This window comes from Micromonospora zhanjiangensis (assembly GCF_042650605.1).
Taxonomy (GTDB): domain Bacteria; phylum Actinomycetota; class Actinomycetes; order Mycobacteriales; family Micromonosporaceae; genus Micromonospora_J; species Micromonospora_J zhanjiangensis.
In genome coordinates this window covers 112,097-166,980 of record NZ_JBHSBN010000004.1, presented here as the reverse complement: position 1 = coordinate 166,980, position 54,884 = coordinate 112,097, and the positions used below count along the sequence as shown (strand labels likewise).

At 72.0% G+C, this 54,884-nt stretch carries 59 protein-coding genes and 1 pseudogene (2 of these 60 running past the window's edge); 36 read left to right on the top strand and 24 right to left on the bottom strand.

The features are described 5' to 3' along the window. Positions 1-482: the end of an aldehyde dehydrogenase family protein gene (locus ACFOX0_RS08500; RefSeq protein ID WP_377543566.1), read on the top strand. The gene continues 958 nt to the left of window position 1, outside the view; 482 of the gene's 1,440 nt are visible here — the last part of the coding sequence; the start codon falls outside the window, past its left edge; its stop codon occupies positions 480-482. A gap of 64 nt (positions 483-546) precedes the next feature. Here ACFOX0_RS08500 and ACFOX0_RS08495 read toward each other — a convergent pair whose 3' ends face one another. Beyond that, entirely contained in the window at positions 547-951 is a 405-nt protein-coding gene (locus ACFOX0_RS08495) for a ChaB family protein (RefSeq protein ID WP_377543312.1), read from the bottom strand. Positions 952-1,192: 241 nt separating this feature from the next. Here ACFOX0_RS08495 and ACFOX0_RS08490 point away from each other — a divergent pair, with 241 nt between their 5' ends. The 7 genes from ACFOX0_RS08490 (at position 1,193) to ACFOX0_RS08460 (ending at position 7,245) form a co-directional block, all read left to right on the top strand. Further along, positions 1,193-1,603, top strand: a complete 411-nt coding sequence (locus ACFOX0_RS08490) for a DUF2795 domain-containing protein (RefSeq protein ID WP_377543311.1) — start codon at positions 1,193-1,195, stop codon at positions 1,601-1,603. Between the two features lie 61 nt (positions 1,604-1,664). Next, positions 1,665-2,126 (top strand): SRPBCC family protein, encoded by a 462-nt coding sequence (locus ACFOX0_RS08485; protein WP_377543309.1) that lies wholly within the window; start codon positions 1,665-1,667, stop codon positions 2,124-2,126. A gap of 131 nt (positions 2,127-2,257) precedes the next feature. Then, complete coding sequence (locus ACFOX0_RS08480) at positions 2,258-2,536, top strand: hypothetical protein (RefSeq protein WP_377543308.1); 279 nt, start codon at positions 2,258-2,260, stop codon at positions 2,534-2,536. 142 nt (positions 2,537-2,678) lie between these two features. Continuing rightward, positions 2,679-2,888 carry a hypothetical protein gene (locus ACFOX0_RS08475; protein ID WP_377543307.1) on the top strand — a complete coding sequence of 70 codons (210 nt, stop codon included), beginning with the start codon at positions 2,679-2,681 and terminating at the stop codon, positions 2,886-2,888. 66 nt (positions 2,889-2,954) lie between these two features. Next, positions 2,955-5,102 carry an ATP-binding SpoIIE family protein phosphatase gene (locus tag ACFOX0_RS08470; protein ID WP_377543306.1) on the top strand — a complete coding sequence of 716 codons (2,148 nt, stop codon included), beginning with the start codon at positions 2,955-2,957 and terminating at the stop codon, positions 5,100-5,102. Positions 5,103-5,111: 9 nt separating this feature from the next. Continuing rightward, complete coding sequence (locus ACFOX0_RS08465; RefSeq protein ID WP_377543305.1) at positions 5,112-5,792, top strand: HAD family hydrolase; 681 nt, start codon at positions 5,112-5,114, stop codon at positions 5,790-5,792. 157 nt (positions 5,793-5,949) lie between these two features. After that, complete coding sequence (locus tag ACFOX0_RS08460; RefSeq protein ID WP_377543304.1) at positions 5,950-7,245, top strand: cation:proton antiporter; 1,296 nt, start codon at positions 5,950-5,952, stop codon at positions 7,243-7,245. 219 nt (positions 7,246-7,464) lie between these two features. Here the strand turns inward: ACFOX0_RS08460 and ACFOX0_RS08455 are convergent, their stop codons facing one another. Together ACFOX0_RS08455 and ACFOX0_RS08450 are read right to left on the bottom strand one after the other, a co-directional pair. Further along, the gene (locus tag ACFOX0_RS08455; protein ID WP_377543564.1) at positions 7,465-8,418 is read right to left on the bottom strand and encodes an NAD(P)/FAD-dependent oxidoreductase; all 954 of its coding nucleotides are present in this window, start codon (positions 8,416-8,418) and stop codon (positions 7,465-7,467) included. A gap of 162 nt (positions 8,419-8,580) precedes the next feature. Beyond that, positions 8,581-8,986 (bottom strand): annotated as a pseudogene (locus tag ACFOX0_RS08450) (metallophosphoesterase family protein). Here ACFOX0_RS08450 and ACFOX0_RS08445 point away from each other — a divergent pair. Both ACFOX0_RS08445 and ACFOX0_RS08440 read left to right on the top strand, forming a co-directional pair. Next, on the top strand, positions 8,915-9,118 hold the full coding sequence (locus tag ACFOX0_RS08445) for a hypothetical protein (protein ID WP_377543598.1): 204 nt from the start codon (positions 8,915-8,917) through the stop codon (positions 9,116-9,118). The pseudogene ACFOX0_RS08450 and the gene ACFOX0_RS08445 overlap by 72 nt on opposite strands. A 78-nt stretch (positions 9,119-9,196) precedes the next feature. After that, positions 9,197-9,796, top strand: coding sequence for a general stress protein (locus tag ACFOX0_RS08440; protein ID WP_377543303.1), 600 nt, complete (start codon positions 9,197-9,199; stop codon positions 9,794-9,796). 207 nt (positions 9,797-10,003) lie between these two features. On the opposite strand, the gene ACFOX0_RS08435 is transcribed toward ACFOX0_RS08440, so the two are convergent. The 5 genes from ACFOX0_RS08435 to ACFOX0_RS08415 form a co-directional block, all read right to left on the bottom strand. Beyond that, positions 10,004-10,165, bottom strand: a complete 162-nt coding sequence (locus tag ACFOX0_RS08435) for a hypothetical protein (RefSeq protein WP_377543302.1) — start codon at positions 10,163-10,165, stop codon at positions 10,004-10,006. A gap of 532 nt (positions 10,166-10,697) precedes the next feature. Then, positions 10,698-11,414: a zinc ribbon domain-containing protein gene (locus ACFOX0_RS08430; protein WP_377543301.1), complete on the bottom strand. Its 717-nt coding sequence runs from the start codon at positions 11,412-11,414 to the stop codon at positions 10,698-10,700. 198 nt (positions 11,415-11,612) lie between these two features. Further along, on the bottom strand, positions 11,613-12,860 hold the full coding sequence (locus ACFOX0_RS08425) for an IS4 family transposase (protein ID WP_377543300.1): 1,248 nt from the start codon (positions 12,858-12,860) through the stop codon (positions 11,613-11,615). A gap of 64 nt (positions 12,861-12,924) precedes the next feature. Beyond that, the gene (locus ACFOX0_RS08420; protein ID WP_377543299.1) at positions 12,925-13,845 is read right to left on the bottom strand and encodes a recombinase family protein; all 921 of its coding nucleotides are present in this window, start codon (positions 13,843-13,845) and stop codon (positions 12,925-12,927) included. Between the two features lie 61 nt (positions 13,846-13,906). Continuing rightward, entirely contained in the window at positions 13,907-14,500 is a 594-nt protein-coding gene (locus ACFOX0_RS08415) for a DUF1684 domain-containing protein (RefSeq protein ID WP_377543298.1), read from the bottom strand. 174 nt (positions 14,501-14,674) lie between these two features. On the opposite strand from ACFOX0_RS08415, the gene ACFOX0_RS08410 reads away from it, so the two are divergent. Then, positions 14,675-15,661, top strand: a complete 987-nt coding sequence (locus tag ACFOX0_RS08410; RefSeq protein WP_377543297.1) for a pirin family protein — start codon at positions 14,675-14,677, stop codon at positions 15,659-15,661. 336 nt (positions 15,662-15,997) lie between these two features. Then, positions 15,998-17,587 (top strand): phospholipase D family protein, encoded by a 1,590-nt coding sequence (locus ACFOX0_RS08405; protein ID WP_377543295.1) that lies wholly within the window; start codon positions 15,998-16,000, stop codon positions 17,585-17,587. A gap of 24 nt (positions 17,588-17,611) precedes the next feature. On the opposite strand, the gene ACFOX0_RS08400 is transcribed toward ACFOX0_RS08405, so the two are convergent. Continuing rightward, positions 17,612-18,745 (bottom strand): protein-L-isoaspartate O-methyltransferase family protein, encoded by a 1,134-nt coding sequence (locus tag ACFOX0_RS08400; RefSeq protein WP_377543294.1) that lies wholly within the window; start codon positions 18,743-18,745, stop codon positions 17,612-17,614. A 323-nt stretch (positions 18,746-19,068) separates the two neighbouring features. Here ACFOX0_RS08400 and ACFOX0_RS08395 point away from each other — a divergent pair, with 323 nt between their 5' ends. Further along, the gene (locus ACFOX0_RS08395; RefSeq protein WP_377543293.1) at positions 19,069-19,899 is read left to right on the top strand and encodes a SigB/SigF/SigG family RNA polymerase sigma factor; all 831 of its coding nucleotides are present in this window, start codon (positions 19,069-19,071) and stop codon (positions 19,897-19,899) included. A 108-nt stretch (positions 19,900-20,007) separates the two neighbouring features. Next, positions 20,008-22,638, top strand: coding sequence for an ATP-dependent RNA helicase (locus tag ACFOX0_RS08390; RefSeq protein ID WP_377543292.1), 2,631 nt, complete (start codon positions 20,008-20,010; stop codon positions 22,636-22,638). Here the strand turns inward: ACFOX0_RS08390 and ACFOX0_RS08385 are convergent, their stop codons facing one another. The 5 genes from ACFOX0_RS08385 to ACFOX0_RS08365 form a co-directional block, all read right to left on the bottom strand. Next, entirely contained in the window at positions 22,639-23,364 is a 726-nt protein-coding gene (locus ACFOX0_RS08385) for a PP2C family protein-serine/threonine phosphatase (protein WP_377543291.1), read from the bottom strand. Between the two features lie 170 nt (positions 23,365-23,534). Then, on the bottom strand, positions 23,535-23,792 hold the full coding sequence (locus ACFOX0_RS08380) for a UBP-type zinc finger domain-containing protein (RefSeq protein WP_377543290.1): 258 nt from the start codon (positions 23,790-23,792) through the stop codon (positions 23,535-23,537). Next, positions 23,789-25,363 carry a Na+/H+ antiporter gene (locus ACFOX0_RS08375; protein ID WP_377543288.1) on the bottom strand — a complete coding sequence of 525 codons (1,575 nt, stop codon included), beginning with the start codon at positions 25,361-25,363 and terminating at the stop codon, positions 23,789-23,791. Before ACFOX0_RS08375 ends, ACFOX0_RS08380 begins: the two co-directional genes overlap by 4 nt. A 148-nt stretch (positions 25,364-25,511) precedes the next feature. After that, positions 25,512-26,924 (bottom strand): NADP-dependent succinic semialdehyde dehydrogenase, encoded by a 1,413-nt coding sequence (locus tag ACFOX0_RS08370; protein WP_377543287.1) that lies wholly within the window; start codon positions 26,922-26,924, stop codon positions 25,512-25,514. 16 nt (positions 26,925-26,940) lie between these two features. Further along, on the bottom strand, positions 26,941-27,210 hold the full coding sequence (locus ACFOX0_RS08365; protein ID WP_377543285.1) for a DUF6343 family protein: 270 nt from the start codon (positions 27,208-27,210) through the stop codon (positions 26,941-26,943). A gap of 246 nt (positions 27,211-27,456) precedes the next feature. On the opposite strand from ACFOX0_RS08365, the gene ACFOX0_RS08360 reads away from it, so the two are divergent. Further along, positions 27,457-28,311, top strand: coding sequence for a GDSL-type esterase/lipase family protein (locus ACFOX0_RS08360; RefSeq protein WP_377543284.1), 855 nt, complete (start codon positions 27,457-27,459; stop codon positions 28,309-28,311). A gap of 28 nt (positions 28,312-28,339) precedes the next feature. On the opposite strand, the gene ACFOX0_RS08355 is transcribed toward ACFOX0_RS08360, so the two are convergent. Together ACFOX0_RS08355 and ACFOX0_RS08350 are read right to left on the bottom strand one after the other, a co-directional pair. Continuing rightward, on the bottom strand, positions 28,340-28,978 hold the full coding sequence (locus ACFOX0_RS08355; protein ID WP_377543561.1) for an EcsC family protein: 639 nt from the start codon (positions 28,976-28,978) through the stop codon (positions 28,340-28,342). Between the two features lie 383 nt (positions 28,979-29,361). Beyond that, positions 29,362-29,511 (bottom strand): hypothetical protein, encoded by a 150-nt coding sequence (locus ACFOX0_RS08350; protein WP_377543283.1) that lies wholly within the window; start codon positions 29,509-29,511, stop codon positions 29,362-29,364. A gap of 206 nt (positions 29,512-29,717) precedes the next feature. On the opposite strand from ACFOX0_RS08350, the gene ACFOX0_RS08345 reads away from it, so the two are divergent. The 4 genes from ACFOX0_RS08345 (at position 29,718) to ACFOX0_RS08330 (ending at position 32,446) form a co-directional block, all read left to right on the top strand. After that, positions 29,718-30,638: a proteasome assembly chaperone family protein gene (locus ACFOX0_RS08345; RefSeq protein ID WP_377543282.1), complete on the top strand. Its 921-nt coding sequence runs from the start codon at positions 29,718-29,720 to the stop codon at positions 30,636-30,638. 163 nt (positions 30,639-30,801) lie between these two features. Then, the gene (locus ACFOX0_RS08340) at positions 30,802-31,578 is read left to right on the top strand and encodes an exodeoxyribonuclease III (RefSeq protein ID WP_377543281.1); all 777 of its coding nucleotides are present in this window, start codon (positions 30,802-30,804) and stop codon (positions 31,576-31,578) included. A 149-nt stretch (positions 31,579-31,727) separates the two neighbouring features. Beyond that, positions 31,728-31,925, top strand: coding sequence for a hypothetical protein (locus ACFOX0_RS08335; protein ID WP_377543280.1), 198 nt, complete (start codon positions 31,728-31,730; stop codon positions 31,923-31,925). Positions 31,926-32,116: 191 nt separating this feature from the next. After that, positions 32,117-32,446: an antibiotic biosynthesis monooxygenase family protein gene (locus ACFOX0_RS08330; protein WP_377543278.1), complete on the top strand. Its 330-nt coding sequence runs from the start codon at positions 32,117-32,119 to the stop codon at positions 32,444-32,446. 16 nt (positions 32,447-32,462) lie between these two features. On the opposite strand, the gene ACFOX0_RS08325 is transcribed toward ACFOX0_RS08330, so the two are convergent. Next, entirely contained in the window at positions 32,463-32,711 is a 249-nt protein-coding gene (locus ACFOX0_RS08325; RefSeq protein ID WP_377543559.1) for a hypothetical protein, read from the bottom strand. Positions 32,712-33,032: 321 nt separating this feature from the next. Here ACFOX0_RS08325 and ACFOX0_RS08320 point away from each other — a divergent pair, with 321 nt between their 5' ends. Continuing rightward, positions 33,033-33,257, top strand: coding sequence for a GntR family transcriptional regulator (locus tag ACFOX0_RS08320; protein WP_377543277.1), 225 nt, complete (start codon positions 33,033-33,035; stop codon positions 33,255-33,257). Positions 33,258-33,289: 32 nt separating this feature from the next. Here ACFOX0_RS08320 and ACFOX0_RS08315 read toward each other — a convergent pair whose 3' ends face one another. Next, a complete protein-coding gene (locus ACFOX0_RS08315) occupies positions 33,290-34,114 on the bottom strand; it encodes a class F sortase (protein ID WP_377543275.1) in 825 nt (274 codons plus the stop codon). Between the two features lie 7 nt (positions 34,115-34,121). After that, positions 34,122-34,667, bottom strand: coding sequence for a hypothetical protein (locus ACFOX0_RS08310; protein ID WP_377543273.1), 546 nt, complete (start codon positions 34,665-34,667; stop codon positions 34,122-34,124). Between the two features lie 268 nt (positions 34,668-34,935). On the opposite strand from ACFOX0_RS08310, the gene trmB reads away from it, so the two are divergent. The 4 genes from trmB to ACFOX0_RS08290 all read left to right on the top strand — a co-directional run bounded on the left by trmB (position 34,936) and on the right by ACFOX0_RS08290 (position 39,748). Continuing rightward, positions 34,936-35,643 (top strand): tRNA (guanosine(46)-N7)-methyltransferase TrmB, encoded by a 708-nt coding sequence (trmB, locus tag ACFOX0_RS08305; RefSeq protein ID WP_377543557.1) that lies wholly within the window; start codon positions 34,936-34,938, stop codon positions 35,641-35,643. A 152-nt stretch (positions 35,644-35,795) separates the two neighbouring features. Then, a complete protein-coding gene (locus ACFOX0_RS08300; protein WP_377543272.1) occupies positions 35,796-38,300 on the top strand; it encodes a DEAD/DEAH box helicase in 2,505 nt (834 codons plus the stop codon). A 162-nt stretch (positions 38,301-38,462) separates the two neighbouring features. Next, on the top strand, positions 38,463-38,906 hold the full coding sequence (locus ACFOX0_RS08295; protein ID WP_377543555.1) for an acyl-CoA-like ligand-binding transcription factor: 444 nt from the start codon (positions 38,463-38,465) through the stop codon (positions 38,904-38,906). A 194-nt stretch (positions 38,907-39,100) separates the two neighbouring features. Continuing rightward, positions 39,101-39,748 (top strand): hypothetical protein, encoded by a 648-nt coding sequence (locus tag ACFOX0_RS08290; protein WP_377543270.1) that lies wholly within the window; start codon positions 39,101-39,103, stop codon positions 39,746-39,748. A gap of 189 nt (positions 39,749-39,937) precedes the next feature. Here ACFOX0_RS08290 and ACFOX0_RS08285 read toward each other — a convergent pair whose 3' ends face one another. Then, positions 39,938-40,186 (bottom strand): hypothetical protein, encoded by a 249-nt coding sequence (locus ACFOX0_RS08285; protein ID WP_377543553.1) that lies wholly within the window; start codon positions 40,184-40,186, stop codon positions 39,938-39,940. A gap of 480 nt (positions 40,187-40,666) precedes the next feature. Here ACFOX0_RS08285 and ACFOX0_RS08280 point away from each other — a divergent pair, with 480 nt between their 5' ends. Next, positions 40,667-41,530: a helix-turn-helix domain-containing protein gene (locus ACFOX0_RS08280; protein ID WP_377543269.1), complete on the top strand. Its 864-nt coding sequence runs from the start codon at positions 40,667-40,669 to the stop codon at positions 41,528-41,530. Continuing rightward, the gene (locus ACFOX0_RS08275) at positions 41,527-41,748 is read left to right on the top strand and encodes a DUF397 domain-containing protein (protein ID WP_377543267.1); all 222 of its coding nucleotides are present in this window, start codon (positions 41,527-41,529) and stop codon (positions 41,746-41,748) included. The genes ACFOX0_RS08280 and ACFOX0_RS08275 overlap by 4 nt, the downstream gene beginning before the upstream one ends. Before the next feature lie 25 nt (positions 41,749-41,773). On the opposite strand, the gene ACFOX0_RS08270 is transcribed toward ACFOX0_RS08275, so the two are convergent. Next, positions 41,774-42,154 carry a cytidine deaminase gene (locus tag ACFOX0_RS08270; RefSeq protein WP_377543266.1) on the bottom strand — a complete coding sequence of 127 codons (381 nt, stop codon included), beginning with the start codon at positions 42,152-42,154 and terminating at the stop codon, positions 41,774-41,776. A 107-nt stretch (positions 42,155-42,261) separates the two neighbouring features. Between ACFOX0_RS08270 and ACFOX0_RS08265 the strand changes: the two genes are divergently transcribed. The 4 genes from ACFOX0_RS08265 to ACFOX0_RS08250 all read left to right on the top strand — a co-directional run bounded on the left by ACFOX0_RS08265 (position 42,262) and on the right by ACFOX0_RS08250 (position 47,676). Continuing rightward, complete coding sequence (locus ACFOX0_RS08265; RefSeq protein ID WP_377543265.1) at positions 42,262-42,813, top strand: histidine phosphatase family protein; 552 nt, start codon at positions 42,262-42,264, stop codon at positions 42,811-42,813. 126 nt (positions 42,814-42,939) lie between these two features. Next, positions 42,940-47,061: an ATP-dependent RNA helicase HrpA gene (hrpA, locus tag ACFOX0_RS08260; protein WP_377543263.1), complete on the top strand. Its 4,122-nt coding sequence runs from the start codon at positions 42,940-42,942 to the stop codon at positions 47,059-47,061. Between the two features lie 37 nt (positions 47,062-47,098). Further along, entirely contained in the window at positions 47,099-47,302 is a 204-nt protein-coding gene (locus ACFOX0_RS08255) for a ribbon-helix-helix domain-containing protein (protein WP_377543262.1), read from the top strand. After that, positions 47,299-47,676 carry a type II toxin-antitoxin system death-on-curing family toxin gene (locus ACFOX0_RS08250; protein ID WP_377543260.1) on the top strand — a complete coding sequence of 126 codons (378 nt, stop codon included), beginning with the start codon at positions 47,299-47,301 and terminating at the stop codon, positions 47,674-47,676. Before ACFOX0_RS08255 ends, ACFOX0_RS08250 begins: the two co-directional genes overlap by 4 nt. A 42-nt stretch (positions 47,677-47,718) precedes the next feature. Here the strand turns inward: ACFOX0_RS08250 and ACFOX0_RS08245 are convergent, their stop codons facing one another. Further along, on the bottom strand, positions 47,719-48,654 hold the full coding sequence (locus ACFOX0_RS08245) for a LysR family transcriptional regulator (RefSeq protein ID WP_377543551.1): 936 nt from the start codon (positions 48,652-48,654) through the stop codon (positions 47,719-47,721). A 71-nt stretch (positions 48,655-48,725) separates the two neighbouring features. Between ACFOX0_RS08245 and ACFOX0_RS08240 the strand changes: the two genes are divergently transcribed. The 4 genes from ACFOX0_RS08240 to ACFOX0_RS08225 all read left to right on the top strand — a co-directional run bounded on the left by ACFOX0_RS08240 (position 48,726) and on the right by ACFOX0_RS08225 (position 53,488). Further along, positions 48,726-49,412, top strand: a complete 687-nt coding sequence (locus tag ACFOX0_RS08240) for a succinate dehydrogenase cytochrome b subunit (protein ID WP_377543259.1) — start codon at positions 48,726-48,728, stop codon at positions 49,410-49,412. Positions 49,413-49,414: 2 nt separating this feature from the next. Then, positions 49,415-51,349 carry a fumarate reductase/succinate dehydrogenase flavoprotein subunit gene (locus ACFOX0_RS08235; protein WP_377543258.1) on the top strand — a complete coding sequence of 645 codons (1,935 nt, stop codon included), beginning with the start codon at positions 49,415-49,417 and terminating at the stop codon, positions 51,347-51,349. Continuing rightward, complete coding sequence (locus ACFOX0_RS08230; protein ID WP_377543256.1) at positions 51,346-52,110, top strand: succinate dehydrogenase/fumarate reductase iron-sulfur subunit; 765 nt, start codon at positions 51,346-51,348, stop codon at positions 52,108-52,110. The genes ACFOX0_RS08235 and ACFOX0_RS08230 overlap by 4 nt, the downstream gene beginning before the upstream one ends. A 232-nt stretch (positions 52,111-52,342) precedes the next feature. Then, positions 52,343-53,488: an MBL fold metallo-hydrolase gene (locus tag ACFOX0_RS08225; protein ID WP_377543255.1), complete on the top strand. Its 1,146-nt coding sequence runs from the start codon at positions 52,343-52,345 to the stop codon at positions 53,486-53,488. A 52-nt stretch (positions 53,489-53,540) separates the two neighbouring features. On the opposite strand, the gene ACFOX0_RS08220 is transcribed toward ACFOX0_RS08225, so the two are convergent. Beyond that, on the bottom strand, positions 53,541-53,756 hold the full coding sequence (locus tag ACFOX0_RS08220; RefSeq protein ID WP_377543254.1) for a winged helix-turn-helix domain-containing protein: 216 nt from the start codon (positions 53,754-53,756) through the stop codon (positions 53,541-53,543). 51 nt (positions 53,757-53,807) lie between these two features. Continuing rightward, a complete protein-coding gene (locus tag ACFOX0_RS08215) occupies positions 53,808-54,026 on the bottom strand; it encodes a winged helix-turn-helix domain-containing protein (RefSeq protein WP_377543253.1) in 219 nt (72 codons plus the stop codon). Positions 54,027-54,416: 390 nt separating this feature from the next. On the opposite strand from ACFOX0_RS08215, the gene ACFOX0_RS08210 reads away from it, so the two are divergent. Both ACFOX0_RS08210 and ACFOX0_RS08205 read left to right on the top strand, forming a co-directional pair. Beyond that, positions 54,417-54,608, top strand: coding sequence for a hypothetical protein (locus tag ACFOX0_RS08210; protein WP_377543252.1), 192 nt, complete (start codon positions 54,417-54,419; stop codon positions 54,606-54,608). Between the two features lie 19 nt (positions 54,609-54,627). Beyond that, positions 54,628-54,884: the 5' end (the start) of a hypothetical protein gene (locus ACFOX0_RS08205; protein ID WP_377543251.1), read on the top strand. Its footprint extends 739 nt past the window's final position; only the first 257 of its 996 coding nucleotides appear in the window; its start codon is at positions 54,628-54,630; the stop codon falls past the right edge of the window.

Below are 54,884 nucleotides of genomic sequence, written 5' to 3'. Positions count from 1 at the left end.
TGGTCGACCGGCGCCAGCGCGACCACGTCGACGGTCAGGTCCGGGCCGCGACGGCCGACGGCGCGACGGCGCTCACCGGTGGCGTGGTGCCGCCCGGGCCGGGCGCGTTCTACCCGGCCACCGTGCTGACCAACTGCGTCGATGCGATGGCGGTGATGCGTGAGGAGACGTTCGGCCCGGTGGCGCCGGTGATGGTGGTCGAGTCCTTCGACGAGGCGCTGTCCCGGGCGGCCACCTCGCCGTACGGCCTGGCCGGCACCGTACTGACCGGCTCGATGGCCAACGCGCAGCGCGCCTGGCGGGAACTCCCGGTCGGTACGGTCAAGGTCAACGCGGTGTTCGGCGGCGCACCCGGCGGTGCCGCGCATCCGCGCCGCGGCAGCGGCCACGGCTTCGGGTACGGTCCGGAACTGCTCGACGAGATGACCGTCACCAAGGTGGTGCACATCAACGCGCCGGGCGGGCCGGACCGGTCCTGGTGACGGTGGTGACCGCCCGTCGGGCGGTCACCACGGCCGATCGACCCGGCGGGCCGGAGCGGGCGGCTCAGCGGCCGCCGCGGGCGGCGCGGGTCCGGTTGTTGTTGGCCTTCTGGATCGCCGTGACCAGTTCGGCCTTGGTCATCCGGGACCGGCCCGGCACGTCGAGCTTGCGGGCCACCGTCATCAGGTGCTCCTTGGGCGCGTTGGCGTCCACGCCCTGAGCCGTGGGTGCCCGCCGGGCGGGCCCACCACCGGCGGCCTGGGCGTCGCTCGGCCCCTTGCGGCCCTTGGGCTCCCAGTGGTCGCCCACCTTCTCGAAGGAGTTCTTCAGGGAGGCGTAGGCCGTCCGGTGCGACCGTTCCCCCTCCCCGTACGTCTCGACGGCCGCGTCGTGCGTCTTCGCCCAGGTGTCCTGGGCCTTCCGGGGCGAACGTCGGATCGTGCTGGGCATTACCTCGCGTCCGGGCATGATCGTCCTCCGCATCCTCGGTGGCGCCCCGGGCGTACCGGATGTCCGCCCCGTAGACGCTCTCCGCCGCGCGTTCCCCGCCCGCCACCGGCGTAAACGGCCGCACCCGCCGGCCGGTCCGCGGCGCCGGAGCCGGTGACCGCCGACCGAACCCGGCGGCGCCGGTCCGCCCGACCACTCCGGACCCCGGTGCCCGCCCCGGTGGTGTTTAGCGCGGGGACCCCCGGGTAGCGCAGGAGACATGGAACGGGGCAACAGCAAACACGGACCGCGGGTGGACGAGCAGATGAGCCGCGAGGTCGAAGGGACCGTGCACGGCACCGCCGGTTCCCGCGCCGAGGAGTGGCGGGACCCCGAGCCGGCCGGCGAGGACCAACCGAGCGCGACGACCGCGCCGACGGAGAGCACCCGCTCCGGCGTACCGCAGGGGATGACCCCGGCGGAGGTGGAGCAGCGCAGCCGGTTGGGCCGGTACATCAGCCTGTCGGCGCTGCCGGGCGACCGGGACGCGCTGCGCCGCAACGCGGAGCAGAACGAGGCGCCGGAGGCGGTCCTCGGCGAGTTGGACCGGCTGCCGGCGGACACCGAGTTCCAGACCGTGTCCGAGGTGTGGGCCGCGCTCGGCCACGCCAACGAGACCCAACGCTGGTGAGCGTCGCGTAGTCGCGCGTCGTCCTGGCCAGTTCGACCAGCAGGAAAGGGTGCGGAAGAGGATGAGTGGAGTAATCGAGTCCGTCGACGTGGCGGTGCCGGTCCGGACCGCGTACGACCAGTGGACCCAGTTCGAGGAGTTCCCGCAGTTCATGTCCGGGGTCGAGGAGGTTCGACAGATCTCCGACACGATGACCCACTGGCGGGTGGCGATCGCCGGGGTGACCCGGGAGTTCGACGCCCGGATCACCGAGCAGCTGCCGGACGAGCGGGTGGCCTGGAGTTCGACCGAGGGCACCCGCCAGGCCGGCGTGGTGACTTTCCACCGGCTGGACGAGAACTCCACCCGGGTCACCCTGCAGATGGAGATCGAACCGCATGGCGCGGTCGAGCAGGCCGGCGACAAGCTCGGCATCGTCGACAAGCGGGTCAAGGGCGACCTGGAACGGTTCAAGCAGTTCATCGAACGCCGGGGCACCGAGACCGGTGCCTGGCGGGGTGAGGTGAGCCGCCCGCAGCCCTGACCGGTATCCGACGAACGACACGGCGTGGCCGCCGGGGACCTGTGCTCCCCGGCGGCCGCGCCGTTCGTGGTCCGGGCCCGGGGCCACGCCCGTGTTGTTTGGCCCGGGGTCACCGGGGTACCGCCGAGGGCATGACGCAGAACGACGGCAGGAACTGGCGGGACGAGGACCGGCTTCCGCTCAGCGAGTTGGAGCGGGCGATGGGCGCACCGGCCCAGGACGGCCAGCTCGACGACATGACCGGGAACGACGCCGGCGAGGAGGCCGCGTTCGGGCACGGACCGGAGGCCACCGACGCGAGTCGGACCGCGTCGGACGAACCGGGCGCCGGGGACGGTCGGCACCGGGACGCCACCGACGCCGACCGGTCGTTCCGCCCCTCCACCACCGGGCGTACCGGTCCGCACTGAGTCCGCCGAGGTGACGGCCCTCGCCGGGGCCGAACCGGTCCCGAAACGCGGGGTGCGGCGACGTCCCGCCGCACCGGACAGACCACCCAGACTCGTCCGAACGGCTGACGGCGATCCGGATTTCCCGGGGCAGACTTGCCGAATGCACCAGGCACCCGGTTTCCTTTCCGTGCGCCAACGACGCTGGGCATGGCTCGGCTTCGTCCTGGCCGCGCTGCAGGCTCCCGCGTCCGCTCTGCTGGTGGCAGACGACTCGTGGTTGTTCAGCGTCTGCGTGGCGCTGATGGTCGCCACGGTGATCCTGGCCGACGACGCGATGCGGCGTCGTCCGGCCCGCGCCGACACCGACTGACACCCCGGCGGCCGACCGGCCGGGGTGATCATCACGCTCCTGGTCCGGGCCGGTTACGCTGCTGACATGCCAGGCACGGTCGGGCGGGCCCCCAGCCCCACGCCGCCGTCCGGCGGGCCTGCCCCGGCGGCACCGCCGGCGGTCCGGCACCCGTGGGCGCAGACCCCGCTCGGACCGCGGGAGACGTGGGATCCCGCGTTGTGCGCCGTGGTCGACACGGTGCTCGCCTCGCCGGTCCCGATGGCCCTCGGCTACGGACCGGACCTCGCCCTGGTCTACAACGACGCGTTCGCCACCCTGATCGGTGACCGGCACCCGGCCGCGTTCGGCCAGCCGACCGCCACCGTGTTCGCGGACCTCTGGCACCTGCCCGGCGTCGGCGACATGATCGAGCGGGTGCGTCGGACGGGTGAGCCGTTCCAGGAGAAGGAGAGCGCGCTGCCGCTGCAGCGCGGGCCGGACGGCCCGGTCGACCAAACGGTCTACGCCCGTGCCTACTCCGCCGTCCGGGACGCCACCGGCGGCATCGTCGGCGTGCTGACGGTGGCGGTCGAGACCTCCCAGGTGACCCGGCGGCTGGAGAGTCTCAGCGAGCTGACCGCGGCACTGTCCGGCACGCTCGCCCTCAACGACGTGGCCCGGGTGGCGCTGCGGTACGCCCTGCTGTCGTTCGACGCCGACCACGTGGCGTTCGGGGTGGACGACGGTCCCGGCTGGCGGGTCGTCCGGCGGGTCCGCGGCGAGCTGCTCGACGAGGCCGACGAACGGTTACCGCCGCTGTGGCGGCGGCAGCCGGCCCACTCCCCCGCGCCGCTGGCGGTCGCCGCCACCACCGGCGCCCCCACGTACGAGCACGACGGGCAACCGTTGGCGGCCATCGCGCTCGACCGGCACGACCAGCGGATCCGGGCGCTGGCCGCGCTGCCGCTGCGTACGCCGTCGCTGCGCGGCGCGCTCACCGTCGGTTACCGGGAGCCGCACCCCTGGCCGCCGGCCGAACGCGCCCTGCTGACCGCCGCCGCCGAGCTGGTCGCCCAGGCCGCCGAGCGGGCCCGCCGGTTCGAGAACCAGCACGGCACCTCACAACTGCTGCAACGCAGCATGCTGCCGGAACACCTGCCGGACCTGCCCCGGATGCGGCTGGCCGCGCGCTACGACGCCGGGGTGGACGGCAACGCCGCGGGCGGCGACTTCTACGACGCGTTCACCCTGCCGGGCGGGTCGCTCGCCGTGGTGCTCGGCGACGTGGCCGGCCACGACGTACAGGCCGCGGCGATCATGGGGCAGGTACGCGCGGCGCTGCGCGCGCTGGCGCTGACCGATCCGGACCCGGCCGCGGTGCTGCGCGGCGCGGACCGGCTGGTGACCAGCCTGGGCGCCGAGGCGCGCAGCGACGAACTCTTCGTGACGGTGGCCTACGGGGTGATCGAACCGGACAGCGGCCGGATGACGCTGGCCAGTGCCGGCCATCCCGCCCCGCTGCTGCGTCGCAGCCCGGCCACCGGGCCGACCACCGCCCGGTACGTCGACGTCGTCCCCGAGGCTCCGTTGGGCCTCGGCGGTCGGCGGACGGGCAGCACGGTCACCCTGCTGCCCGGTGACACCCTGCTGTTCTACAGCGACGGGGTGGTCGAGCGACGGCACCAGGGACTCTCCGCCGGCTTCGACGACCTGGCCCGTGCCGTCGCGGGGGCGGTCAGCGGCGATCCGCGTACCCTGTGCGCGCTGGCCACCGGGGCGGTGACCGGCGCCACCGACGACGATGTGGCCGTGCTGGCGGTCGAGTACGCGCTGGCACCGAGCCGGTCCGCCTCGATCGAGGTGCCCGCCGAGCCGACCGCGCCGGGGCGGGTGCGGCACTGGATGTCCGACCAGCTCGCCGCCTGGGGTGTGCCGGAGCAGGTGATCGGGTCGGCGGTGCTGTGCACCAGCGAACTCACCACCAACGCCCTGTTGCACGCCGGGACGGCGGCCCGGGTGGAGATCGACCTGAGTCCGGAACGACTGCTGGTGTCGGTGGCGGACAGCGGCACCCGGGGACGGGTGACCCGGGCCCGCACCGACGCGCTGAGCAGCCGGGGCCGGGGGCTGGGGTTGATCGAACAGTTGAGCGACGCGTGGGGCACCGACCCGACCGTGCGCGGCTCGACCGTCTGGTTCGAGTTGCTGATTCCCCGGGACGGACCGGGCGTCGCCGGCCGTGGTTACGGGTAGGAGGCCGGCATGGACGACGACAACCGACCCGCCGGGGTGCTCTTCGACATCGACGGCACCTTGATCGATTCGACCTATCTGCACACGGTCAGTTGGTGGGAGGCGTTCCGCCAGGCCGATCACGACGTGCCGATGGCCCGCATCCACCGCGCCATCGGGATGGGCTCCGACAAGCTGCTGGACGATCTGCTCGGCCCGGACCGCGACCGGGACGGCGACCAGAAGCTGCGCGACGGACACGACAGCCTGTACGCGGCGTACTGGGAACGGTTGCGCCCGCTGCCCGGCGCGGCCGACCTGCTGCGCGCCTGCGCCGCCCGGGGGTTGCGGGTGGTGCTGGCCACCTCCGCCGCCGAGCACGAGGTCGCCGCGCTGCGCGCGGCGCTGCGGGCCGACGACGTGATCTCCGAGATCGCCTCCTCGGCGGACGCGCGGGAGAGCAAGCCGGCCCCCGACATCGTGGCCGCCGCCGTCGAGCGGGCCGGCCTGGACGCCGAGCGGACGATCTTCGTCGGCGACTCGGTGTGGGACGTGCTCGCCGCCGGCAAGCTCGGTATCGGCTGCGTCGGCCTCACCTGCGGCGGCACCAGCCGCAGCGAACTGGCCGGCGCCGGCGCGGTCGCCGTCTTCGACGATCCCGCCGACCTGCTGGCCAACTTCGCCGAGTCCCCGCTGGCCAAGCTGGACTGATCCGCCCCGCGGGCCGGTCCGCGGGGCGGTCCGGCGCGGGCCGGCGGGACAAGCGTCACAGGGCCACCGTCCGGATCCAGGTGTGGAATCCGCGCGGCGCGGTTAAGGGTACGGCCACCGTCGATATGGGCGTTGTCGGAGAGGGACAGGTGGCCGCGTGGATCCGGTAGCCGTGGCGTTCGGTCTGGTCGGTGTCGGGGCGCTCCTGGCCGGGGTGCTGCCCCGGGTGCTGGAGCACCGCCCGTTGTCCATGCCGATCGCCTTCCTGGGCTTGGGCATGCTGGTCTTCCTGCTGCCCACCGGGTTGCCGGTGCCGGACCCGCTGCGGTATTCGACGATCGCCACCCATCTCACCGAGATCGGCGTGATCGTCGCGCTGATGGGTGCCGGCCTGAAGATCGACCGCCCGTTCGGTCGGCGCCGCTGGTCGTCGACCTGGCGGATGCTGGCCGTCGCGATGCCGCTGTGCATCGCGGCGGTGGCGGTGCTGGGCTGGTGGTGGGCCGGGCTGGTGCCCGCGGCGGCCCTGCTGCTCGGCGCCGCCCTGGCGCCCACCGACCCGGTGCTCGCCGCCGACGTCCAGGTCGGCGAGCCCACCGACGTGGAGGACTCGGAGGACGAGGTGCGCTTCGCCCTCACCTCCGAGGCCGGGCTCAACGACGGGCTGGCGTTCCCCTTCGTGTACGCGGCCATCGCGATCGCCGCCGCCGGGCTGGCCCCGTCCGGCTGGCTGGCGCACTGGCTGACCCTGGACGTGGCGTACCGGCTGGCGGCCGGCGTCGCCGGCGGGCTGCTGATCGGCTGGCTGCTCGGCAAGTTGTTCTTCCGGGCCCCGACCCAGGCGCTCCGGCTGTCCCGGCACGCCGAGGGCTTCCTCGCCATCGCCGCGACCTTCCTGGCCTACGGCCTGGTCGAGATGATCCACGGGTACGGCTTCCTGGCCGTCTTCGTCGCCGCCCGGGCGATCCGGTCGGCGGAACGGTCCCACGAGTTCCATCAGGTGCTGCACGACTTCGCCGAGCAGACCGAGCGGCTGCTGACCGTCCTGTTGCTGCTGCTGTTCGGTGGCGCGGTGGTCGGTGGTCTGCTGGCCCCGCTCACCTGGCCCGCCGCCGTGGTGGGACTGGCCCTGGTCTTCGTGATCCGGCCGTTGGCCGGCTGGCTGGCGCTGCGCGGCGCCCCGGGCCGCCCGGCCGAGCACTGGGTGATCGCCCTGTTCGGCATCCGCGGCATCGGTTCGTTCTTCTACCTCGCGTACGCCACCACGCACGCCGACTTCCCGCAGGCCGATCTGCTCTGGGCGACGGTCGGGCTGGTGGTGATCGTCTCGGTGGTGCTGCACGGCGTCGCGGCCACCCCGGTGATGCAGTTGCTGGACCGGTCGGGTCAGCGGGAGACGGAACCCGGCGCGGCGGAGGGCGACCGGGACGACCGGGCCGCGGTCGCCGGCTGACGGGCCGCAACCGGTCGTCGGGGCCCGGGATTCAGCGGCGGACGTGCAGCCGGACGGTGGTGGACCGACCGCCTCGTGGGTCAGCGACCCGTTGCCGTTCATGGGTCGACCAACCGCGCCACCGCAGCCCATCCCGCAGCACCTCGCGCCCCCGTACAGTACGCGCCCGGGGCCAGCCGTCGACCCGGCACGATCGCGAACCCGACCACGGGCGGCCACTCACCGTCCACCGGAGAGTCGCTCGGCCAGCGCCCGGCCCAGGGCCCGCCCCGACGACCAGGCGGTCTGCACCCGCGGCTTGCCGAACGCGTCACCGGCCAGCCCGATGCCGGCGGCGTCGAGGTGGTAACCGCCGGACGGACCGGTCGAAGCCGGCCGGGGCCGGGCATAGGTCCACCGGTGCACATGCGTGCCGATCGCCGGGTCGGACAGGGCGAGCAGATCCCGTACGGCCGCCTCGATCTCACCCGCGGCGGCCGTCGGCTGGGCCAGGTGCCGGCCGGCGAACTCCGCCGTCGTGTGCGCGACCAGCACCGGTTCGCCGTCGCCCCGGCGGGCGCCGTCGTCGCAGACCAGGGTGAGTACCGGGTGCTCGTTGACGAACGCGCCGGCGAAGTCGGCCCAGCCACGGCGCGGGAAGCGGAACACGCCGGTCAGGGCCGGCAGCCACACCTGCGCCTGCGCCGCCGCCGTCGCCTCGGTCAGCGCCGGGTCCAGCAGCCACGCCGCCTGCGGTCCGGGCATCGCCAGCGCCACCGCCGCCACCGGCTCACCGTCCACCAGCGGGCCCGGTTCGACCGCGAAGACCAACCGGCTGGTGACCACCGGCAGGCCGTCGGCCAGGTCCGTCACCAGGGACCGCAGCCCGCGCGGCGCCGCCCACCGCATCGGGCCGGTCACCTCGTCCCGGCCGGCCGGACCGTACGCCACGAAGGTGTCCGTCCATTCGCGGGCCAGTCCCGCCGCCCGCCAGCGGTCCACCTGCTCGGCGAAGTCCGGGTCGCTGACGGTGAGGTACGCCGCGCCGATGTCGGCCGGTCGGCCGTCGAACCGCTTGCTGGCCATCCGGCCGCCCGGAACGTACGCCCGTTCCCGGACCTGGACCGGGATCCCGGCGGCGGCGAGTTCCCGGGCGCAGGTCAACCCGGCGATGCCCGCCCCGACCACCACCACCCCGGCTGCTCGGCTCACCCACGGATGCTACCGACGCGGGCGCGCCCGGCGGAGCGGTCGCCACGCCGGGTCGTCCGCACGCATGACCGGCCCGCCCACCGGGTAGGGGTACACCTGTTCGAGCGGACCGGCCGGGGACGGTGAGCGCCGGCCGGACGTGGGTCAGCGGTCCGCGGGCGGACCGGTCCGGCCGACCCGGGGCGGCAGCCGGTGCAGCCGTACCCGGGTCAGCCGGCCGCCGGCGACGACCGCGGTCAGGTACGTGGCGTACGGCTGGCGTCGCCGGTCGGTCGGCGACCCGGGGTTGAGCAGTCGTTGCCCGGACGGTGACACGGTGTCCCAGGGGATCCATCCGCAGCCCGTCGAGGTCCGCGTGAGCGACCTCGGGCAACCGGTCGCGCAGTTCCGGGCCGTCGTTGTTGCCGTACACGCCGATCAGCCGGCGGGCCCTCGACTCCAGCGCGTCGAGCAGTTCCGGTCGCACCCAGTCGCCGGCGTGCACGACGACGTCCGCCCGGTCGACCGCCGCCCACAGCGGCGCCGGCAGGTCCCGGGCCCGGGCCGGCACGTGCGTGTCGGCGGTGATGACCAGTCGCATCCCGCCATTCTGGCCGCGCCGGTGGACATCACGGTCGCCGAACTGTCGATCGAGTCGTTCCTGCCGGAAAATGCCGAGATCGTCGCCTTCCTGCGCGGTTGACCGGTCGTATCGGTCCGCGGCCGTGGGTTACCGCTCGGCGGGGTCGGGAAACCGAGAGGCTGACGAAGGAGGCAGATCATGGTCACACGGACAAACCCGACTACCGGCTGGCGGCCCGGCATTCCGGGCATGACCGGTGGAAGCAATGTCCCTTCCGGGCCGAGCGGAGTGCCGGCCACCCACGGTGACGGCGGGCCGGGCATGAGCCGACCCATGATCAACATCGCCACGTACCCGGACTACGTGTCCGCCCAACGGGCCGTGGACCACCTGGCCGACAACCGGTTCCCGGTGGAGCACACCGCCATCGTCGGCACCAACCTGCGGCTGGTGGAGACCGTACTGGGCCGGATGACCACCGGCCGGGCGGCACTGGCCGGCGCCGGGACGGGCGCCTGGTTCGGTCTGTTCATCGGACTGCTGTTCGGCATCTTCACCGCCGGCAACTGGCTGGCCATCATCGTGATCGCGCTGGTCATCGGCGCCATCTGGGGTGCCATCTTCGGCGCCATCGCGCACGCCATGACCGGCGGACGGCGGGACTTCAGCTCGGCGAGCTCGCTGCAGGCCGGCGAGTACGTGGTGAGCGCCGACGCCGACTTCGCCGAGCAGGCCCGGCAGATGCTGGCCCGGCTGAACTGGCAGCCGATGGACCGGTCCACGCAGTCCGCGCACTGACCCGGCCCGGTCACCGCCCGGCCGACCGGCCGGGTGGCGGGTCCCGTCGGCCGTCCGAGCGTCCCACCCGCTCGGACGGCCGACACGCGTCCGCCCCGGCGAAGGGAGAAATCCCGTAGCCCTGTCTTTCGGTTCCGGTAGCCGTACAGGTAGGCGTGAAGCACTTCACGGCACGCCGGGCAGCGCCGGTAGTCTTTGGGGAACGGCTCAGCCTTCACGGTCTACCGTCCGGCGGCAGGCATTCTTGTAGCGCACGTATTCGCGTGCAGGCTTGGTTGCGTGCAGCATCATCATGATTCCGGCCAGCAGGCCGATAATCAGCCCGAGGGCAAGCCCGATCGTCGTTCCGAACGTCAGTAGCCCGAACATCGGTTACCTTCCTTTCGTCCTTGGTTGGGCATGGCGGTAGCCACGCCCGTTTACACAGTTGGCTTGGAGGCAGAGAGCGGGCCCTCATTGGGGCCCGCTCACTGGGTGCGCCTTAAACCGGCGCTTCCCCCTAGCTTCCCACCTTCAACCGGGTGCGCCTGTAGGTTGAATTGTGGTAACGGTTTGGCAATGGCGTGCCGCGAGGTTTTCCGCCTCCACCTCCCCTTAACTACCTGCAAACAACCTCTAGAAATAACGCTGAGGTAACGATTCCGTTTGTGCTGGTCACGGACTCAAGCAAACTGGTTGTTCGCCCTTTGTGGACGACCTAGAGAGGCAACACCGGAGCGTGCCTCCCGGTAAACGGTCCGGCTTCCCGTGGCTCACCTCGGGGCCGGCTGGACACACATCGTCCCACGGCTCAACACTCTCACCGGAGAAACGGCCGCCCGTAGGGCTCTCAGGGGCACGAAAAACTGCGGGGCACCCGGTAGGTGTCCGCGGGGGTTAATCCGGGGCCGCTAAAGGGCTGTCACGGCGCTATGAGGGACCTCTGCTTGTGAGTGACGCGGGACGGCTGGCCGGTGGCACGCTCGGCCAGGTCCCGCGGCAGGTACATGGCAACCTGCATCCCGTCTTCCACGGTGAGCGCAACGGCAGCGTCGTACCGCTCCGGCCGCTCGAACAGTCCGAGGCGCATCGGCCCGCCCTTGTGGGCCACAACCTCAACCCGAATGCCGGAAGCCTTAAGCAACTGGCGCCGCTCATCCTCATTGGCGGCGGCCCAACGTTCCGCGTACTTCTCCCCCGTCCATTCCTGACGGACAGACGGTTCCTGCTCAGGAATAGCGGAAAGCGTGGCCAACTTGTCCTCTACAGCTTCAATCCGTTTCGCGTACACACGCGCCACGGCTTCACCCTTGCCCGCACTACGGGCCAGCAAGTCCTCTAGGGCGGCTTCAAGCTCCACGATTTCGGCCCGGTGCGATACACCAGCGACCTTGACGGTTCGCATGATCTCAAGCGGCCCAATCTCCGCCAACAGCAACCGTTCAACAACGGCGTGCAGTTTGTCACCGCGGACAGCCGATTTTGCCTCACAATCAGAATTCCGCCTAGACCAGCGACCCCCACAACCGTAGTAGAGGTAGGACCATCGGTAGTCGTCCTTACCTTTGACGCGAGTGAACCGCCGATACATCGGGAATCCGCACAGGGCACAGAAGGCGACATCAAGAAGCAATGCCATTAAGTTAAGAGGTCTGGGCAGGCCAGCCTGGGTATGGCGGGCCCGTCGTGACGGGTGGTCCGGTCGGTGGGGCGTTTGACGCGGTAGGAGTTGTGGCGGGCGCGTTTGATGACGCGGGGGCAGCTGCGATCGCGTCGGGGCGGGTTCGGCTGGTGGCGGATCTCGGTGAGCGCGTCGTCGAGGGCGGTCGAAAGGTGCTCAGGGGGTAATGGCCGCCTGGTCGGTGACCTGGCGGCGCACGACGCGTAGGCCTTTGACGAACGACATGCGGTCGGGGTCGTAGCCGGCCGGGTCGGCGGCTTCCAGCAGCAGTGCGCGGATGGCGTAGTGGGCCAGCAGCAGTCCCCACATCTGCTGTTCGACCAGCTCGGGGACCTTCGATCGGAGGACTTCGCCGCGGCCGCGCAGGTCCGTCTTGATCTCGTCCAGAGCGGACTCTTCTTCCCAGCGCTGCTGGTAGGCACCCGCCAGTTCCATCGCGGGGACCTCGTGGTGGTCGGTGAGGGTGGTGACCACCACGATGAGTTCGCCGTCGGGGTTGCGGTCCGGGACGGTGTACTCGACCACCCTGACGAGGCGGGCGAGATCGGTAGGGATCTCCTGGCCGGTCCGGGCCTGCTCGACCAGCCGAGCCCGGCGTTGCGCGGACAACCCCGCCTTGAAGATCAGCGCCTGGTAGGAGCCGTCCGCGAGCCACCGCAGATGCCCGACCGACACGGAGGCCCCGATCCGCCAGGCCAGGTCCGCGCCGGTGGCGGCGAAGGAGTTGAACAGGTCGAAGGAGTACAGGCCTGCATCAGCCAGGACCAGCATGCCCGGCCCGACCCGCCCGGCCAGACCCTTGACCAGGGTACGTTCCCCGGTGCGGCACGAGCCGAGCACTGCCCCGACGATCGCATGGCTACCGCACTCGGCCAACGCCGCGACGTGCAGTTTCGGGTACGCCGACGCCTTCGGCCCCGACCCCATCCGGCCGAAGCGTTCCACGTTGGCCGGGGTGTCGGCCACGTCGACACTGGTCGCGTCGATCGCCATCAGCCGGCGCCGGGCCAGCCAGGCGCCCTTCGTGCCCGGTCCAGCCAAGGGCACGCACGCCCTGTCGAACAACATCTTCACCGGCTCGGCGCCCAGCCGCTGACGTGCCTGGGTGATCGCCGACGCCGTCGGGACCTGCCAGTCATCGTCCCAGGAACCAAGTCTGCGCAGGTTACCCACCAGCCGACGCATCACCTCGTCCAAGGACTCGGCGCAGAACAGCCCCATCGCGATCACGTAACGGATCATCACGTGCGCCGGCAGCCGCCGAACCCGCTTCTCACGCCGCCCGCTGCGGTTGAGTACCTCTTCCAGCAGATCCCGGTTGAACCGGGCCGACAACACCCCGAGCCCGATGTGATCGGTCAACCGGCCCTGCGGCCGCAGCGACTCCACCCCAGACAACGTCACGCCACGGCACGGTACCGGCCCGTCGACCCCTCGTCAGCCCACCGCGCTGACCAGCACTGATGCCTTAACTGAACGGCATTGCATCAAGAAGCATGCTCGCCCCGGTGGAACGGTCCCGCTTGCCGTTGCCCGCTAGCACTTCCTGTAGCGCATTCCATCGCTCATGACTAATCAGGGGGTCGGCGCGCACCGGGTCTATCGGAATACCTTCAGAACTCGTAACCGATTTATAGGTAGCTTCTCCGAGCAGCGCACGGGAACGCAACATCTGGCCCACATTGACGCTAACCCACCCCGCCTTCCCGCCCTTTGGAGTGGCTATCTTCCGCCGCTGAAAATCGAGTTGCACGGCATAGGCCGGTTCACCGGCGATGACCCGGTCTACAAGCTCAACAACAACATCCCTGGCTTCCTCATCTATCTTCAATTCCCAACCGCCGGTTTCCAGCTTCACCGGGCGGTAACCGTACGGGTATCGCCCGCCGGGCCAACGGCCGGCCGCGTACATTTCCGTACGCGCATCGTTTACACGCTCTTTGATGATGTCCGCTTCAAGCTCCGCGAAAACGGCAATCATGCCGGCCATAGCCCGCCCCATAGGCGAGTTGAGATCAATCTTGTCAGTAATGCTAACAAGGTTTTTGGGCCGGTCAACGGGAGGCAACCCGGTATTGTTCGGCTTACCCTTGGCCCACTTCACCATCTCGGCAAAGTCGCCAACCGACCGAACCAGACGGTCAAGCTTCCAGAACGCCAACGTGTCAAAGTCTTCCGGCCGGCGCAGCCACTCCCCCAGCTCCGGGCGTTCCCACGGGGGAACCTTGGCGGCAGACACCCCGAGGTCTTCCGCCCAGCCAATGATGGTGAGCCCTCGGTCACTCTCAATCAGCCTCCGTTGCCGCTCAGGGGACGTAGACGGGTCATCGGCCCGCTTGCTGTGACGGGACAGGCGGACCACGCCAACGGTGCGCGCATGCATCGACATACGCGGCACTCGACGACCATTCAACAACACCCGTCAGACGGCGCGCCGTTCGGCTAGAAACTCAATCCTCCATGCGGTAAGCCTGCTCCCCGGCCCGGATGGGGGCCTTGAGCCAGTTCTCTGGGGGCGCCAGGGGGCACGCGTATTGATAATCGAATGCGCACGATGGGTTGTACCCGTAGTTGAAGTCCAGCCGCGCCCGGCCGTCGGGCAGCACGGTCAGGCCACGGCCGAAGGTGCCCTTCACGGTGTCGGTGAGGTAGCGGCCGCCGCCGTACGACTCCCGGCCGCAGGAGCCGTCCCGGAACGGGACGAACAGCCCACCGCCGTACGCCTCGATCCACCACAGGGTCAGCGGCCCCCACGGTGTCTCGGCCACCGCCACCCGGCGGTAGCGCACGACCCCGTCCGGGCCGCCGGTGTCGATGCTCTCCGTCCCCTCGGCGGGCCGCAGTGGCACCGTCACGACCGCCTCCGGATCGGGCGGGAAGTACCGCAGCCCGGTGAAGGCCGCCCGCTCCCGGGGCGGGATCGGCGACTGCGGGTGCTCGGCGAACAGTCGGTCCCGCTCCGCCCGGAACTCGGCCACCCCGCCGTCGGACAGATACAGCCGCGCCACCCGTTCCCGCCAGTCCAACACCTCAAGCTCGTCCACCGCGCCCACGCTAACCGCTCCCCCACCCCGCCGCCGACGAGGACCCGCATCCACCGCGGGGCGGCGCTGACGGGAAGGAGCGCAGGTGGGGGCAGGAATAGCGGTAGGGGTTACGGGGTTCATGGGGACGGGTTGATGGTTCCGACCCGACACCTACCGCCGAGGAGCGACGCCATGCCCGCCGTCACCGTGGACGACATCCTCGTCCTGCCGCGCCTGGACCGGCTGGACGAGACCAGCACCGCCTTCCGGCCGGTACGCCGGCTGGTCACCGCGCCGAGCGGCTTCGAGGGCGAGGGCTTCCCGGTCCGTCGGGCCTTCGCCGGCGTACCGATGCACGAGCTCGACCCGTTCATCCACCTGGACCAGATGGGCGAGGTCGACTACGCCCCGGGCGAGCCAAAGGGTACGGCCTGGCACCCGCACCGTGGCTTCGAGACGGTGACCTACATCATCGACGGGATCTTCGACCACCAGGACTCGAACGGTGGCGGTGGCACCATCACCAACGGCGACACCCAGTGGATGACGGCCGGCAGCGGCCTGTTGCACATCGAGGCGCCACCGGAGCACCTGGTGGTCAGCGGCGGGCTTTTCCACGGCCTGCAGCTCTGGGTGAACCTGCCCCGGGTGGCCAAGATGAACCCGCCGCGCTACCAGGACATCCGGGGCCGGGAGTCGGCCCTGTTGACCACGCCGGACGGCGGCGCGCTGATCCGGGTGATCGCCGGTGCGGTCGACGGGCACCAGGGGCCGGGCTCGACGCACACGCCGATCACCATCGCGCACGTCACCGTGCAGCCGGGTGCCCGGGTGGACCTGCCCTGGCGGCCCGACTTCAACGCGCTGGTCTACGTCCTGGGCGGACGTGGCACGGTCGGCACCGACCGCCGGCCGGTGCACACGGGCCAGCTCGCGGTGCACGGTCCGGGCGACGCGCTCCGGTTCTCCGCCGACGCCCGGCAGGACCCACACACGCCCGCGCTGGATCTCTACATCATGGGTGGGCAGCCGATCCGGGAACCGGTCGCGCACTACGGTCCGTTCGTGATGAACACCCGCGACGAGCTGCTGCAGGCGTTCGAGGACTACCAGGCGGGCCGGCTCGGCGTGATCCCGGCCGAGCGGCTCCCGCACACCGACGGGCAACAGCCGGTCTGACCGTCGTCGTCGCCGGCCCGCACCACGGGCCGGCGGCGAACCGGTACGCCGTGCCCCACCGCCCGGTGCCGGTGCCCGGCGACGGTCAGGTGGACGCCACGATGATCCCGGCGACCCCGAGCACGACCATGAGCAGCATCGCCATCATGATCCCCCGCTCGCCCTCGACCGCCTGGTCCCGATTCTGCTCGCTCGTCATCCCGGCCTCCCCGACCTGTTTTCGACCCTCGCGTTCTGGGCACCCCGTATCGACCTGGTGATTCGCCGCTTCCGGTTGCGGCGGCCCCGGCGTGCGGGATACGCGTTGGGGTGTTTTCGAAACTTTGGGGGCTGCTGATGGCGACGGAGGACTGGTTCCTCACCGCACCGGAACGCAGCAACCCGGTCTCGGAATTACCCGTCTGGACCGAGGGAAACCACGTCGAGCCCCTGATTCACGGCGCCACGTACTTCGACCGGCTGGTGACCGAGGTCGAGGCGCTCCGGCCCGGCGACCACCTCTTCTTCACCGACTGGCGGGGCGACCCGGACCAGCGGCTGCGCCCCGACGGGCCGACCACCGCCGAGTTGCTCTGCCGGGCGGCCGAACGCGGCGTGCTGGTGAAGGGCCTGATCTGGCGGTCGCACCTGGACAAGCTGGCGTTCAGCGAGGAGGAGAACCGCAACCTCAGCGAGCGGGTCCGGGCGGCGGGCGGCGAGGTGCTGCTCGACCAGCGGGTCCGCCGCGGTGGTTCGCACCACCAGAAGCTCGTCGTGCTGCGACATCCGGGGGAGCCGGAGCGGGACATCGCCTTCGCCGGTGGGATCGACCTGTGTCACAGCCGCCGGGACGACGCCGAGCACGGGGGTGATCCGCAGCCGGTCAACATGTCCCCCCGGTACGGCGACCACCCGCCCTGGCACGACGTCCAGTTGGCGCTGCGCGGCCCGGTGGTGGGTGCGCTGGACATCCTGTTCCGCGAGCGCTGGACCGATCCGATGCCGTTGGACTCGGAGAATCCGATGGCGTACGCGCGGGACCGGTTGTCCGGGGCGGACCTGAGCCCCGACCCGCTGCCGGATCGGCCGGCGGACCCGCCGGTCTGCGGTCCGCACCGCATCCAGGTGTTACGCACCTACCCGGCGGTACGCCCCCGCTACAGCTTCGCGCCGGACGGCGAGCGCACCATCGCCCGCGGCTACCTCAAGGCGATTCGCCGGGCCCGCCGGCTGATCTACGTCGAGGACCAGTACCTGTGGTCCAAGGAGGTGGCGAACCTGTTCGCGGAGGCCCTGCGGGCCAACCCGGACCTGCATCTGGTCGCCGTGGTGCCGCGTCATCCGGATGTCGACGGCGCGTTCGCCCTGCCGCCGAACCAGGTCGGCCGCGCGCAGGCGCTGGAGCTGTGCCTGCGGGCCGGCGGCGACCGGGTGCACGTCTTCGACGTGGAGAACCACCGGGGGACCCCGGTGTACGTCCACGCCAAGGTCTGCGTGGTGGACGACGTGTGGGCCAGCGTCGGCAGCGACAACTTCAACCGTCGGTCGTGGACCCACGACAGCGAGCTGTCCTGCGCGGTCCTGGACGACACCCGCGACGAACGGGAGCCGCGGGACCCGGTCGGACTCGGCGACGGCGCCCGGTTCTTCCCCCGCGACCTGCGGCTGCGGCTGTGGCGCGAGCACCTCGACCGGGCCCCGGACGGCAGCGAGGACGCCGGTCTGATCGATCCGGCGAGCGCGGTCGAGGCGATCACCGCGGCGGCCGCCGCGGTGCAGGAGTGGCACGACAACGGCCGGACCGGTGCCCGTCCGCCGGGCCGACTGCGCCCGCACCGGCCGGAGCGGCTGCCGCTGCTCACCCGGCTGTGGGCCGTACCGGCGTACCGGTTGATCTACGACCCGGACGGGCGGCCGGTCCGGGACCGGCTGCGCCACACCTTCTGACCGCCCGGTCGCCGGTCGCCGTCGTCAGTCGGCGCGGTACCACCGGTGGGGCACCCAGATCGGCTGCTCCGGGTCGCCGGCCAGGGTCAGTTCGGTCCTCCACCGCTCCGCCCGCGGGTCGCCCTCGGCGATCCACCGGTCCCGCAGGGCGAGCGCGTCGTCCGCGTACCGGCCGGCCTGGGGGCCGCAGCCCAGCACCGCGCCGTCGGTGGTGATGACGGCCGCGCCGTCGCCGGCCGCGCCGAGCAGGGCGCAGCCGCCCGCCGCGCCGGCGCCCGGCAGCGGCGCGTAGCTGATCCGCCGGTCCCAGACCCCGGCGGCGAACCACAGGTCGTGGTAGCGGTGCACGCCGAGCGCCGGCTGCCAGACCGCCGGATGCCGCACCGTCGGTTCGGGCAGGGCCCGGTCCCGCAGCGGTTCCGGGTGCGCGCCGGGGTAGCGGGCCGACAGCGGACCGGCGGCGGTCATGAACCCGGCCGGGGTGACCACCCGGCCGGTGACCCGACCGTCCCGTCCCCACCGCACGGCCAGCACCGGGTGGTTGCCCGCGTGGGCGGTCGGCACCAGCGCGAAGCCGTCGGGGGTCAGCTGGTCGAGCCAGTGCGGGGAGATGCCGGCCACGCCGACCGTGACGACCACCCGGTCGTACGGCGCGCCGGCCGGGTCGCCGAGGTAGCCGTCCGCGAGCCGGACGCGGACCCGGTCGAGGCCGGCCCGGGTCAGCGCCGCGCCCGCCCGCGCCACCACGTCCGGCTGTACGTCCAGGCTGGTGACCACGGCACCCAGGGTCGCCAGCAGCGCCGCGTTGTAGCCGGTCCCGGCGCCGATCTCCAGCACCCGGGCGCCGGGCACCGGGTCGAGCGCGTCGATCATGGTCGCCATCAGCGACGGTTGGCTGGACGAGCTGACCGGCGTCCCGTCGCGCAGCTTGGTGACCAGTGCCTCGTCGCTGTAGACGGCGGGCAGGAAGGCCGGGTCGGTGGCGGTGGTGCGGGCCCCGTCCCGGCCGTGGAAGCCGTCCGCCAGGAACAGCTCACGTGGGACGTGGGCGAACGCCTCGGCCAGCCCGGGCCGGTCCAGCACGCCGGCCCGCCGGAGCTGCTCGACGTACCGGTGGCGCAGGTCCGCGACCGCGCCCACGTCCGACCGTCCGGTCATCCGGCGGTCTCTCCCGGTCGGCTCATGCCACCCACGGTATGCCCGGCGGCCGGGCGCCGGGAGGGCCCGCCGCCCGGCGGGTCCGAGTGGCGCAGACCACGCTTCCGGCCGGCATCGCGCGCGCCAAACCCCCCGAGGACCCACAAACTGCGCCCGATTTGTCGCATAGCCGGCTCGACGCGACATTTATCCATCAGCCGTTCGGCTAGCTTTTGGCAAACCAATCGGGTTAAGGTTTGCCCTGAACGACCGACCAAACACATACGCACTTCCATCTTCGAACTTTGTCCTTCATCCGCGGACGAGGTGCAGGGAGGACCACCATGACCGCGTCAACGACTGAGCAGGCCACCACCGCCACGGCCACCCGGCCGGCGGACGTCGAGCTCGATCCGCGCCGACTCAACGACAGCGCCACCGACCTCCTGCAGGCGATGGCGGCGCTGCCCGCGCAGCACCCGTCGCGGGCGGCGCTGCGGGAGAAGGCGATCGAGGCCTGGCTCCCGCTGGCCCAGCACCTGGCCCACCGCTACAGCGGCCGGGGCGAGCCGTCCGACGACCTGGTGCAGACCGCCGCGATCGGCCTGATCAAGGCCGTCGACAAGTTCGACCCGGCCCGCGGCGTCGACTTCGCCGGGTACGCGATCCCGACCATCATCGGCGAGCTCAAGCGGCACTTCCGGGACCGCACCTGGGACATCCGGGTGCCCCGCCGGCTGCAGGAGCTGCGGCTGGCCATCTCCGAGGCCAACAGCTCGCTGCTGCAGAGCCTCGGCCGGTCGCCGACGGTCGCCGACATCGCCGCCCACCTGAAGCTCACCGAGGAAGAGGTCCTGGAGGGCCTGGAGGGTGCCCGCGCCTACAACGCGGTGTCGCTGTCCACCCCGACCGGCGACGGCGAGCGGGCCACCGAACTGGGTGACATGCTCGGCAGCGAGGACGGCGAGTTCGAACTCGCCGAGCTGCGGGTCGCCCTCGGCCCGGCGCTCGCCACGCTCGACGAGCGCGAGCAGAAGATCCTCACCCTCCGCTTCTACGGCAACCTCACCCAGTCGCAGATCGCGGAGCAGATCGGCGTCTCCCAGATGCACGTGTCCCGGCTGCTGGCCCGGGCGCTGACCAAGCTGCGTGGGCAGCTCGGCGAGACGTACTGACCGACCCGGCCGACGGCGCCCCGCGTGCCGTCGGCCGCTCGACGGACGACGGCCGGACCCACCCCAGACGGGTCCGGCCGTCGTGTCGTGCTCTGCCACACTTGCCGGGTGCACCCCGAGATCGACGTCGACCTCCCGGTTCGCCATGTGCTGCCGGCGGTCACCGCGGCGTTGCGCCGACGTGGTGCCGCCGTCCTGGTGGCGCCGCCGGGGACCGGTAAGACCAGCCTGGCCCCGCTGGCCGTCGCCGAGTGGGTCACCGGCCGGGTCGTCGTCGCACAGCCCCGCCGGGTGGCCGCCCGGGCCGCAGCCCACCGGATGGCCGCCCTACTCGGCGAGCGAACCGGCGAACGGATCGGCTACGCGGTACGCGGCGACCGGCGCACCGGGCCGCGGACCCGGGTCGAGGTGGTCACCACCGGCCTGCTGGTGCAGCGGTTGCAGCGCGATCCCGAGCTGGCCGGCGTCGGCGCCGTGCTGCTCGACGAGTGCCACGAGCGGCATCTCGACTCGGACCTGGCGCTCGCCTTCACGGTCGAGGCCCGCGCCGCCCTACGGCCCGACCTGCGGCTGCTCGCGATGTCGGCGACCGTCGAGGCCGACCGCTTCGCGGCGCTGCTCGGCGACGAGGAGGGCCCCGCACCGGTGGTCGCCGCCGAGTCGGCGCTGCACCCGGTCGGCGTGTCCTGGGCACCGCCGGCCCGGCCGGTGCCGCCGCCGAACGGCCCACGGGTGGATCCCCGGCTGCTCGACCACGTCGCCGACACCGTCCGACGGGCGGTGTCCGAACGGGACGGCGACCTGTTGGTCTTCCTTCCCGGCGCCGGTGAGATCGCCGCCGTCGCCGGGCGGCTCGCGGACCTGCGTGCCCGGATCGACCTGCTGCCGCTGCACGGCCGGCAACCGGGCCGCGAGCAGGACGCCGCCCTGCGTCCCGGACCCCGGCGCCGGGTGGTGCTGGCCACCGCGGTCGCCGAGAGCAGCCTCACCGTCCCCGGCGTACGGGTGGTGGTGGACGCCGGCCTGAGCCGGGTGCCCCGCCTCGACCTGGCCCGTGGACTGGGCAGTCTGGCCACCGTGCCGGTGTCCCGGGCGGCGGCCGCCCAACGGGCCGGGCGGGCCGGCCGGGAGGCGCCCGGTTGGGTGTACCGGTGCTGGGCCGAGGCCACCCACGAGCGGTTGCCGGCGTACCCGGAACCGGAGATCGCCGGGGCGGACCTGACCTCGTTCGCGCTCCAGTTGGCCTGCTGGGGCAGCGCGGACGGTGCCGGGCTCGCGTTGCCCGAACCGCCGCCGGACGCCGCCCTGCGGGTCGCCCGGACCACCCTGACCGCCCTCGGCGCGCTGGACCCGGCCGGCCGGGTGACCGGCCGGGGCCGGGCGATCGCCCGGATCGGTACGCATCCCCGGCTGGCCCGGGCGCTGCTCGACGGCCTCGCCCCGTTGGGCGTCGACCGGGCCGCCGAGGTGGTGGCCCTGTTGGCCGAGGAGTCCATCGGCCGGGACGACGACCTGGTCGCCGGCTGGCGGCGGTTGCGCGCGGGCGTCGACCCGGCCGCCACCGCCCGCTGGCGCACCGAGGTCCGCCGGTTGCGCGACGCGGTCGACCGGCGACCCGCGCCCGACCGCGCCGGCACACCGGCCGGGACGGACCCGGCCCCCGGCCACCCGCCCGGCCCGGCCACCGACCGCCCGGCCCTGGACGGCCCGGCCACCGACCACCCCACCCCCGACGGTACGGAGCCGGGCGCTCCGGTCCCGGACGATCTGGCCGCCGGTCTGCTGGTCGGGCTGGCCTACCCGGAACGGCTGGCCCGGCTGCGGCAGCCCGGGGCCGGGTCCTACCTGATGGCCGGGGGCACCGCGGCCGACCTGTCGTCCGGTTCGCCGCTGTTCGACTCCCCCTGGCTGGCCGTGGCCGGGGCGGACCGGCCACCCGGCCGCGGCGCGGCCCGGATCCGGTTGGCCGCGGTCGTCGACGAGGCGACCGCCCGCGCCGCCGGCGGACCGTTGCTGCGGTGGGAGCGGGAGATCGACTGGGCCGACGGTGACGTGCTGGCCCGCGACGTCGAGCGGCTCGGCGCGATCGTGCTGACCGTCCGACCGATCGCCCGGCCGGATCCGGAGCGGGTCGTCGCGGCCCTGCTCGACGGACTGCGCACCGAGGGACTCGGCCTGCTCGACTGGACGCCCGGGGCGGAGGCGCTCCGCCGCCGACTGGCGTTCTGCCGGCGGGCGTTGGGCGAGCCGTGGCCGGACGTCGCCGACGAGGCGCTGCTGGCCGACGCGACCCGGTGGCTCGGTCCCGAACTGGCGACCGCCCGGCGCCGGGCCGACCTGCGCCGGGTCGACGTGACGGCGGCGCTGCGGCGGCTGCTGCCGTGGCCCGAGGCGGGCCGGCTGGACGAGCTGGCACCGGAGCGGCTGCCGGTGCCCAGCGGCTCCCGGGTCCGGCTGGACTACACCGACCCGACGGCACCGGTGCTGCCGGTGAAGCTGCAGGAGACCTTCGGCTGGACGGCCACGCCACGGATCGCCGACGGCCGGGTCACCGTCCTGCTGCACCTGCTCTCCCCCGCCGGTCGGCCGGTGGCGGTGACCGCCGACCTCGCGTCGTTCTGGCGGACCGGCTACGGCCAGGTACGCGCCGAACTGCGCGGCCGCTATCCCCGGCACCCGTGGCCGGAGGACCCGACCACCGCCCCACCCACCCGCCAGGTACGCCCCCGCCGAAGTTAGTCAGTCGTCGACCACGTCGGCCACCACGACGGTGACGTTGTCCGGGCCACCGGCGCGCAGCGCGAGGTCGATCAGCCGACGTGCGCACGCGTCGAGGTCCGGGTTGCCGGTCAGCACCTCGGCGAGGGTGTCGGCACGGACCACGTTGGACAGTCCGTCGCTGCACAGCAGCCACCGGTCCCCGGCGCGGGGCACCACCGTGTTGAAGGCGGTGTTCACCGTGTCGCCCTGCAGCGCCTGGGTGACCACCGCCCGGCGCGGATGGCTGCTGGCCTGCTCGGGGGTGATCACACCCTGGTCGACCAGCAACTGCACGAACGTGTCGTCCCGGGTGATCTGGGTGAGGGCGCCGTCGCGCAGCAGGTAGGCCCGGGAGTCGCCGATGTGGGCCAGGGCGGCGCAGGTGCCGGTGCCGGAAAAGAGCAGAGCGGTCAGGGTGGTGCCCATCCCCTGCCGGCTGCCGTCCTCCTCGACCGCCTCCCGGATCCGGGTGCTGGCCACCTCGATCGCCCCCTGCAGGGCCACCACCAGCGCGTCGTCCGGGGTCGGCACGTCGAGCCCGGCGATCGCCTCGATGGTGATGGCGCTGGCGAGGTCCCCCGCGGCCATGCCGCCCATGCCGTCGGCCACCGCGATCAGCCAGGGGCCGGCGTGCACCGAGTCCTGGTTCCCGCTCCGGACCAGGCCACGGTCGCTCACCGCCGCGGAACGCAGCTTCAGAGTCATGGCACGCAGCCTGCCATCACCGGACCAGGTTGTCTCTACTAGATCACCCCGGATGGGAAAGCTGAAGTGATCTTCCGACAGGTCTGTCCCCGATCACGTGGGCGACCGGGGTTCCCACCCGGAGAACACCGTACGGCAACCGGGCCGGGCACGCAGCGCCCGGCGGCCGGTCAGCCGATCTCCTCGTCGGTGAAACACCAGCGCCACGACTCACCGGGCTGGATCGACCGGATCACCGGGTGCCCGGTCTCGCGGAAGTGGGCGGTGGCGTGCTGTCGGGGCGACGAGTCGCAGCACCCGACGTAGCCGCAGGTCAGGCACGACCGCAGGTGCACCCAGTCGGTGGCGCCGACGGCCACGCAGTCGGGGCATTCCCCGGTGGTCGACGGTTCGGCCGTCCCGGCCTCGGTCAGGTGAACGCAGCTCATTCCTCACTCCGGCGTCGTAGCAGCGACTCTTCGAGATCAAGATCACGGTAGGCGCGGACCAGCGCCTCCTCGGGAATCCGCCCCTGGTCCCGGGCGGCCCGGAACACCTCCCGTTCGGCGTCGATCATTTCCTGCCGCACCCGACCGTACGCCTGCGAAGGGGTCTCCTGCCGGTCGCCGCCGAGTCGTTCCCAGGCCGAGTTGGTCCGGTCCTCGACCAGCCGGCGCAGCCGCTTGACCACCGACTCCGGCGCGTCGGCGGCGAGTTCCTCCAGCCGCTCCCGGGCGGCCCGGCCGGCCCGCTGCTGCACCTCGGCCTCGGCCAGCGCGTCCTGGACCGCGTCGTCACCGGGCAGCCGCAACCGGCGGGCCGTCGTGGGCAGGGTCGCGCCCTGCAGCACCAGGGTCGCCACGATGACCGCGAACGCGAGCCAGACGAACAACTCGCGAGGGTACGTCGTCCCGCCGGCCAGGGTCAGCGGCAGGGCCAGCGCGGCGGCCAGGGTGACCACGCCCCGCATGCCGGCCCAGGCGATGATGGTCGGGACCCGCGGATCCGGGGCGGGGTCGCGGCGACGCACCCGCGGGACCAGCCGTTCCAGGTAGGTGGCCGGATACATCCAGACGAACCGGGCCAGCACGATGGTGCCGAGCACGGCGGCGGTGGCCAGCACGATCGTCCCGCCCGGAGTGTCCAGCCCGGTGAGCACGTCCCGCAGTTGCAGCCCGACCAGCAGGAACACGAGTCCTTCCAGCAGGAACTTGACCAGCCGCCAGAACGCGCCCATCTGCAACCGGGAGGCGGCCGACATCAGCACCGGCAGCTTGTGGCCGAGGCCGAGGCCGGCGACCACCACGGCGACCACCCCGGAGGCGTGGAACGACTCGGCGAGCAGCACCACGGCGAACGGCGTGATCAACGACAGCGCGTTGTCGATGAGCGGGTCGGTGGTCTTCTTGTGCAGGAAGCCGAAGACCAGCATGCCGAGCAGCCCGACGGCGATCCCCCCGCCGGTGGCCACCAGCACCTCCCGGCCGATGCTGCCGACCCCGGCGGCCGAGCCGATCGCCGCGGCGCTGGTGACCCGCAGCAGCACCAGCGCGGTCGCGTCGTTGACCAGGCTCTCCCCCTCCAGGATGGTGACCACCCGGCGGGGCAGCCCGATCCGGCGGGCCACCGCGGTCGCCGCCACCGCGTCCGGCGGGGCGACGACCGCGCCGAGGGCCAGGCAGATCGCCAGCGGGACGCCGGGCAGCAACGCGTGCACGACGAAGCCCACCGCCACCGCCGTGAACAGCACCAGCCCGACCGCCAGCAGCAGGATCGGCCGCAGGTTGTGCCGGAAGGCCGGCACCGACGTCTCCAGCGCCGCGACGTAGAGCAGCGGCGGGAGGATGCCGACCAGGACCAGGTCCGGCTCCAGGCGTACGTCGAGGAAGCCGGGCACGAACGACAACGCCAGGCCCACCACGACCAGCAGGATGGGCGAGAGCAGGCCGAGGCGCCGGGCGAGCGCGGCGCCCAGCACCGCGACCGCCAGCAGTACAACGACGTCGGTCAACCCGTGCATGGGCCACAGCCTAGAAGCTGGCCCGCGGGTCACGGTCACCCGCGCGGGCCTTCACCCCCGGCCTGAAGGCCGGAGCACTGGCCCGCATTCCGGTAGCCGGACTGACCCTGTCGGGCGCTCCCAGCGGCCGCCGGCCGCGCACCCCGGTCTACTCGGCGTGCGCGCCGGCCCCGGCGGTGGCCGCGCCCTCGCCCACCCAGACGGTCTTGATGTTGCAGAACTCGCGCATCCCCCAGGCCGACAGCTCCCGGCCGTGGCCCGAGTTCTTCACCCCGCCGAACGGCAACTCCGGGTACGACGTGGTCATCCCGTTCACGAACACGCTGCCGGCGTCCAGGTCGGTGGCGAACCGCTCCTGCTCGTCCGGGTCCCGGGTCCAGGCGTTCGAGCCCAGCCCGAAGGCGGTGCCGTTGGCCACCTCGACGGCCTCGGCGTAGGACGACACCCGGTACAGCCCGGCGACCGGGCCGAAGACCTCCTCCGACCACATCCGCATCTGCGGCGTCAGGTCGGCCACCACGGTCGGCGGGTACCACCAGCCGGGCCGGTCCGGGCGTTGCCCGCCGCAGAGCACCCGCGCGCCCCTGTCCACCGCGTCGGCCACCTGCTCCTCGACGTCGGCCCGCCCGTGTTCGCTGGCCAGTGGCCCGACGTCGGTGTCGGCGTCCATCGGATCGCCCACCCGCAACGCCGACATCCGGGCCACGAACGCCTCGGTGAACTCGTCGTAGACGTCCGCGTGCACGATGAACCGCTTGGCGGCGATGCAGGACTGGCCGTTGTTCTGGCAGCGGGCCGTGGTGGCGACCTCCGCGGCCCGGTCCAGGCTCGCCGACGGCATCACCACGAACGGGTCGCTGCCGCCGAGTTCCAGCACCATCTTCTTCAGTTCCCGGCCGGCGATCTGGGCGATGGCCCGGCCGGCGGTCTCGCTGCCGGTCAGCGTGGCGGCCCGTACCCGCCGGTCGGTCAACACCCGTTCGACCTGCTCGGACCCGATCAGCAAGGTCTCGAACGAGCCGGTGGGAAAGCCCGCGCGGTGGAACAGGTCGGCCAGGTACAGCGCGGTCTGCGGCACGTTCGAGGCGTGCTTGAGCAGCCCGACGTTGCCGGCCATCAGGGCGGGTGCGGCGAACCGCATGACCTGCCAGAGCGGGAAGTTCCACGGCATCACCGCCAGCACCGGCCCGAGCGGCTGGTACCGGGTGAATGCCCGGACGGCGTTCACAGCGCCCGCGTCGGCCGGCTCGTCGGCGAGGAAGTCGGCGGCGTTGTCGGCGTAGAAGCGGGCCGCGGCGGCGCACTTCGTCACCTCGGCCTTCGCGGCCGCGTGGGTCTTGCCCATCTCGGTGGTCATGGTCCGGGCGATGTCGTCCCGGTCGGCCTCCAGCAGGTCCGCGGCGGCCTTCATCCAACCGGCGCGCTCGGTGACGGAGACCGCCCGCAGCGCCCGGTGCCCGTCCGCGGCCCGGCCGATGGCGGCGTCGATCTGCTCGTCCGAGTGCGGGTCGAAGGTCTTCTCGGTCTGTCCGGTGGCGGGGTTGACGGTGGCGATCGACATGCTTCTCCAGCTCCTGTCACTCGAAGAGTGAGTGCCGGCTACCCGGGGGCTCCTCCCGGCGGCGGGCGGCCCGGCGGCGCTGCACGACCACCAGGTCGACGGCGGCCACCACGGCGAGCAGGAACAGGATCCCGGCCGGCACCGGGTGGTGCGCCCGGGCCGCCAGGACGCCGAGGACCAACGAGACCACCAGCCCGAACGTCGCCAGCACCAGCCGCAGGTTCAACGCGCTGTACGGATGCCCGACCGTCCCTTTCGCCCCGCGAGGTTGCGGTTTAGCTGCCATCCGGTCGAACTACCCGGCCTGCGCCGCCGCTAACCTGACCGGCCGGATCAGCCCATGATCGGCCCGTCGGGATCATCGACGGGTCGCGGCCCGGCTGTGCCCGGCCTACGACGGACCGGCCTACGACGGACCGGCCTGCGCGGCTGCGTCTGCCCGGTGACGGATCGGCGGCGCGGCCGTTCCGGGTCCGCCGCCAACAGCGTAGAGTTACCGCGCCATCGCGTTCCGCCCAGCCCGGAGAGTCGCATGCCTCGCCGTTGGATCACCGCCACGGTCGCCGTACTCGCTCTGGTCGGGCTCGCCTGCGAGGGGTCCGGCGGCGCCGGCCGGCCGGGACGGACGCCGACCCCGACCCGGCCCGCGCAGGCGATGACCGTCGCCGCCCTCGGCGACTCGATCACCACCGGCTTCGGTTCCTGCCTCGCCCTGGCCTCCTGCGCCCGCAACTCGTGGTCCACCGGGGACGGTCCGCGGGTGAACAGCCTCTACCGGCGGCTGAGAGCCGCCCGGCCGAACGCCTCCATCAGTACCCGCAACGAGGCGAGCCCCGGCGCCCGGGCGGCGGCGCTGCCCGACCAGGCCGCGGCGGCGGTACGGGCCGGGGCCGACTACGTCACCGTCCTGATCGGCGCGAACGACGCCTGCCGGGGCGGGATCGACGCGATGACCGAGGTGGCCGCGTTCCGGGCCGACGTCGACCGGGCGTTGGCGGTGCTGAAACAGGGCCGACCCACCGCCCGGCTGCTGATGGTGAGCGTGCCGGACCTCAACCGGTTGTGGGAGGCGGGTCACGGCAACGCGGTGACCGCCCGGGTCTGGTCGCGCGGCGTCTGTCCGGCCCTGCTGGCCAACCCCACCTCCACCGCCGAGGCGGACGTCCGTCGGCGGGCCAGGTTCGCCGACCGGGTCGACGCGTACAACGACCAGATCGCGGCGGCCTGCCGGGCGTACGGGTCGCGGTGCCGGTCCGACGGCGGGGCCGTGCACCGTACGGCGGTCGGCCTGGACCTGGTGAACAGCCTGGACTTCTTCCACCCCAACGTGGCCGGGCAGAACCGGCTGGCCGAGGTGGCCTGGTCGGCGTCCGGACTGTCCGGATGAGCGCCGGGATACGGCGGGGTACGGCGGGTCAGTCGGTGCGGCGTTGGCCCGGCACGGCGGTCAACGCCGGCCGGCGGTAGTGGTCCCGGGCCCGCCGGGCCAGATCGGTGGTGGCCGACGAGTTCGCCCAGGCGCCCAGGATCACCGCGGCACCCGGCACCACCTTGGCGAAGATCCGCTTTGCGGCCCGGATCCCGGCCATCTGCGCCAGTTTCACGCTGAGCCGCAGCAGCGCCTGCCGCAGTGGCGTGTTGGGGCGGGCCAGCAGCGCGGCGGCCCGTTCCCGCCCCTGGGCCACTCCCAGCGCCAACCGGGCGCTCTCCGCCACCTTGTGCACCTTCTGCAACACCAACAGGTCGGTGGCCCGGTCCGGGTGGGTCGGGTCGACGCCGTAGGCGGCGGCGATGTGCAGCACCAGGCGGGCCTGGGTCCAGGCCAGGACGCCGACGTCGACCACCGCCCCGGCCAGGCCGGCCGCGCCGGACACCGCACCGGAGAGCCGGGCCAGGTTGACGAACTTCCGGACCGCCAGGTCGGCCAGTTCCTCGGGGCCGAGGTCGGGTTGCCCGGTACGGACCCGGTCGGCCCACGCCGCCGCCTCCGGGCCGAGCCGGTGTACCGCCTCCAGGGCCAGGTGCTCCGGCGCGTACTGCGGGTCCTGTTTCATCCGCTCCCACAGGCCCGGCGGCGGCGCCGCGGCGGCCACCTCGTCGGCGGTCGCCACCTCACCGGCGGAGGTCGCGTCGCCGGCCGTCGCCCGCTCCGCGGGGGCCGCCGCAGCGGCCCCGGCCGGGTCGCCGATGGGGGCCGAGCCGGCGGCGTCCGGAACCCGTTCGTTCGCGGCCATCGGCGCGCCGACCGGAGGCCGTTCGTCTGCGGCGCTCACCGGCGACGGAGCTCCCGCCTCGTCGGCGGACGCGGTCGGTGCGGGGACCGCCGGGTCCGCCGGGCGGGGAACGGCGGCGGTGGGCTCATCGACCGGCGAGATGGGTTCGGTCACGAGGCGGGCTCCGGGGGTCGTCGGGACGCCAGTGCGGTGCGGTGCCGTGCTCAGCGGCGCCGCCCGGACAGCCGGGTCGCCAGCTCGCGGAGCTTACGTTGGGTGGTCGGCTTGGCCAACTCGCGCCGGCCCCGGTCGACCAGTTGTTGTCCGCGGGGGGACCGCAGAAAGGAGCTGATCCGTTGGGTGATGGTCGACATGTCGATCCTCTCGTCGGCTGTCGGATTGCTACCCGTATCAGCGGTCCGCCACACCAGAGCCGTCCCACCTGCCCGGGAATCCATGATGCCCGGCCGGGTCAATCCCGGCCGGACGGAATGGACGAAGATGGTGGCAGCGTTCCCCTGACGGAGGGGCGCCCTCGGCAGGGAGCCGCTCCGTCGCCAGTTTGAGGAGGTTTCGACCGGTGCTCGACCCGAACGAGCTCTATGACGTCATCGACTCCCCGCCCGACCTCGGTCAACCCGTGCTGATCCAGGCGCTGACCGGCTTCGTCGACGCGGGCAACGCCACCCGACTGGCCCGCGAGCACCTGCGTACCTCGCTGGAGAGCCGGCTGATCGCCAGCTTCGACGCCGACCAGCTGATCGACTACCGGTCCCGGCGGCCCACGATGGTGTTCGTGGAAGACCACTGGGCGGAGTACGCCGAGCCCCGGCTGGAGCTGCACCAGCTCACCGACGACTCGGGAACGCCCTTCCTGATGCTCAGCGGCCCGGAACCGGACGTGCAGTGGGAACGGTTCACCGCCGCTGTGATCAACCTCATCGACCGGCTCGAGGTGCGGCTGACCGTCGGGCTGAACTCGATCCCGATGGCGGTGCCGCACACCCGGCCGACCGGGGTGACCGCACACGCCACCCGGTCCGAGCTGATCACCGGCTACGAGCCGTGGCTGCAACGGGTCGAGGTGCCGGGCAGCGCCGGACACCTGCTGGAGTACCGGCTCGGCGAGCGCGGCCGGGACGCCATGGGCTTCGCCGTCCACGTACCGCACTACGTGGCGCAGGCCGAGTACCCGGCCGCCGCCGAACTGCTGCTGTCGTCGGTGTCCCGGGCCACCGGTCTGCTGCTGCCGTCGGACGAGCTGCGGTCCGCGGCCGAGCGGGTACGCACCGACATCGACCGGCAGGTCGAGCAGACCGACGAGGCCGGTGCGCTGGTGCACGCCCTGGAGGAGCAGTACGACGCGTTCACCCGCGGTCGCGGTGACAACAGTCTGCTGGCCCGGCCGGCCGGTCCGCTGCCCACCGCGGACGAGCTGGGCGCCGAGTTGGAGCGGTTCCTGGCCGAGCAGAGCCGCCCCGGGGAGCAGCCCGGCGCGTAACGCGGGCCGGCGCGGACGCCATCGGCCCGGCGGCCGGTTCCCGGGCAGGTCGCGGCCGCACGGCCGTCAGGCCCGGGCAGGTCCCGACCCGGCTTCCCGACGCGGCCGGCTGGGCGGCGCGGCCGGCTGGGCGGCGCCGGCCCGGATGCGGCAGGCTGGACGGATGCGTCTGGCTACCTGGAACGTCAACTCGGTGAAGGCCCGACTCCCCCGGCTGCTGCCCTGGCTCGCCGAGACCGGACCCGACGTACTCTGCCTGCAGGAGACGAAGTGCCCGGACGGCGCGTTCCCGGTCACCGAGGTCGGTGCGTTGGGCTACCAGGTGGCCAGCCACAGCGACGGCCGGTGGAACGGGGTGGCCATCCTGTCCCGGGTGGGGCTCGACGACGTACGCGTCGGGTTCACCGACGAACCCGGCTTCCCGGAGCCGGAGGCCAGGTCCATCTCCGCCACCTGCGCCGGGACCCGGGTGTGGTCGATCTACGTGCCGAACGGCCGGACCACCGACTCGCCGCACTACCGCTACAAGCTCGACTGGCTGGCGGCGCTGCGCACGGCGCTCGGTGACGAGCTGCGGGCCGGCGCGCCGCTGGTGGTCTGCGGCGACTTCAACGTGGCCCCGACCGACGCCGACGTCTGGGACCCCGCCCTGTTCGTCGGCTCGACGCACGTCACGCCCGCCGAACGGGACGCGTTGGCGCGGTTGCGGGCGCTGGGGCTGCGGGACGTGGTGCCCACCCCGATGAAGGGTCCGCACCCGTTCACCTACTGGGACTACCGGGCCGGCATGTTCCACCAGAACAAGGGCATGCGGATCGACCTGGTGTACGCCACCGAGGACTTCGCCGACCGCGTCACCGCCGCGTACGTCGACCGCGAGGCCCGCAAGGGCAAGAGCCCCTCCGACCACGCCCCCATCGTGGTCGATATTTCAGAATGAGCCGGGAGGGCTTCGTCAGGCCGTGAACAGTTGTCGTCGCGGGAACGACAACAGATGTTCCCAACCTGCCACCAGCACCGGGTAGCGCGGGCCGGTGGGGCGGGGCAGGATCGACCGGTGATCGTCAGAGCGGCGTGGGACCGGGACAGTTGCTGACCGACGCGATCCACCGATTCGTCCGAGGGCCGGGCGGCATCGAGGTGGTCACCTTCTGCGCCGACCATCCCGGCGCCGCCGCCAGCGGCGCGCGCGTCTTCTATGAACGCCTCGGCTTCACCCCCGGCGAGGCGACGGACCCCGGGCCGGAAGGCGGTTCCCGGCAGATCTATCGCCTGGCCGTCGGCTGAGTGCGCGGTCCACCGCGGGTTTGTGCGCATCCAGTGCGGTCCCAGCAGCACCGGATGCGCACAAACTCGCGGCCAGCGGCCAGCGGCCAGCGGCCAGCGGCCAGCGGCCAGCGGCCAGCGGCCAGCGGTCGGCGGTCGGCGGTCGGCGGGCGGCGCGACGGTTCGGGCGGGCGGTGCATAGGGTGGAGGGCATGGCAGTCGTGAAGATCAACGCGATCGAGGTCCCAGCCGGCGCCGGCACCGAACTGGAACGGCGGTTCGCCGCCCGGATGGGCGCGGTGGACGGCACGCCGGGGTTTCTCGGCTTCGAGTTGCTGCGGCCCGTCGCCGGGGAGACGCGGTACTTCGTCTACACGAAGTGGGAGACCGAGGAGGCGTACCGGGCGTGGGCCGCCGGACCGGCCCGCGCGGCACACGGCCAGGGCGGCGAAGCGCACGGCGGTGGTGAGCGGCCGAAGCCGGTGTCCACCGGCGCGACCCTGCTGGAGTTCGAGGTCGTCCCGCTGGCCGAACTCGGCTAAACCAGCCCCATCGCAGTCACGGCGGCCGTCTTGCCGTCCGCGCCCCCGGCTTGCCGATCCGCAACCCGGAGGTCTGTACGAAGACGGACCGACGTTGGACCGCCTCTCCGTCACCGTCAAGTTCGTAACCGTCGAGCCACACCCACCCGTCATAGGTGATCCAGTCGCGGCGAACCCTGATGAGTCGAAGCCAAAACGGGTTGACGAACTGCACGCTCGCGGACCGGTCGAGGTAGATCAGGTCCCCGGGAGCCGGGAACCGCATCAGCCGTGCCACCTCTGGTTGTGCCACGGGTCGTACAGTCCACGGAAGTCCTCCGTCTTCTCGACGGCCCATCGTGGCCTGCTCATGAGGCGGACATTCGGGCAAGACTGGTAGTAGGGCCATCCGCAGGAGCACGACGGCCCACGCCAGAACCGGAACAGGCTCCTCCGCGGTCGGTGACCCAGACCGTACCTACCTCGCTTCGGCACGTTCCCTCCCCTCGTTGAGTTCGACACCAAGCAACTTACGTCTTACTTTGACTTAAGTCATGCCTTGACATATGTTAGATCTTGTGCTTATTGCGTACCTAGACTCAAGTCCGTGCCCTACGAACAAGCCGAGTACCGGCGGATCGCCAACGAGATCGAAGGCAAGATCCGGTCCGGCGAGATGAAGCCCGGCGAGAAGCTGCCCTCCACCTCAGAACTCGCCGACCAGTACCACGTGTCGTTGGCGACCGTTAATCGCGCCTTCGGCCTGCTGCACGACCGGCGCCTGGTGATCGGCCGGCAGGGCAAGGGCATCTACGTGGCGGAAACCAGCTAGGACGTACAAGGGGCCTTGCCGCCATCAGATCGTCAGGGTTTGCGGGAGCTGACCAGGGAGGCGAAGGCGATCACGTTGTCGGCGTAGCCGATGCTGCCGCCGCGCCACTGCCCGCCGCAGGTGATCAGGCGTAGCACCGGCCGGCTGTAGTCGCCGTACACCCGCTCGATCGGCAGCTTGCCCTTGTCGAACTGTTCGACCGAGTTGACCTCGAAGATGGCCGTGGACCGGTCCTCCCGGGTGATCTCGATCCGGGCCCCGGGGCGCAACTTGACCAGGTCGTGGAAGACCGACGGGCCGGTCTTCGTGTCGGCGTGCCCGACGATGATCGCCGGACCGAACTGGCCCGGGGTGGGACCGCGGTCGTACCAGCCGGCCTGGTTGTGCTTCGCCAGCTCGGGTACGGCGATCGAGCCGTCGTCGGCCAGGCCCACCTTCATCACCGGCGCCTGTACGCCGATGGACTTGACCGCCAGCCGGATCGGGATGCTCGGCTTCAGCACCGGGAACGACCGGGGTGGCTCCTTGTCGCCGCCGCTCAGCCAGGTCCACGGGGCGGCCGACTGGCCGAGTCCCGCGCCGGTGGCGAAGATCCCGAACAGCAGCAGGACCACGGCGAGCGGTCCGATCCAGCGTGGCCGCCGGTCCGACCGGCGGTCCGTCCACCGGCCCGGCAGGCCCGCACGCCGGTGCGGGCGGGTCGGCAGGCCCGCCGACCGGTGGCCCCGGCCCGGCACCGGCGGAGCGACGGCACCCACCCGGAACGGCCCGGTCGGCGGCTGGTCTCCTGCCCGGGTGGCGCCGGTGCGAGGTCGGCGTCCCGCCTGCGCGGGGGACGAGGTCTGCGCGGAGGTCATCGGTCACTCAGCGCCCGTACCCGCGGCGCGGCGCGCGGACCGCGACCGGCTGGGGTCGCCGGCGCAGGGCGACCAGCGCGAGCAGCAGGCCCGCGACGGTCGCGGCGATCCCGCCGGTGACCAGCCAGCCACCCGGCGGGCCCTGGCCGGCGGTGCCGCCGAAGCCGGTCGCCGGGCCGCGGGTGGGCCGGCCGGCGGCGACCACGACCAGGTTGGTCGCGGCGCTCTTGCCGTCCGGGCAGCTCAACTTCACCCGGTACGTGCCGGGCTTGGTGTCCTCGGGGACCAGGGCGGCCGCGGTCAGCACCCCGTCCTGGGGCTGCGCGGTGACCCGGCCGAAGGCGGTGGACTCGACCGTGGCCGGTTTCGAGTTGTCGACACAACTGGCCCGGATGCCGGCCAGGAAGCCGGCCTGGACGGTGCTCGGGTTCACCTGCACGAAGACGTCGGACGCGCGGGCCGGAACGGGACCGAGCAGCGCCCCGCCGAGGCCGACGACCGCGGCGAGTCCCAGACCGGCGACCCCCCGGGTGGTACGAGATTGCGTCGACACGGTGCCTCCCCCCTCCTGGCGCGAGCGGCGGGGTCACCGGACGCGCCGGCAGTGCCTTACCCGGATCATCTCATCCTGAGACGCAGAGCACACCCGGTTGAATCCGGTGCTCACGTAGGCTCGTCCCGCTGTGACCTCCTTCGACCGGAACCGCACCGCGCCGAGCCGCGCGAAGCCGACCGACGCCGCGCCCCCCGACGCCGCGCCGGGTCGCGCGAAGCCGACCGACCTCGCGCCAAGCGGTACGCCGCTCCGGCATCCGGCGGGAATCCGGACATTCCACCCGCGCCGCGGCCGACTCAGCGGTCGGCACCTGGACGCGTTGGACCGGCTCTGGCCCCGGTACGGCATCACCGTCCCCGACGAACCGGCAACCGTCCCCGACGAACCGGACACCGTCCCCGGCGCGTCGGCTCCCGTACCGGTCGATCCGGCCGGCCTGTTCGACCGCCCGGCGCCCGTGGTGTTGGAGATCGGTTCGGGCATGGGCGACGCGACCGCGGCGATGGCCGCCGCGGACCCGACCCGAAACTATCTCGCGGTCGAGGTGCACACGCCCGGAATCGCCAATCTGCTGGCCCTGGTCGAGCGGCGGGGCCTGGAGAATGTCCGGATCGCCCAGGGGGACGCGCTCACCCTGGTCCGCGGCCTGTTGCCGGCCGCGAGCCTGGCCGCGGTGCACGCCTACTTCCCGGACCCGTGGCCCAAGGCCCGCCACCACAAGCGGCGCCTGATCCAGCCGTCGCACGTGGCGTTGCTGCGCTCCCGGCTCGTCCCGAGCGGCACCCTGCACTGCGCCACCGACTGGGCCGAGTACGCCGAGGCGATGCGGACGACGCTGACGGCCGATCCGGAGCTGGTCAACGCGTACCCCGGGTTCGCCCCACGGCCGGGGCACCGACCGGTCACCAAGTTCGAGCGACGCGCGCTGACCGCCGGTCGGACCGTCTTCGACCTGATCTTCCACCGCCGCTGAGCGGACCCGCCGCGCCGCCGAGCGACCGCCGCTGACCGGGCCTGCACCGGCGCTGACCGGGCCCGTCGGCCGACGGGCCGGGTCGCCCGTGTGGCCGGATCCGGGCACCCGGGTGGCGGGCCGGTACGTGATCAGGGCAGGATTGACCGGCCATGACCCTCACCGACCAGCTGCCCGGCAGCGCCGACCCCGATTCCCTCTTCGACGCGTTCGCCGGCTGGGCCCAGGATCGCGGACTCACCCTCTACCCGCACCAGGAAGAGGCGCTGATCGAGATCGTCTCGGGCGCCAACGTCATCCTGAGCACCCCGACCGGCTCGGGCAAGAGCCTGGTCGCCACCGGTGCCCACTTCGCCGCCCTGGCCGACAACCGGGTCTCGTTCTACACCGCGCCGATCAAGGCACTGGTGTCGGAGAAGTTCTTCGCCCTGTGCGAGATCTTCGGACCGAAGAACGTCGGCATGCTGACCGGCGACGCGAGCGTGAACGAGGACGCGCCGATCATCTGCTGCACCGCGGAGATCCTGGCCAACATCGCGTTGCGGGAGGGTTCCCGGGCCGACGTCGGCCTGGTGGTCATGGACGAGTTCCACTTCTACGCCGAGCCGGACCGCGGCTGGGCCTGGCAGATCCCGCTGATCGAGCTGCCCCAGGCGCAGTTCGTGCTGATGTCGGCCACGCTGGGCGACGTCACCCGGTTCGAGGGCGACCTCTCCCGACGTACCGGCCGGTCCACCGCCGTCGTCCGCTCGGCGCAGCGGCCGGTCCCGCTGATGTTCACGTACGCCATGACGCCGCTGCACGAGACGCTCGAGGAGCTGCTGAGCACCAAGCAGGCGCCGATCTACGTCGTGCACTTCACCCAGGCCGCGGCGCTGGAACGGGCCCAGGCGCTGATGAGCGTGAACGTCTGCAGCCGGGCCGAGAAGGACATGATCGCCCAGGCGATCGGCAACTTCCGGTTCACCGCGGGCTTCGGAAAGACGCTGTCCCGACTGGTCCGGCACGGCATCGGCGTGCACCACGCCGGCATGCTGCCCAAGTACCGGCGACTGGTGGAGACCCTGGCCCAGGCCGGCCTGCTCAAGGTCATCTGCGGTACGGACACCCTCGGCGTCGGCATCAACGTGCCGATCCGCACCGTCCTGTTCACCGGCCTGTCCAAGTACGACGGGGTGCGGACCCGGCTGCTCAAGGCGCGCGAGTTCCACCAGATCGCCGGCCGGGCCGGCCGGGCCGGCTTCGACACCCTCGGCACGGTGGTGGTGCAGGCGCCGGAGCACGTGATCGAGAACGAGAAGGCGCTCGCCAAGGCCGGCGACGACCCGAAGAAGCGGCGCAAGGTGGTGCGCAAGAAGCCGCCCGAGGGGTCGATCGGCTGGGGCCGGCCCACCTTCGACCGGCTGATCGAGGCCGAGCCGGAGCCGCTGACCTCCAGCTTCCAGGTCAGCCACTCGATGCTGCTCAACGTGATCGGCCGGCCGGGCGACGCGTTCGCGGCGATGCGGCACCTGCTCACCGACAACCACGAGGACCGCGCCGCGCAACGGAAACACATCCGCCGGGCGATCGCGATCTACCGGGCGCTGCTGGCCGGCGGGGTGGTCGAGCAACTGCCCGAGCCGGACGAGACCGGCCGGCGGGTCCGGCTCACCGTCGACCTGCAACTGGACTTCGCCCTGAACCAGCCGCTGTCCCCGCTGGCGCTGGCGGCCATCGAACTGCTGGACAAGGAGTCGCCCAGCTACCCGCTGGACGTCCTGTCGGTGATCGAGTCCATCCTGGACAACCCCCGGCAGGTGCTCTCCGCCCAGCAGTTCAAGGCCCGCGGTGAGGCGGTCGCCGCGATGAAGGCCGACGGCATCGAGTACGAGCAGCGCCTCGAACTGCTCGACGAGGTGACCCACCCGAAGCCCCTCGCGGAGCTGCTGGACGCCGCGTACGAGATGTACCGGCGCGGCCATCCCTGGGTGGCCGACCACGAACTGTCGCCGAAGTCCGTGGTCCGGGACATGTACGAGCGGGCCATGACGTTCACCGAGTACGTCGCCTTCTACGGCCTGTCCCGGTCCGAGGGCCTGGTCCTGCGCTATCTGGCCGACGCGTACAAGACGCTGCGGCAGACCGTGCCGGAGGACGCCCGGACCGAGGAACTGACCGACCTGATCGAGTGGCTGGGCGAGTTGGTCCGGCAGGTCGACTCCAGCCTCATCGACGAGTGGGAGCGGCTGCGCAACCCGTCCGACGTGGCGGAGGCGACCGCCGCCCTGGCCGAGAAGCCGCCGGCGGTCACCGGCAACCCGCGGGCGTTCCGGGTGCTGGTGCGCAACGCGCTGTTCCGTCGGGTGGAGTTGGCGGCGCTGCGCCGCTACGACCTGCTCGGCGAGTTGGACGCCGAGTCGGGCTGGGACGCCGACGCGTGGGCCGACGCGCTGGAGCCGTACTTCGCGGCGTACGGCTCGCTCGGGGTCGGTCCGGACGCCCGCGGTCCGGCGCTGCTGATGATCGAGCAGGGCCGCGAGCGGTGGACGGTCCGGCAGATCTTCGACGACCCGGACGGCGACCACGACTGGGGCATCAGCGCGGAGGTCGACCTGGCCGCGTCGGACGAGGTCGGTGCGGCCGTGGTCCGGATCACCGACGTCGGCCAGCTCTGAGCACCCCCGGCTCCGGTGGGTGGCCGGGCCGGTCAGCCTGGCTGGTGTCGGAGCGGTCATGACCGGTGCGTCGCCGTCGGAAGGGCTGATGACGGACGGCCGATCCGGCCGGGGTCCGGTGACGAAAACGTGCATGACGCACCCTCCACGTGATGTCTGTGACTGACGTCAGCCACAGACATCACCGGGCGCGACGTTCTCTTCGACGACCAGCACCTACTGCTCGGCACGTTCCTGACCGGCCTCGAAGAAGCACCCCCGGGGGCCTCCCCCCTGGAGATCGTCGCCCACTCGTTGCGCTCGGCCGCCGGCTTCTTCCCCGACGAGAAAAGACCTTTCGCCCGCACCCGGCAGGCCGTGATCGACAAGAATCCTGCCCTGCAGGAGCGGGAACGCCACAAGCTCGCCGGCATCGGCACGGAGATCGCCGAGGCCATGTGCGCCCGCGGCGTCGACCCACTGCACGCCAGGCTGGCCGCACAGACCGCCGCGACGGTGTTCGGCATCGCGTTCGCGCAGTGGATCCGCGACGACGAGACCCGCTCGCTGGCCGTCGTCACCGACGAGGTCCTGACAGCCCTGCGCGACCTCGTCACCGGGTCCTAGCCGCCGACCACCTCGGTGTCGACACTCCGACCGGCCCACCGGCCGGCCTCACACGGTCGACGTCGGCCGCCCTCGACCGCACCGGCCGACCGTCCTCGATACCGGACCGAACGGGCCGCGAAATGACTGGGCGTAGCGGCGCCAGTCGATTAGAATGTATGTACTAAACCGGCTTCTGACCAGGGAGGAAAGCCGTGACCGCGCCCGCTCCCGCCGCCCCTCTGCTCCCCTATGCCACCCTGCTCGGTTTCACCCGCTACGTCGACCGCACCGGCCCGGAGAAGGCCACCTTCGTGGGCGGGCTGCGCAAGCAACGCGCCAGCCGCTCCGGCTTCAACCCGCACGGACAACTCGTCAAGGCACTCAAGGCCGACATCGCCTTCCGCACCGGTGGGCGCCACCTCGGCGAGATCGCCCGCACGGTCAAGCCGCGCTGGCGCCCGCTGTACGAGGCGTTGGTGCCCGGGGCGGTCGCCTACCTGCACTCGCTCGGCGACCTTTCCGAGGTGGAACTGGTCCCGACGCACGACGCGCTGGGCATGGTCGGCGACCTGCCGGTCAAGATCAATCCGCACTTCGGGCTGCGCTTCGCCGATGGCCACGGCGAGGCGGTCCGGCTGCACTTCGACGAGGCACCGCCCAGCGACGAGGCGGTGTTGGCCACCCTGCACCTGATGGACCGGCAGATGGACCGGATTCTGCCCGGCGCACGGCCGGTGCTGGTCGACGTCCGACGGGGGATCACCCACCGGCCACGGTCGAACGCCAAGGCCAGCCAGGTCGAGCGGTGGCTCGCCGGCGAGGCCGCGGCCTTCACCGCCACCTGGTCCGCCGTGGCCTGACCCACCCGGGGAGCCGCCGGGCCACGCCACACACCGGGACCAGGCGGTCCCGCCGGCCCCCACCCGGTCCGAGATCCGCGCGGACACCCCGGATTTGGTCGGTGGCACGTCTCGGGACGACCACCGACCGAATCCGGGTCCGCGCGGATCTCGCCCTGTCCGGCCCCTGCCGCCTCCCGGCACCGGCCGTCAGACCACCGCCCCGGGGACGCAGCCGCCGTCGTGCTCGTTCTGCCGCCCGCAGCGACGACCGTCGGCCAACAACCGGTCGCAGAACACCCGGTGCCGTACGCCCTGGTTGTCCTCCTCGGACACGGTCGTCTCGCCACCGTCCACCTCGGGCAGCGCGAGCAGCGCCACGGCCAGTCGTCGGGCCAGGTGCTTGGCCCCGGCCAGGTCCGTCACCACCACCGGCAGGTGTACGACGAATCGGGGCACCTCGCCGTCCCGGCGGGCGAACGGGCCCCGGCCCGGAGTCGGCGCGCCGGAAAGTGCTCCCAGCTCACCACGCAGGACCATCACGATCCCTCCGCCGAATAGCGGATGGAATTTCCATGGCATTGACGCAAGGCTTTCCTCCCTGGTCCAGGAAATGGGAACGGACGAGCGCGACCTTTGGTCCGGTCCGGGCGCATTGTCCTCCTTTCCGGCGTGACCGAACCGCCGTACACCACAAAACATGACGCCAGGTATACAGTCGGTCGCACGCAATCCATCCACTGTGGTAAGTAGAGTAGGTGGCAAGGGGAACATGCGCTTCCGCCGATCGGCAGCATACGGCGTGAAACGTAATCACTCACGTGACAACCCGATGTCACCGACCGAGCCGGCGCGACGCCGGCGGTGGCCCGCAGTTCGGTTGCACAGAGCAAATTGCAGGCTGCACCACTCCCGTATTGTTCGGGGAAGGACCGTCCCGTGCCACACAAGCCGTTCACCCGCACCCTTCGCGCACAATGGCTCGGCCAGCAACTCCGACAGATCCGCGAGCAACGCGGCATGACCCTGAAAATGGTCGGCGAGTTTCTGCAGCGTGACCACACCGCCCTGAGCCGCTACGAGCGGGCCGAGTGGCCGATCCGACGCAGCGAGGTGGTGGCGCTGCTCGACCTGTACGGATTCCACCAGGCCACCGAGCGGTCCCGGCTGCTGACCCTGGCCGAGGAGGTCTGGCGGGTGGACCGCTGGGACGAGGACTACGGCGACGTGATCGACTCGTCGTTCATTGATTTTCCCTGGCTGGAGTCCCGGGCCGAGCGCATCTGTTCGTACCACGCCATGGTGGTGCCCGGCCTGTTCCAACTGCCGGAGTACGCCGAGTTGGTGATCCGGGCGGCGGAGGGCCCGGAGGTGTCCGAGGATTCGGTGAGCCGTTGGGTGGAGTTGCGCCTGGCCCGGCAACGGGTGCTGGCCGAGCCCGGTTCGGCCGCCATCGAGGCGGTGATCGACGAGGCCGCCCTGCGCCGCCGGATCGGCAGTCCCGGCCTGCTGCGCGACCAACTCGACCACATCGGCCAACTCTGTCGCCGACGCCACGTCGAAGTGCGCGTACTGCCGACCACGGTCCGCCTGCACGCCGGCCTCAACGGCTCGTTCTGGCTGTTCGTGATGCCGCCCGGCTATCCGGCCGTGGGATATCTCGAAGGACTTGCCGGCCAACTGTACGTGGAATCACCGAAGTCGGATAGATTTATTGATGCCTATCATTCGGTAAGAGACGCCGCCCTGGATCCCGACGAGTCGGCAAAGCTGATCGCTACCATCGCGGAGGAACTGTCATGAGCGAGCCCATGCCGGACGTGACCTGGCACATCAGCACCCGCTGCGCCGACACCGGCGGCAGTTGCGTCGAAGCCGGCCCGCTGGCCGACGGAACCGGACGGGTGGCCGTTCGGCACAGCAGGACCCCCGACGCGGCCACCATCGTCTACACCCGGGCCGAATGGGACGCCTTCGTCGGCGGCGTCAAGGACGGCGAGTTCGACTTCCACGACTCCTGACGGACCGGGTGTCCGTTCCGGTCGGTCAGCCGGTGACCGGCTCCGGCGGCGGCAACTCGGCGAGCGGCACCACCCGCGGTTCGGCGGCCGGACCGACGATCACCCGGATCGCCGGCTGGTGTTCGGCCAGGATCTGCCGGCAGCGGGCACACGGCGTCATGATCTCCCGCCGGCCGGCGTCCATCGCGACGATGGTCTCCAACTCGGTGACCCCCTGGGTGGCCGCCGTCCCGAGCAGCACCACCTCGGCACAGACACCGCCGGTGACGTGTTCGACACCCACCGCGGTGAAGAGCCGACCGTCCGCGGTGCGGGCCGCGGCCGCGTCCGGGTGCCGGCCGGGCCGGCACCGCAGCCGTACGACGGCCGTCGCGGCCTGCACCAACGCCCGATCGGTGTCCCGCATCACGTACGCCTCCCGCCCGCTCGTCGAGCGGTCAACTGTAGGCGGCGACCAGAATTGCCCTCCGCGCGGACTGGGCGGCGGGGCGTACGCCTGGCAGGCTCTGCCCCATGACGGTCGACATCGTCTATGAGACCCACTCGGTCACCACCGACAACGAGGCGGGCCGCGCCACCGGCTGGCTGCCCGGTGAGCTGTCCACGTACGGCCGGAAGTTGGCCCGCGAGATGGGCGTGCGGCGGGGTCAGGACGGCCTGCACGCGGTCTTCTGCTCCGACCTGGCCCGGGCGGTGGAGACGGTGGAACTCGCCTTCCCGATGGGCCGGATCCCGATCCACCGGGACACCCGGCTGCGCGAGTGCGACTACGGCCTCTTCACCGGGATGCCCGTCGGTGAGCTGGAGCGGCTGCGCCGGCACCACGTCGACCGGCCGTACCCCAACGGGCAGAGCTACCGGCAGGTGGTGTCGCAGACCCGTGGCTTCCTGCGGGACCTGCTCGGGGCGTGGGACGGCCGCCGGGTACTGATCATCGCCCATTCGGCGAACCGCTGGGCGCTGGACCACCTGCTGGGCGGTCAGCCGCTGGAGGACCTGGTGGACGCGCCGTTCGACTGGCGGGAGGGATGGACCTACCGGCTGCCGACGGGCTGGGCGGGCTGACCGCGGCCGGCGTCCGCTCCGACCGTCCGGCACGGCCGCGCCGCACCGCGCCGTCCCGGCCGGGACACCGCCGGCGGATAACTCCCGGGCGCCCGCCGCCCGGGCGTGCCTATCCTTGGCGACGACATGCACACGCCACCCGCCGCACCGGCCGTCTCCGACCCGCTCCGCGACCTGCGGGGTCGCCTCCCCGACCTGACCCTCCGGGACCAGCACCGCATCCAGCGGCGGCTGGACGGCGTACGGAAGATCAAGGATCCGGACCGGCGGGCCGCCGCCGCCGGCCAGATCGCCGAGGACGTCGCCGCCGCCGAGGAGCGGCTGGCCCGGCGCCGGGCCACCGTCCCGGTGGTCAGCTATCCGCCCGACCTGCCGGTCAGCGAGCGCAAGGACGACATCGCGGCGGCCATCCGGGACCACCAGGTGGTGATCGTGGCCGGTGAGACCGGCTCGGGCAAGACCACCCAGATCCCGAAGATCTGCCTGGAACTCGGCCGCGGCGTGCGCGGCCTGATCGGGCACACCCAGCCGCGCCGGCTCGCCGCCCGTACGGTGGCCGACCGGGTCGCCGAGGAGATCGGCACCCCGCTCGGCGAGGTGGTCGGCTACAAGGTCCGGTTCACCGACCAGGTCGGCGACCGGACGCTGGTCAAGCTGATGACCGACGGCATCCTGCTGGCCGAACTCCAGCACGACCGGATGCTCAACCAGTACGACACGCTGATCATCGACGAGGCGCACGAGCGCAGCCTCAACGTCGACTTCATCCTGGGCTATCTCAAGCAGCTCCTCCCCCGCCGCCCCGACCTCAAGGTGATCATCACCTCGGCGACCATCGACCCGCACCGCTTCGCCCGGCACTTCGAGGTGCGAGAGGGTGTCCGGGTGCCGGTGGTGGAGGTGTCCGGGCGGACCTACCCGGTGCAGGTGCGCTACCGGCCGCTGATCGAGGTGCCCGACGAGCCCGACGGCGACGGCGACGGCGAGAACGTCCGGGACCAGATCCAGGCGATCGGTGACGCGGTCGAGGAGCTGGCCGCCGAGGGACCCGGCGACGTCCTGGTGTTCCTCAGCGGGGAACGGGAGATCCGGGACACCGCCGACGCGCTGGGCAAGCTGGTGCAGGCGAAGCCGGCGCTGCGCGGCACCGAGATCCTGCCGTTGTACGCCCGGCTGTCCACCGCCGAGCAGCACCGGGTCTTCCAGTCGCACGCCGGCCGCCGGGTGGTGCTGGCCACCAACGTGGCCGAGACGTCGCTGACCGTCCCCGGCATCAAATACGTGGTGGATCCCGGCACGGCCCGGATCTCCCGCTACAGCCACCGGCTCAAGGTGCAACGACTGCCGATCGAGCCGATCTCGCAGGCGTCGGCGAACCAGCGCAAGGGCCGCTGCGGGCGTACCTCGGACGGCATCTGCATCCGGCTCTACGACGAGCAGGACTTCCTGTCCCGGCCCGAGTTCACCGACCCGGAGATCCTGCGGACCAACCTCGCCTCGGTCATCCTGCAGATGACCGCGATCGGGTTGGGCGACATCGCGGCGTTCCCGTTCGTCGAGCCGCCGGACCGGCGCAACATCGCCGACGGGGTCAACCTGCTGCACGAACTCGGCGCGCTGGACACCCGGCCGGAGCGACCGGGCCTGGCGCTGACCCCACTGGGCCGCAAGCTGGCCCAACTGCCGGTCGACCCGCGGCTGGCCCGGATGGTGATCGAGGGCCAGCGCAACGGCTGTGCCACCGAGGTGGCGGTGGTCGCCGCGGCGCTGTCCATCCAGGACCCCCGGGAGCGGCCGGCGGACAAGCAGGCCCAGGCCGACCAGGCGCACGCCCGGTTCGCCGACCCGGAGTCGGACTTCGCGGCCCTGCTGAACCTGTGGCGGCATCTGCGAGAGCGGCAACGCGAGTTGTCCTCCAGCGCGTTCCGCCGGATGTGCCGGGCGGAGTACCTGAACTACCTGCGGGTCCGCGAGTGGCAGGACATCTTCAGCCAACTGCGCCAGGTGCTGCGTACCCTCGACGAGGGTGGCCGGGACGGCGCCGGTCGCGGCCGCGGCGGCCGGGACGGCGGCCACCGGGGCAGGGGCGAGCGGGGCGACGGGAGGCCCGACGGCCGGGCGGAGCGCGCCGACCGCGGGCCGGGCGCCGACCTGCCCGACGAGATCGACGCGCAGCGGGTGCACCAGTCGCTGCTGGCCGGCCTGCTCTCGCACATCGGCGTGAAGGACGTCAAGACCTCCGGCCAGCCGGCCGACGGCCGGGGCCGCAACGAGTACCTGGGCGCCCGGGGCGCCCGGTTCGCCATCTTCCCCGGGTCGGCGCTGTTCAAGAAGCCGCCGCGCTGGGTGATGGCGGCCGAGCTGGTGGAGACCTCCCGGCTCTGGGGCCGGGTGGCCGCCCGGATCGAACCGGAGTGGGTCGAGGCGCTGGCGCAGCACCTGGTCAAGCGCAGCTACAGCGAGCCGCACTGGGAGAAGAAACAGGGCGCCGTCATGGCGTACGAGAAGGTCACCCTGTACGGGGTGCCGCTGGTGGACGCCCGCAAGGTCAACTTCGGTCGGATCGACCCGAGGCTGTCCCGCGAGCTGTTCCTGCGGCACGCCCTGGTCGAGGGTGACTGGCACACCCAGCACCGGTTCTTCCAGGACAACCGGGCGCTGCTGGACGAGGTGGAGGAACTGGAGCACCGGGCCCGGCGCCGGGACATCCTGGTCGACGACGAGACCCTGTTCGAGTTCTACGACCGGCGGATCCCCGCCGAGGTGGTCTCCGGCCGGCACTTCGACAGCTGGTGGAAGAAGGCTCGCCGGGAGACGCCCGAGCTGCTCACCTTCGACAAGGCGATGCTGGTCAACGCCGGCCGGGGCGGCGTCGCCGAGGCCGACTACCCGGACGAGTGGCACTCCGCGGGGATGGCGCTGCCGTTGACGTACCGGTTCGAGCCGGGCACCGAGGCCGACGGGGTGACCGTCGACATCCCGCTGCCGCTGCTCAACCAGGTGGCCGCGGACAGCTTCGACTGGCAGGTGCCCGGGCTGCGCGAGGAACTGGTGATCGCGCTGCTGCGGTCGCTGCCGAAACCGGTCCGCCGCAACTTCGTCCCGGTGCCGGACTACGCCCGCGCGGCCCTGGCGGCGATCACCCCGGGCCAGGAGCCGCTGCTGGACGCGCTCACCCGCGAGTTGCGCCGGATGACCGGCGTGACCGTGCCGCGGGACGCCTGGGGGTTGGACAAGCTGCCGCCGCACCTGCGGCTCAACTTCCGGGTGGTCGACGAGGACCTGCGGCCGGTGGCCGAGGGCCGCGACCTGCCCGCGCTGCAGCAGCAACTGCGGGTGAAGGTACGGGAGACGGTCACCGCCGCGGCCCCCGACCTGGAACGGCACGGGCTGCGCGAGTGGAGCATCGGCACGCTGCCCCGGACCATCGAACAGGTCCGGGCCGGTTACCGGGTCACCGCCTATCCGGCGCTGGTCGACGAGGGCGACGCGGTGGGCGTACGGGTCTTCGAGACCGAGGCGGAGCAGCAGGCCGCGATGCGCGCCGGCACCCGCCGGCTGATCCTGCTCACGGTGCCGTCCCCGGCGAAGTTCCTGCAGGGCCGGCTGAGCAACACCGAGAAGCTGGCGCTCAGCCGCAACCCGCACCGCAACGTGCTGGATCTGCTGGACGACGCGGCCGGGGCGGCGGTGGACAAGCTGGTCGCGGAGGCGGGCGGCCCGGCCTGGGACGCCGAGGGGTTCGCCGCGCTGCGCGACCGGGTCCGCGCCGACCTGGTGGACACCGTGGTCCAGGTGGTGGACCGGGTACGCCAGGTGCTCGCCTCGGCGTACGCGGTCGAGCAGCGACTGGGCCGGACCACCAGCCTGACCCTGGTGGCCGCCCTGGCGGACATCCGGCGACAGCTGGGTGAGCTGGTGTACCGGGGTTTCGTCACCGAGTCCGGCTGGACGGCCCTGGGCGACCTGCCCCGCTACCTGGCCGCGATCGAACGCCGGCTGGACCGGCTGCCGGGCAACCCGCAGCGCGACCGGGAGCAACAGGCCCGGGTCGAGCAGGTCCGTGCCGAGTACGACCAGATGCTGGCCGCCCTGCCGCCGAACCGCCGGGGCGACGACGCGGTACGACAGATCCGCTGGATGATCGAGGAACTCCGGGTGAACCTGTTCGCCCAGGCGCTCGGCACCCCGTACCCGGTCTCCGAACAGCGGATCTACCGCGCGATGGACCAGGCCGAGGGCCGCTGACCGGTCCGACCCGCCGGCCGAGCGGTATGATTTCCATATGGTTACCACGGTCAATCTTCCCGACGGACTGCACGAGCAGCTGAAGCAGCTCGCCGACCAGGAGCACCGGTCGATGAACGCGACCATCGTCGTGGCCGTCGAGCGGTACGTCTCGGAGCGCAGCCACCGCAGCCGGATCCGGGATCTCGCGGGTGAGGTCGCCGAGCGAGACGCCGAACTCCTGCGCCGACTCGCCGAATGATCAGCTATCTGGACGTCGACGATCTCGTGGAGATCGCCGCCGTCGTCCTGGATGAGACTCCCCGGATACGGGATCTGGGCCTGCTCTCGTCCGCCGCTGTCCGCCCTGGCACCGTGGCCTTCGGGCAGGAGGCGTACCCCGACCTGTGGGACAAGGCTGCCGCGCTGCTGCATTCGGCCTGCATGAACCATGCGCTGATCGACGGCAACAAGCGGCTCGCCTGGGCCGCCACGCGGGTGTTTCTCGCGCTGAACGACGTACCGATCCGGGCGGTCGACGTCGACCAGGCGGAGGCCTTCGTCATCGCGGTGGCCAGCGGCACGATGACCGAGGTTCCCGACATCGCCCGCGAACTCCGCAAGCTCTACGTCTGACCAGGCAGTAGCCCCACTACGCCACTCGTCGCACTGGCGTCGTCAAAGCGGCTGGACGCCGGGTGGCAGGCGGCCCTGGTCGGCGGTGTCCCGGACGTGGCGGAGCAGGATCCGGCGCAGTTCGCGGGCGGCGTTCGTCGGGACCGCCTCCCGGCGGCGGGCTAGGGCGATGGTCCGGCGCACGCCGGGCGCGGCGAGCGGGGTGGCCCGCAGCCGGGGCCGGCTGGCCACCACGATGCCCGGGACCAGGGCGATGCCCAGTCCGGCCTGCACGAAGCTGAGCACCGCGTCCATCTCGCCGCCCTCGACCGCGAAGGTCGGTTCGAAGCCGGCGTCCCGGCACGCCTGGATGGTGACGTCCCGCAGGTCGTAGCCGGACCGGAACATGGCCAACGGCTGCCCGCGCAGATCGGTGATCGACAGTTCGCCGGCCGCGTCGGTGCCGGGCACCGGGTCGACCGAGGCAACCACCAGGCTCTCCCGCAGGATCGGTTCGGCCCGCAGTGCCGGGTCCGGGCCGTGCCCGGGCAGGATGATCAATGCGAGGTCGAGGTCGCCCCGCAGCAGGTCGCGGACCAGGTCCTGGGAGCCGCCCTCCTCCACCCGCAGGTCCACCGTCGGGTACGCGTCGTGGTAGCGGCGCAGCACCTCCGGGGCGAGCGAGGTGCACAGGCTGGGGGTGGCGCCCAGCCGGACCCGGCCCCGCCGCAGGCCGACGAGTTCCTGCACCTCGCGTTGGGCGGTGTCGACGTCGGCCAGGATCCGCTTGGCCAACGGCAGCAGCACCTCGCCGGCGGCGGTGAGGGTGATGTTGCCGCGGACCCGCTCGAACAGCGGCGCGCCGAGCGCCGTCTCCAGGACGTGAACTTGCTTACTGAGCGAGGGCTGGGTGATGCCGACCAGATCGGCCGCCTGGGTGAAATGCCGGGTTTCGGCCACCGCCACGAAGTACTTCAACTGATGGAGCTGCACGTATATAGCTTACGGCTATCGTAGGTGTGGCTTCGATGCATTGGACGACTGATGCGAGGCCTCCTACCGTCGCAAAGGTGGCAGTAACGACCCGCACGCCGATCCGCTCGTCGGTCGGTCTCAAGGCCCTGATGGCGGTCTCCGGCATCGTCCTGGTGCTCTTCCTGCTCGCGCACATGCTCGGCAACCTGAAGGTGTTCGCCGGTCAGGCGGCGTTCGACCACTACGCCGAGTGGCTGCGCCGGATCGGCACCCCGCTGCTGCCCGGGTCGGTCTATCTGTGGATCCAGCGCACCGTGCTGGTGCTGGCGGTGCTCGCGCACATCTGGGCGGCCACCGTGCTGGCCCTGCGCGCCCGGGCCGCCCGCCCGGTGAAGTACGCCCACCGCAAGCCGGTCCAGGGCAGCTACGCGGCCCGCACCATGCGCTGGGGCGGCGTGATCATCCTGCTCTTCGTGATCTACCACATCCTCGACCTGACCACCGGAACGCTCAACCCGATCGGCGATGCGGCCAGCCCGTACGGGAACGTGGTCGCCGACTTCGCCGACGACCGCTGGTACGTGACCCTCTTCTACACGCTCGCGATCGTCGCCCTCGGCTTCCACCTGCGGCACGGCATGTTCAGCGCGGTGCGCAGCCTCGGCCAACAGCGGCCGCGCGGCGAGCGGCGGGCCCGGGCCTTCGCGCTCGGCTTCGCCGTCCTGCTCTGCGCCGGCTATCTGGTGGTCCCGTTCGCCGTACTCGTCGGATTGGTGAAGTGACCATGTTCTACACCGAAGGCGACCCGATCGCCGACACCAAGGCTCCCGGCGGGCCGATCGAGAACCGCTGGGACACCCGCCGGTTCGAGGCCAAGCTGGTCAACCCGGCGAACCGGCGCAAGCTCACCGTCATCGTGGTCGGCACCGGGCTGGCCGGCGGGTCGGCCGCCGCGACCCTGGGCGAGCTGGGCTACCGGGTCAAGTCCTACTGCTACCAGGACAGCCCGCGCCGGGCCCACTCGATCGCCGCGCAGGGCGGCATCAACGCCGCCAAGAACTACCGCAACGACGGCGACTCGATCTACCGGCTGTTCTACGACACCGTCAAGGGCGGCGACTTCCGCTCCCGGGAGTCGAACGTGCACCGGCTCGCCCAGGTGTCGGTGGAGATCATCGACCAGTGCGTGGCGCAGGGCGTACCGTTCGCCCGGGAGTACGGCGGCCTGCTGGACACCCGGTCCTTCGGCGGGGCCCAGGTGCAGCGCACCTTCTACGCCCGGGGGCAGACCGGCCAGCAGTTGCTGCTCGGCGCGTACCAGGCGCTGGAGCGGCAGATCGGGCTCGGCAACGTCGAGATGAACGCCCGGCACGAGATGCTGGAGCTGATCGTGGTCGACGGCCGGGCCCGCGGCATCGTGGTCCGCGACCTGGTCACCGGCGAGATCACCACGGAGTTCGCGGACGCCGTGGTGCTCGCCTCGGGCGGCTACGGCAACGTCTTCTACCTGTCCACCAACGCCAAGGGCTGCAACGTCACCGCCACCTGGCGGGCGCACCGCAAGGGCGCGCTGTTCGCCAACCCCTGCTACACGCAGATCCACCCGACCTGCATCCCGGTCTCCGGCGAGCACCAGTCCAAGCTCACCCTGATGAGCGAGTCGCTGCGCAACGACGGCCGGGTCTGGGTGCCGAAGACGGCCGGTGACGAGCGCTCGCCGAAGGACATCCCGGAGGACGAGCGGGACTACTACCTGGAGCGGATGTACCCCTCGTTCGGCAACCTGGTGCCCCGGGACATCGCCTCCCGGGCCGCCAAGAACGTCTGCGACTCCGGGCGGGGGGTCGGTGCGACCGGGCTCGGCGTCTACCTGGACTTCGCCGACGCGATCCGGCGGCTGGGCCGCACGGCGATCGCCGACAAGTACGGCAACCTCTTCGAGATGTACCAGCGGATCACCGGCGAGGACCCGTACGAGGTGCCGATGCGGATCTACCCGGCGGTGCACTACACGATGGGCGGCCTCTGGGTCGACTACGACCTGCAGTCGACCATCCCGGGCCTGTTCGTCATCGGCGAGGCCAACTTCTCCGACCACGGCGCCAACCGGCTCGGCGCCTCGGCACTGATGCAGGGCCTCGCCGACGGGTACTTCGTGCTGCCCAGCACGCTCGGCGACTACCTCGCGGCCGGCCCGTTCGAGAAGGTCGAGGCCGACCACCCGGAGGCGGTCCGGGCCCGCGCCGACGTGCAGGACCGGCTGGAGCGGCTGCTGGCCGTGAACGGCGACCGGACCGTCGACTCGTTCCACCGGGAACTCGGCCGGATCATGTGGGAGCACTGCGGCATGGAGCGCACCGACGCCGGTCTGCGCAAGGCGATCGACGAGATCCGGGCGCTGCGCGAGCAGTTCTGGCGGCGGGTCAAGGTGCCCGGCGACGGCGAGGGCATCAACCAGGCGCTGGAGAAGGCCGGCCGGGTGGCCGACTTCTTCGAACTGGCCGAGCTGATGTGCGTCGACGCGCTGCACCGTACCGAGTCCTGCGGCGGGCACTTCCGGGCCGAGAGCCAGACCCCGGACGGCGAGGCCGAGCGCGACGACGAGCACTTCAGTTACGTCGGGGCCTGGGAGTTCACCGGCGCCGACCAGCCGCCGGTGCTGCACAGGGAGAACCTCGAGTTCGCATACGTCCACCCCAGCCAGCGGAGCTACAAGTGAATCTCACCCTGCGCATCTGGCGACAGGCCGGCCCGGACGACAAGGGCCGGATGGTCACCTACCCGGTCGAGGACGTCTCCCCGGACATGTCGTTCCTGGAAATGCTCGACGTGCTCAACGAACGGCTCACCCTCGCCGGTGAGGAACCGGTGGCCTTCGACCACGACTGCCGGGAGGGCATCTGCGGCGCCTGCGGCATGGTGATCAACGGCAACGCGCACGGCCCGGAGCGCGGCACCACCGCCTGCCAGCTGCACATGCGGCACTTCAAAGACGGCGAGACCATCGACATCGAGCCGTGGCGGGCGAAGGCGTTCCCGGTGCTCAAGGACCTGATGGTCAGCCGGCAGGCGTTCGACCGGATCATCGCGGCCGGTGGCTACATCACCGCGCCGACCGGCAGCGCCCCGGAGGCGCACTCCACCCCGGTGGCCAAGGCCAACGCCGACGTGGCGTTCGAGTCGGCGGCCTGCATCGGCTGCGGTGCCTGCGTGGCGGCCTGCCCGAACGGCTCCGGCATGCTCTTCACCGCCGCCAAGGTCACCCAGCTCGGCGTGCTCCCGCAGGGCCAGCCCGAGCGGTACACCCGGGTGATCGGCATGGTCGACGCGCACGACGAGGCCGGCTTCGGTGGCTGCACCAACGCCGGCGAGTGCACCGCGGTCTGCCCGAAGGGCATCCCGCTGACCACCATCGGCCGGCTCAACCGGGACTACCTGTCCGCCACCGCCAAGCGCGGCGGCACCCCCGGCGGCAGCTGACCGGCCGCGGTCAGGCGTGCCGGCAGGTGGTCGACGAGAACCCTTGGGTAGGTCCGGCGGACACCGGCCCGCCGGTGGAACGGCACGATCGCGGCCGGCAGGCGCAACCGGTCGACCGACCCGCACCGCCACTGCCCTGCCCCGACGGCTGTCGATGATCGGCCGACGCGGCGGGTCGCGCGGTTCTGGCCTACGGTGTATGGCATGACGACGACCGGTCCAGGTGGTGGCGATGCCGGCTGAGCGGGACGGTGATTCGGTCCGGCGGCGCCGGCGCCGGCGTACCCGTGGGGTGCTGGCCGTCGCGGCGCTGGCGGCCGCCGCCTGGGCGGTGCGGGACATCCCGCTCGCGCTCGGCGGCCGGGCCGCCGGCCCGCGGGCCGAGCGGGTCGGCCGGTCGGCGCAGTTCCGGGCCGGGAAGTTCCGCAACCGGGAGAGCACCCACACGATGGTGGGCGTGCCGGACCAGGCCGTCCTGCGGGAGCTGTTCTTCGGCGCCAGCCGGCGCCGACCCACCGGCCCGATCCCGGTGGTACGCCCCGGACCCACCGACGCCGCCGGGTCGTCCGGTGCGCTCGCCGTCACCTGGTACGGGCATGCCTCGGCGCTGGTCGAACTCGACGGTCGGCGGGTGCTGATCGACCCGATCTGGAGTGACCGGTGTTCGCCGTCCCGGCTGGTCGGCCCGCGCCGGCTGCACCCGCCGCCGGTGGCCTTGGCCGACCTGCCGCCGGTCGACGCGATCCTGATCTCGCACGACCACTACGACCATCTCGACCTGCCCACCGTCCGGGCGTTGAGCCGCGGCGGGTCGGCGCCGTTCGTGGTGCCGCTCGGGGTCGGCGCGCACCTGGAACGCTGGGGCGTCCCGGCCGACCGGATCGTCGAACTCGACTGGGACGAGAGCGCCACGGTCGCCGGCCTGACGCTGACCGCCACCGCCGCCCGGCACTTCTCCGGCCGCGGCTTCAGCCGGGACCGTACCCTCTGGGCCTCCTGGGTGATCGCCGGGGCGGACCGGCGGGTGTTCTACACCGGCGACTCGGGCTACTTCGAGGGCTACGCCGAGATCGGCGCGACGTACGGCCCGTTCGACGTCACCCTGATGCAGATCGGCGCGTACGACCCGGCCTGGCCGAACATCCACATGTTCCCCGAGGAGGCGGTGGCCGCCCACTTGGACCTGCGCGGCGACGTGCTCATCCCGGTGCACTGGGCCACCTTCGATTTGGCCCTGCACACCTGGGCCGACCCGGTGAACCGGCTGTGGCGGGAGGCGAAGGCGCGGGACGTACGGCTGGCGGTGCCCCGACCGGGCGAACGGATCGACCTGGCCGACCCACCCCCGCTCGACCCCTGGTGGGAGTCGGTCACCTGACGCAACCGGGTCACCAGCCGCAGCCGGGTCACCTGCCGCCGGGGGTTGTCCGCTACCGCTCGGCGACGAAGACCCCGGATCCCCGCACGCCCTCGACGTAGCCCTGCGCCTCAAGAGCGAGAACCGCTTGGCGTACAACACTGCTCGCCACGCCGTATTCCTGTTGGAGGTGAGCGAACGACGGCAATTTCGTCCCAGGGGCCAACTCTCCGGACTCGATCATGATCCGAAGTTCATTCGCCAACCTTTGCCACTGAGGGTCAGGCACGACGGCTCGACTCCGTTCTCCTCAAACTGAGGTCACCGCTGGGCCGGCCGGTTAGTGCTCGACCACGAAGACGCCGACGCCCTGGACGCCCTCGATCAAGCCCTCGGTCCGCAGTTTGAAGATCGCTTGGCGCACGACGATGGCCGACACGCCGTGCTCCTTGGTGAGCTGGGACGTGGACGGCAGTTTGGCACCTGGAGCCAACTCTCCGGACTCGATCTGATTCCGGAGATGGTCGGCAAGTTGCTCCCACTTCGGTTTGGCAGGCATAGCGGCACTCCCTGGTCAGCACCGCCATTTGATCACGCCCGAACTTTGTATGGCAACAAATCGCCACTCATCCCTTGCTTTGTATCGGCGCACATGTAAAGCTGCGTCCGATCGGCTCCCTGGTCAGCAGCCTGGAGACGGTCGGCACCGCACAACGCCCGGCTGGTCGGACTCCCCCTGATCCGCCGGGTGCGCCGCCCCGCCCGCACGCGGGCCCAGCACCCCATCCACCACTCGAACCGGCCACGAGGCAGCAATATCCCTGACATTGCTGTCTCGACGAGACCACGAAGCAGCAAAGTCCCCGACATTGCGAGATCAACAGCCGCCAGCCGAGGCGCGCGCGGCTCCCGCAGCAGGGGGATGCGACCAGAAGGAGGTATTGAACCGGTGAGTCCCACTCCCCTCGCCGACGACCCGGACCAGCCCGACCCGATGCCGTCCCGCCAGGACATCGAGGACGCCGACTTCGTCCTGTTCGCCCACCCGCCCAAGGCAATCGCGAAACTCGTCTGCGCCTGCGGCGACGACTATCCCTGCGACGAGGTCCGCTTCGCTCAACTCGTCAAGGAGGGACTGTGACCATGACCGAGGAGGTACCGTGACCGCCCTCGACACCACCGCATTCAACGCCCACGCCGACCAACGTCACGCCGAGGCCCGACACGTCCTCGACACCCACACCACGAACACCTACACCGGCCTCTGCGACGCCTGCGGCCGCCCCGGCCCCTGCGACCAACGCCAGAGCGCCGAACAGACCGCCGCCCACTACACCCGCCCCGACCTACCCACCCCGCACACCCGACCAGCCGCGCAGGCCGTCACCACCGCCGTCGGCACCATCGACGACCTACG

What these genes read in the sequence shown, in the direction of transcription:
- ACFOX0_RS08370 (WP_377543287.1), bottom strand. Translation starts at nt 26,924, where the DNA reads ATGTCGATCGCCACCGTCAACCCCGCCACCGGACAGACCGAGAAGACC.
- ACFOX0_RS08465 (WP_377543305.1), top strand. Translation starts at nt 5,112, where the DNA reads ATGGACGACGACAACCGACCCGCCGGGGTGCTCTTCGACATCGACGGC.
- ACFOX0_RS08265 (WP_377543265.1), top strand. Translation starts at nt 42,262, where the DNA reads ATGACGGTCGACATCGTCTATGAGACCCACTCGGTCACCACCGACAAC.
- ACFOX0_RS08325 (WP_377543559.1), bottom strand. Translation starts at nt 32,711, where the DNA reads ATGCGGTTCCCGGCTCCCGGGGACCTGATCTACCTCGACCGGTCCGCG.
- ACFOX0_RS08270 (WP_377543266.1), bottom strand. Translation starts at nt 42,154, where the DNA reads ATGCGGGACACCGATCGGGCGTTGGTGCAGGCCGCGACGGCCGTCGTA.
- ACFOX0_RS08410 (WP_377543297.1), top strand. Translation starts at nt 14,675, where the DNA reads ATGCCCGCCGTCACCGTGGACGACATCCTCGTCCTGCCGCGCCTGGAC.
- ACFOX0_RS08225 (WP_377543255.1), top strand. Translation starts at nt 52,343, where the DNA reads ATGCCGGCTGAGCGGGACGGTGATTCGGTCCGGCGGCGCCGGCGCCGG.
- ACFOX0_RS08330 (WP_377543278.1), top strand. Translation starts at nt 32,117, where the DNA reads ATGGCAGTCGTGAAGATCAACGCGATCGAGGTCCCAGCCGGCGCCGGC.
- ACFOX0_RS08360 (WP_377543284.1), top strand. Translation starts at nt 27,457, where the DNA reads ATGCCTCGCCGTTGGATCACCGCCACGGTCGCCGTACTCGCTCTGGTC.
- ACFOX0_RS08315 (WP_377543275.1), bottom strand. Translation starts at nt 34,114, where the DNA reads ATGACCTCCGCGCAGACCTCGTCCCCCGCGCAGGCGGGACGCCGACCT.
- ACFOX0_RS08375 (WP_377543288.1), bottom strand. Translation starts at nt 25,363, where the DNA reads ATGCACGGGTTGACCGACGTCGTTGTACTGCTGGCGGTCGCGGTGCTG.
- ACFOX0_RS08405 (WP_377543295.1), top strand. Translation starts at nt 15,998, where the DNA reads ATGGCGACGGAGGACTGGTTCCTCACCGCACCGGAACGCAGCAACCCG.
- ACFOX0_RS08400 (WP_377543294.1), bottom strand. Translation starts at nt 18,745, where the DNA reads ATGACCGGACGGTCGGACGTGGGCGCGGTCGCGGACCTGCGCCACCGG.
- ACFOX0_RS08470 (WP_377543306.1), top strand. Translation starts at nt 2,955, where the DNA reads ATGCCAGGCACGGTCGGGCGGGCCCCCAGCCCCACGCCGCCGTCCGGC.
- ACFOX0_RS08420 (WP_377543299.1), bottom strand. Translation starts at nt 13,845, where the DNA reads ATGTCGATGCATGCGCGCACCGTTGGCGTGGTCCGCCTGTCCCGTCAC.
- ACFOX0_RS08395 (WP_377543293.1), top strand. Translation starts at nt 19,069, where the DNA reads ATGACCGCGTCAACGACTGAGCAGGCCACCACCGCCACGGCCACCCGG.
- ACFOX0_RS08300 (WP_377543272.1), top strand. Translation starts at nt 35,796, where the DNA reads ATGACCCTCACCGACCAGCTGCCCGGCAGCGCCGACCCCGATTCCCTC.
- ACFOX0_RS08385 (WP_377543291.1), bottom strand. Translation starts at nt 23,364, where the DNA reads ATGACTCTGAAGCTGCGTTCCGCGGCGGTGAGCGACCGTGGCCTGGTC.
- hrpA (WP_377543263.1), top strand. Translation starts at nt 42,940, where the DNA reads ATGCACACGCCACCCGCCGCACCGGCCGTCTCCGACCCGCTCCGCGAC.
- ACFOX0_RS08275 (WP_377543267.1), top strand. Translation starts at nt 41,527, where the DNA reads ATGAGCGAGCCCATGCCGGACGTGACCTGGCACATCAGCACCCGCTGC.
- ACFOX0_RS08350 (WP_377543283.1), bottom strand. Translation starts at nt 29,511, where the DNA reads ATGTCGACCATCACCCAACGGATCAGCTCCTTTCTGCGGTCCCCCCGC.
- ACFOX0_RS08440 (WP_377543303.1), top strand. Translation starts at nt 9,197, where the DNA reads ATGGTCACACGGACAAACCCGACTACCGGCTGGCGGCCCGGCATTCCG.
- ACFOX0_RS08475 (WP_377543307.1), top strand. Translation starts at nt 2,679, where the DNA reads ATGCACCAGGCACCCGGTTTCCTTTCCGTGCGCCAACGACGCTGGGCA.
- ACFOX0_RS08250 (WP_377543260.1), top strand. Translation starts at nt 47,299, where the DNA reads ATGATCAGCTATCTGGACGTCGACGATCTCGTGGAGATCGCCGCCGTC.
- ACFOX0_RS08340 (WP_377543281.1), top strand. Translation starts at nt 30,802, where the DNA reads ATGCGTCTGGCTACCTGGAACGTCAACTCGGTGAAGGCCCGACTCCCC.
- ACFOX0_RS08255 (WP_377543262.1), top strand. Translation starts at nt 47,099, where the DNA reads ATGGTTACCACGGTCAATCTTCCCGACGGACTGCACGAGCAGCTGAAG.
- ACFOX0_RS08480 (WP_377543308.1), top strand. Translation starts at nt 2,258, where the DNA reads ATGACGCAGAACGACGGCAGGAACTGGCGGGACGAGGACCGGCTTCCG.
- ACFOX0_RS08215 (WP_377543253.1), bottom strand. Translation starts at nt 54,026, where the DNA reads ATGCCTGCCAAACCGAAGTGGGAGCAACTTGCCGACCATCTCCGGAAT.
- ACFOX0_RS08485 (WP_377543309.1), top strand. Translation starts at nt 1,665, where the DNA reads ATGAGTGGAGTAATCGAGTCCGTCGACGTGGCGGTGCCGGTCCGGACC.
- ACFOX0_RS08355 (WP_377543561.1), bottom strand. Translation starts at nt 28,978, where the DNA reads ATGAAACAGGACCCGCAGTACGCGCCGGAGCACCTGGCCCTGGAGGCG.
- ACFOX0_RS08490 (WP_377543311.1), top strand. Translation starts at nt 1,193, where the DNA reads ATGGAACGGGGCAACAGCAAACACGGACCGCGGGTGGACGAGCAGATG.
- ACFOX0_RS08365 (WP_377543285.1), bottom strand. Translation starts at nt 27,210, where the DNA reads ATGGCAGCTAAACCGCAACCTCGCGGGGCGAAAGGGACGGTCGGGCAT.
- ACFOX0_RS08495 (WP_377543312.1), bottom strand. Translation starts at nt 951, where the DNA reads ATGCCCGGACGCGAGGTAATGCCCAGCACGATCCGACGTTCGCCCCGG.
- ACFOX0_RS08435 (WP_377543302.1), bottom strand. Translation starts at nt 10,165, where the DNA reads ATGTTCGGGCTACTGACGTTCGGAACGACGATCGGGCTTGCCCTCGGG.
- ACFOX0_RS08430 (WP_377543301.1), bottom strand. Translation starts at nt 11,414, where the DNA reads ATGGCATTGCTTCTTGATGTCGCCTTCTGTGCCCTGTGCGGATTCCCG.
- ACFOX0_RS08235 (WP_377543258.1), top strand. Translation starts at nt 49,415, where the DNA reads ATGTTCTACACCGAAGGCGACCCGATCGCCGACACCAAGGCTCCCGGC.
- ACFOX0_RS08380 (WP_377543290.1), bottom strand. Translation starts at nt 23,792, where the DNA reads ATGAGCTGCGTTCACCTGACCGAGGCCGGGACGGCCGAACCGTCGACC.